Here is a 55,034-nt window from a genome sequence, read left to right as displayed (position 1 = left end):
CGGCCATCTCGTGGCCTTGGTCCCAGGTCAACGTGCGAGTCAGCGCTTCGGGCAGGTTGGTGATCTTGGCGGCAAGGGCATCGGCGACCAGCTCTGCGCGGTGGCCGTTCGGCAGCGCGACGAGCATCAGGTATCGCGTCGTGCGTTCGACCAGAGTGGCGACCGGACTCATTGCTTTGCCGAACACCAGGTCGCCTTCCCAGTGCCCAGGAACCGCGCGGTCGGCTGCCTCGGCCGGGCGTTCAGAGATGTTGAGGATGTTCGGTCGCAGCCCGCGTCCGTCGGCCTGTCGGGCACCGGCCGGTCGGCGCATCGCCCGCTTCGTGCGCAGGTGCGCGGTCAGTTCTTTGCGCAGACTGCCGCGGGACTGCACGAACAACGATCGGTAGATCGACTCGTGCGACACCTGCATCTCCGGATCGTTCGTGAACTCCAGTTTGAGCCACCCGGCGATCTGCTGCGGAGACCAGTCCGCCTCGAGCTTCTCGGTCACCAAATCGGTCAACGCCACTCGCGAAGCTAGTTTTGACGGCTTGGGCCGCACCGCCCGCGCCCATGCAGCGGCATCAGCCGCCGCAGCCCGATAACCGTCACGGCCGCCGTTGGCCAGCACCTCGCGACTGACCGTCGACGGCGATCGCTGCAAGCCTGCAGCAATCGCCCTCACCGACCACCCCGCGGCGAGGCCGCGCGAGATCTCTTCACGCTCCAGCATCGTCAGCCGCAGCTGCGAGCGCCGGCGCGGCACCGGCCGGATCCCGCCAGTGCGTTGCAGCAGAGCACGCACCGTCGACGGACTGACCCGCATCTGCCGCGATAACACCTTCACCGCTTGACCCGAACGCCACCGCAGCCAGACTTCGTCGACCTGCACAGGCGTCAACCTCGACCGCGTCACGACCGAACACTCCCTTTTCGCTCGAGCGATTTCAGGCAGTGTTGCGTTGACCCGTTGAGACCGCCGGGATGTTCGGATGTCCCGAAGGTCTTGCTGCACGCGCCTTCGGCGCGGATCCAGCAACTCCCGCCCGCACGGCGGGCACGGAAGCGTCAGTAGACGAGACGGTCGAGGTAGTCGTTGGCGAAGCATCGCTCCGCGTCGACGCGCGCCGCGAGGGTGACGAAGTCGGCGAGGCGCGGGTGCGCGGCGTGCAGCTCGTCCCGTCCGGCGGTGAAGACCTTTCCCCAGTGGGGCCGGTACTCGAACGGCGCGAGTGCGGCCTCGATGCGCGCGCACGCCTCGCGCACCGCCGGCTCGTCGAGCACCCATGTGAGGTGAATGGCGAAGTTGTCGCGCTGATAGGCCGGGCTCACCCACAGCTCGTCGGCGGCGACGGTGCGCAGCTCGACCACCTGCACGAGGTCGCCCAGGTCGAGCGCGAGGAACGCGGCGAGCGCATCGGGGCCCATCGCGCGCGGCACGAAGAATTCGCTCTGCAGCTCCTCGCCGTTGCTCGGCGTGAACTCGATGCGGAAGTGCGGCAGCACCTCGTGCCACGCGCGTTCCTGCCCGAGCTGCGGTGAGGTGGCGGCCGGGTCCTCCCCGATGATCGGGTGCATCGGACCCTCGGCGGGACGGCCACCCCAGCGACGACCGTCCGGCCGGGAACCGTCTACCCGCGATTTTGCCCAGATCTGCGCATTCTCGCCGGGACGGCGGAACACGCTCACGCTGTAGGCGCTGTCCATGATGTCGTCGAGGTTGTCGACGACGGTCGCCAACGGGATGTCGACCCACACGTCCTGGCGCATGCGGAACGCCGGTTCCGTCCGCAGCCACATGCGGGTCACGACCCCGAGCGCGCCCAGGGCGACGACGCTGCCGGCGAAGTCCTCGTCCCCGCGACGGACGACGTCGAGCGATCCGTCCGCCCGGACGAACTCGACCGCCTCGGCGTGCGTGGCCAGGCAGCGGTTGCCGGACCCCGACCCGTGCGTGCCCGTGGCAGCCGCGCCGGCGACCGAGATGTGCGGCAGCGAACCGAGGTTCGCCAGTGCGCGTCCCTGCGCGGCGAGCACGGGGATGATCTCGCCGTACCTGCGGCCCCCCGGGACCACTGCCACATCCCCCTCGAACGAGACCTCGAGGTCGAGGTCGCCGGTCGACACCGAGACCCCGGACGTGTCGGCGACGGTGCTGAACGAGTGCCGGCTGCCGAGCGGCTTCACCCGCTCGGCACGCGCGACGACCTCCTGCAGCTCGGCCACCGTGCCGGGACGGGCGAACTCCCGCGCGCCGTAGGCGATGTTGCCCGACCAGTTGCGGGCGATGGTGTCGGTCATGGAGCACTCCTCGTCGGCGCGGGGTCGATGCGCCCCGCGAGCAGATCGGCCAGGACGTCGAGGGCGGCGCCGGTCGCGCCCGCGTCCGCCCCGCGGGGCGAGCGGACGAGCTGCACCTCCGCCTGTCCGCGCCCCAGCACCCGGGACGCGAGCTGGTCGCGCACGGGCGGTGCCAACCACGGGAACAACGTCGCGTACAGCCCGCCGAGCACGATCACCGGCACGTCGACCAGGTTGACGGCGTCGGCCAGCGCACGTCCGAGCGCGTGCCCGGCGGCGGCCAAGGCGTCGCAGGCGCGGGGCTCGCCGCGGTCGGCGGCGGACATGAGCGCAGCGACGGTGTCGACGCCGGCGGCGCGCAGCACGGCGTGCCGTCCGGCGTACTGCTCGAGGCAGCCGCGCGCGCCGCAGCCGCACTCCGGCCCGTCCGGCTCGATCGCCACGTGGCCGAGCTCGCCGGCGAAGCCGTGGGCGCCGCGGTAGACGCGGCCGTCGTGCACGAGCGCGGCGCCGACTCCGATCTCGCCCGACACGTGCAGGAACTCCGGGCCGAGGTCGTCGAGCGCGAGGTCGGCCAGCGCGGCGAGGTTGGCCTCGTTGTCGGCGCGCACCGCGAGACCGAGGTCGGTCGCCAGCCGGCCGGCGACGTGCGTGCCCTCCCAGCCGGGCAGGTTGGGCAGCCGGCGGACGGTGCCGTTGCGGTCGAGCAGCCCGGGCACGGCGAGCGCGCCGTGGTCGACGCGCAGCCCGGCGGCGGTGATCGTGTCGCGCGCCACCGCCGCCACCCGCCGCAGCGTCGCGGCCGGCGTGCGGACGCGTCCCAGCTCGCGTTGGTGCCGTGCCCGCACCGCGCCCGTGAGGTCGAGGACGAGCGCGGTGGCGTGGTCGACGCCGAGTTCGACGCCGAGCACGCCGAGAGCGTCCGGGTCGAGGTCGAGCGGCACCGCGGGACGGCCGGGCAGGGACCGGTCGGCGTCGAGCTCGCGCACGAGCCGGTCGTGCACGAGGTCCTCGACGATCGCCGAGACGGTCGCGCGCGAGAGGCCGAGTTCGGCGGCCAGCACGGCCCGCGAGCGCGCGGGCCCTGCCGCGACCGCGGCCAGCACCAGCGACCGGTTCTGCCGGCGCATGCCCTGCGCCGAGGCCGGTCCGGAATCAGACGGGACGGACGGACGCATACCGTTCCCGCACCGCGGGTTGCGCCGCGTCGTCGTGTTCGGCGTCGACGGCGCGCTGCCACTGCGGTGGCTCGGCCGCGCCGGACAGCGCCCACGCCGCCTGCCGCGCGGCCCCCAACGCCACGTACTCCAGCGCGGCCGGGACGCTCACGCGCCGTCCGAACACACCGGACGCGAGGCGCTGCACCGCGAGCGAGCGCGCCCCGCCGCCGACGAGCAGCACCGACGACACCGATCCGGGCAGTGCGTCGACGGCGTCGGCGAGCCCGCACAGCAGGCCCTCGACGGCCGCGCGGGCGAGGAACTCGGGACGCGCGGTCCGCAGCGTGAGCCCGGCGATGGTGCCGGTCGCGTCGGGCAGGTTGGGAGTGCGTTCGCCCTCGAGGTAGGGGATCAGCACGAGCCCGCCGGCACCGGGTTCGCACTCGAGCGCGAGTGCCGAGAGCCGGTCGTGGTCGACCCCGAGCAGCCGCGCCGCGGCGTCGAGCACCCGGGCGGCGTTCAGCGTGCACACGAGGGGCAGGAAGTCACCGGACGCCGAGGCGAATCCTGCGACGATGCCGGTGGGGTCGGACGTCACCTCGGGCGCGCGGACGCACGCCACCCCGGACGTGCCGATGGACACGAGCACCTCGCCGGGACCGGCGCCGATGCCGAGCACGGCGGCGGCGTTGTCGCCGGTGCCCGCGCCGAGCAGCACGCCGTCGGGCGTCCGTCCCGCCGCCTCGGACGGGCCGAGCACGCGCGGCAACGCGACCTCGTGACCGAGGGACAGCGCGACCAGGTCCTGTCGCCAGCCCTCGGACGAAGACCAGTAGGCGGTGCCGCTGGCGTCGCCGCGGTCGGTGGTCAGGGCGTCGAGGCCCGGCGCGCCCGCGAGCCTCCAGGTGAGCCAGTCGTGCGGCAGGCACACCGCCGCGACGCGGGCGGCGTTGTCGGGCTCGGTGTTCGCGAGCCACCGCAACTTCGAGGCGGTGAACGACGCGACCGGCACCGAACCGACGGCGTCGGCCCAGGCCTGCGGGCCGCCGAGGTCGTCGACCAGGTCGAGCGCTGCTGCTGCCGCGCGGGTGTCGTTCCACAGCGCGGCCGGACGGACGACCGAACCGTCGGCGTCGAGCGCGACCATGCCGTGCTGCTGCCCGGCGACGGCCAGCGCCTCGACGTCATCGAGGCCGCCGGCCTGCTCGAGGGCCTGGTGGAGTGCGCGTTCCCACGCCGCGGGGTCGACCTCGACACCGTCCGGGTGCGCCGCGCGCCCGGAGCGCACGACCTCACCGGAGTCGGCGTCGACGACGAGCACCTTGCAGGCCTGCGTCGAGGAGTCGACGCCCGCGACGAGGGGCACGTCAGCGCGCTCCGGCCAGGTGCTCGATCGCGAGCTGGTTGAGCCGGACGACACCCGTCGCACGCGCACCGGACGCGTCCGCGTCGAAGGTCTCGTACGCCGACTCGTCGGCGAGCAGCGCCTCGACGCCGCCGTCGCCGACGGTCGACTCCCGCAGCTCGGTGAACCCGGCGGCCTGCTGCGCCTCGACGACCTCGGGGTCGGCGCGGAACGCGGCCGCCCGCTCCTTGAGCAGCAGGTAGGTGCGCATGTTCGCTGCGGCCGAGACCCAGACGCCGTCGAGGTCCTCGGTGCGCAGCGGCTTGTAGTCGAAGTGGCGCGGGCCGGTGTAGGCCGGGCCGCCGCCGGGGGCGCCGTTCTCGAGCAGGTCGACGAGCGCGAACGCGTTGAGCAGGTCACCGTGGCCGAAGACCAGGTCCTGGTCGAACTTGGGTCCGCGCTGGCCGTTGAGGTCGATGTGGAACAGCTTGTCCGCCCACAGCGCCTGCGCGATGCCGTGCGCGAAGTTGAGGTTCGCCATCTGCTCGTGGCCGACCTCGGGGTTCACGCCCACGATGTCGCCGTGCTCGAGCTGCTCGATGAAGGCAAGCGCGTGGCCGACGGTCGGCAGGAAGATGTCGCCCCGGGGCTCGTTCGGCTTCGGCTCGAGCGCGATGCGCAGGTTCCAGCCGTTCTGCTTGATGTAGCCGGCGACGGTGTCGATGCCCTCGCGGTAGCGGTCGAACGCGGCCTGCAGGTCCTTGTTGAAGTCGCTCTCGGTGCCTTCGCGGCCACCCCACATCACGAACGTCTCGGCACCGAGTTCGGCGGCGAACTCGACGTTGCGCAACAGCTTGCGCAGCGCGAAGCGGCGCACCGACCGGTCGTTGGCGGTGAGCGCCCCCTCCTTGAACACCGGGTGGGTGAACAGGTTCGTGGTCACCATCGGCACGACCACGCCGGTCTCGGACAGGGCCGTCTTGAACCGGTCGACGATCGCGTCGCGCTCGGACGCGGACGAGCCGAACGGGATCAGGTCGTCGTCGTGGAACGTGACGCCCCACGCGCCGAGCTCGGCGAGCTTGCGGACGCTCTCGACCGGGTCGATGGGCGGACGGGTCGCGTCACCGAACGGGTCGCGCGCCTGCCACCCGACCGTCCAGAGACCGAAGCTGAAGTGGTCGTCGCGCGTGGGCTGGAGAGGCATGACCGTCCTTTAGTTCATCGACTGAATTTAGTCGGACGCTACTCCGCGGACGTCGGTCGGAACAAGCGTCAGGGACGGCGCAGTGTCTCGAGGTCGTCGAGCAGACGGTCGAGCTGGCGTTCGAAGTCGCCTGGCGCGGTGTCCTGGGCGAGCAGGCCCGCCAGCGCCTGCACCTGCGGGAACTGCTCCAGGTCGAGGCCGGTGGTCGACGGCACCGCAGCGGCCAGGGGCAGATCGACGGTGGCCGAGACCGCGTCGACGGGCGCGTCCGCGGCCTGCACCGCGGCCTCGGTCTCGTGGGCGATCTGCGGTTCGGCGGCGATGACGACGGGCTCCTCGGCGAGGGACGCGGTGGCCGAGTCGCTCGCCTCGAGGATCTCCTCGGCGTCGGGACCGTCGCCGTCGCGCATCGCCCGCTCCGCCTTCTCGGCCTGCTCGCTGCGCTGCGCGCGGGCGACCGAGCGGTCTTCGTCGTTGCCGGAACGCGGCGCCCCCGCGATCGGGTCGTCGTCGAGCCCGAGCGCGGCGACCTCGAGCAACAAGTGGCCCAGCAGGAAGCTGCTGAACTGCTTGTAGACGGTCACGGCGGCCGGCGGCGGGAAGTGGTGGTCCTGCAGCCCGACGAGGAACGACTCGACCCACTGCAGCGAGCGCATCGGCGGACGGATCCACGGGGCCTCGGTGGGAGTCGTCGCGATCAGCGGGAACACACGCGGATGAGTCAGGGCCATCTGCCGGATGCCGTGCGCGAGACGGTCGAGGTAGTCGCGCCAGTCGTCGGTCTCGTCGAACTGCAGTTCCGGGTCCATGGCCGTCTGCAGCACGATCCAGTCGACCAGCGCGTTGACGAGGCTCTGCCGGCTCGGGAAGTAGCGGTAGATCGCCATCGCCTCGACGCCGAGCGCGGCGCCGAGCCGGCGCATCGTGAGCTTGCCGAGGCCCTCGGTCTCGATGAGCGCGACGGTCGCGCGCAGGATGTCGTCGTTGGTGAACTGCCGCTGGCGGCCGCCCTGGTGCGAGGTCGTGGATCCGGTCATGCGCTCGGGAACCCGTAGAGCGCCCGCAGCCGGACGGCCTCGGCCTCGCTGACGAAGGTGCCCTCGTCGTGGCGCGCGGCGCCGACGGTGGCGGCGTCATAAGGGACGATCAGCTCGCCGGGCGCGAACTCGCTCGCCGAGGGCGCGGGGACCAGCACCGCCTGTCCGTCGACATCGCCGAACCCCACCCGCAGCCACCGCGGGTCACGGGAGTCGGGATCGAGCAACACGTCGAGGACGCGGCCGATCGGTGCGGACTCGACGTCGCGCACCAGGGATCCGCGCAGGCTCACAGTTTTCCTTCCGATTGCGCCGGTGACACTGTCACCAGCCCACATGTACCCGGATCGGACACCGTCCGCGTGAAGTGATCCTCGGGCGGTGACCGGGCCCACCTGACGGGCGTCACACACGGTCGGGGTTACGACCGGTGTTTACGGGGTAAACCATCATGCGTGACGGATGTACGGCCTGAACCGTCCCGCACCACGGCCGCGAAGGGCGGCCGTGAGTCCGATGAATGGAGTGCTCCATGAGCGCCGTCGACAAGATCAAGAACGCCGCCGAGGACGCTGTCGGCAAGGTCAAGGAGACCGTCGGCAAGGCCACCGACAACAAGGACCTCGAGGCCGAGGGCAAGAAGGACCAGTCGAAGGCGAACGTCAAGGACGCCGGCGAGTCGGTCAAGGACGCCTTCAAGAACTGACGCACCACAGCACGACCAGCACGACCAGCAAGACCAGCACGACCCAGCACCACCCAGCACCACCCAGCACGACCCGACGGGCGGGGCGCCACCACGGCGCACCCGCCCTTTCGGGTGTTCAGGGCACCTCGTGCCCAGTCGACGAGAGGACCGTGCCGTGAGTTCGAGGACGAAGACCAAGCGCAGCGTGTGGGCGGTCATCGGTCGCATCCTCTGGTTCTTCGTGAGCGGCGTGTTCAAACTGCTCGCCGCGCTCGGGTCTCGCTGGGCGCGCAAGCGTCTCGATCGGCACGAGGCCGAGCAGAACCACCCGCGCCGGACGAGGCTGCTGCGCCGACGCCGCTGAACCGTGCCTTGTGCTGGTCACGAAATCTGTGGAGCATGCGGCAATGGCCGAGCACCAGTACGACCGACAATTCGAGATTCTCGACGAAGCTGCTACTTCTCGCCGGAATCAGTCGATCGGGGCGCTGTCCGCCTATTTCGCACCCAACAGATTTACGGGCGCTTGGTTCAACTCGTTTCGCGCGGACGCCAACGAGGAGAACGCCCATGCAATCACCAGCGACGATCTGGTCGCCGTGTCGATGCTCAGCGTGCAGGTCCCGCCCGCCGCGGCGTATCGAATCCTCGTGGACGACGCCGCAGCCGTCGAGACTTTGCTCCGCCGGATACCCCAGCACGCAATATATGAGGTTGGCGAGCCGACACGGTCCGAGTGGTGGGAGGCCGGCAATGAGCTTTGGCGATTGCTGCAGCGGAATGTTGACACCTTCGACAGGGGTGTGGGGTGGGTGACCGCGGGGAAGCTGCTTGCGCGAAAGCGTCCACATCTGATTCCCGTCTACGACTCCGTGGTGAAGGCCTCCTTGGGCGCACCGAGGAGTATCTGGACGTGCATGTGGGAGTACTTCGCCGGTAACCCCGACCGGCAGGGTCTTTGGACATCGCTACGAGACGACTCCGGCGCGCGGGCCGATCTGAGTGTGCTCCGAACGATCGACGTCGTGCTCTGGATGAGGGGCCAAGACATCTAGAAATGTCGTAGGTGGGCGCGATGCTGCTGGCATGTTCGGTCAGCTGCCTGGCGGTCGCTTCCTCTCCGTTGCCGAGCTGGTGCAAGCAGCCGCGGAAGAACCAGAACCCGTGCCGACCGGCTTGGCCGGATTGGACGACGCGACCGGCGGCCTGCGGGCTGGCCTCGTGTGGTCGATCGTCGGGGCCAGCGGCGTCGGGGTCACCACCTTGGCGTGTCACCTGGCCGTCCAGGCCTCGCGAGCCGTGCCCACCCTCTTGCTGCAAGGGCATCTGTCTGCTTCCGACGTGCTCACCAGGCTTCGCAGAGCTGATCGCTCACTCTCGCGGACTGCACCGGGTCATGCCAGCGGCGCCGGTCAGAGCGATCTCGACTTGCTTTCGGTCTCGCAGTGGCTGCCTATTGATGACGAGGAAACCGTCAGTGGGCGTCATCGCGTCGTCATTGTCGACACATTCGATGAGTTGGAGCTGCCGCGCGCAGGTGAAGCTCCGTTAGATGGACTTCAACGGCAGGCGCTGCTCAGGGCCGTTCGCCGGCGTGCACAGCTTTCGGGTGTGTCGGTCGTCATGACGAGCCGAGTCACATCGGGACGGAATCTGCCGGAGTTGTTTCCCGCGTGGGTTGAGCATCCGTGGTCTGCCGCGCACGCAGATGTGGCGGACGTCCGGGTGTACATGAGTGAGCGCGCCGACCGGGTGACGTTGGCCGTGGAGTCGCGTTACGGCGCCGACTCATCGCTCGAACTCGAGTCCGTCCGCCGGAACCAACGAGTCCTGCAGGCCCGGCCTGATGCTCCTCACTAGATCGCGCCGGGTTTGTCGGTCGGGGGGCGGGGGTAGCCGAGTGGTGACGGACGAACACCGTCCGCGCCACTCGTGGAAAGGCCCCGCACATGTCCGACGAACTCAACGGCAAGCGCATCGCGATCCTCGTCGCCAACTCCGGCGTCGAGCAGGTCGAGCTCACCGAGCCCCGCAAGGCCCTGGAGGCGGCCGGTGCGACCACCACGCTGATCGCGCCGGAGAAGTCGAGCGTGCAGGCCTTCAACAACGACGTCGAGAAGGGCGACTCCTTCGACGCCGACCTCGCCGTCGGCGACGCGTCGGCCGGTGACTTCGACGCCCTGGTGCTGCCCGGCGGCACGACCAATCCCGACGCCCTGCGGCTCGACGACGACGCCGTCCGGTTCGTGAAGGACATCGCGGGCGCGGGCAAGCCGATCGCCGCGATCTGCCACGGACCGTGGACCCTCGTCGAGGCCGACGTCGTCCGCGGCAAGACGCTCACCAGCTGGCCCAGCCTGAAGACCGACCTGCGCAACGCGGGTGCCGAGTGGCAGGACAACGAAGCGGTCACCTGCCCGGAGCAGGGCTTCACGCTCGTCACGAGCCGCAACCCCGACGACCTCGACGCGTTCGCGAAGGCCGCGATCGCGGCCTTCGCCTCGTAGCCGTCCGGTGACCCCGGACCCGCACGCGGCGGCGCTCGCGACACCGCGCCCCGGGTTGCCGGTCCGGGTCACCTTTCGGACGGCCCTGCCCTGGACCCTAGCCGCGCTCGGCGTCGTTCTGCAGATCTTGTGGCCGGTCACCGACGCAACGGTGCGCGAGCGCCTCACGGTCGGCGTGGTCGTCGTCTTCGCGGCCGCCTGCCTGGCCCGGGTCGCCGCGACGCTCGGGGTTCGCGCCGCTGCCGTGCTGCTGGCGGTGACGGCCGTACCCGGTTTCGTGTCCGAGGTCGTCGGCGTCAACACCGGCGTGCCGTTCGGTTCGTACGACTACTCGCACGCCCTCGGGCCGCAGCTGTTCGGGGTGCCGCTCGTCATCGGGCTCGCGTGGACGATGCTCGCCTGGCCGGCCGCGGTCGTGGCGTCGCGCCTCGTCGACGGGCTCGGCCCGCGCATCGTCGTCGGCGCGCTCGCCACCACCGCGGGTGATCTCTTCCTCGATCCGCAGATGGTGTTCGCCGGTGCGTGGACGTGGCACACCGCCGACAGCGGCGCCTTCGCGTACCTGCCCGGCGTGCCTGACGTGCCGCTGACGAACCTGCTCGGGTGGGTGCTCGTGAGCCTGCTGCTCTCGGCGCTGGTCCAGACCGTGCTGCGTCCGGGGCCGGATGCGTTCGGCCTCGCCGTGTACGTCTGGTTCTGGTCGGCCTGGACGCTCGCCCTCGCCGTCTTCCTGCCGTTGCGCGCCGCCGCCGCCTGGGGTTTCGTCGGCATGGGGGCGTTCGCGTTGCCCGCCCTGGTCGGTGCGGTCCGCGCACGGCGGGCATGATCGGGACGTGACGACGCGCCGCCGGACCCGCTGGACTCCGGGCCACGACCGGCTCGCCGAACGCCACCCCGCAGCGAGCGGACGACCGGACGACGGACGGCAGCACCACGTGGCCGTGCTCGGCGGGGGCATCGCCGGCATCGCCGCTGCCACCGCGCTCGTCGAACGGGGGGTCGCGGTCACCCTGGTCGAGCCGTACGACCAGCTCGGCGGACGCGTGCGCGCCTGGCCGGTCGGCGACGGCCGCACCATGAGCCGCGGCTTCCACGCGTTCTTCCGGCAGTACTACAACCTGCGAGCCCTGCTGCGCCGCACCGATCCGGTGCTCGAACGGTTGACCCCGATCGCCGACTACCCGCTGGTGTCCGCCGACGGCTTCCGTGACTCGTTCACGAACATCCCGCGCACCCCGCCGCTCAACCTGGCCGGCTTCGTCCTGCGCAGCAAGACCTTCACGTTGCGCGACCTGCTGCGGGTCGACGGGGTCGCGGCCACCGAGATGCTCGCCGTCGACTTCCCGGGCACGTTCGCCGAGCACGACGGCGAGAGCGCATCGCAGTACCTCGAACGCATCCGCTTCCCGCAGGCCGCGCGGCATCTGGCGCTCGAGGTGTTCGCCCGCAGCTTCTTCGCAGACCCCGCCGACTTCTCGGCCGGCGAGCTGATCGCCATGTTCCACGCGTACTTCCTGGGGTCGGCCGAGGGGCTGCTCTTCGACGTGCCCACCGACGACTACGACACCGCGCTGTGGGCTCCGCTGCACCGATACCTGACAGGTATGAATGCCGACGTCCTCACGGGCACGGCGGCGACCGGCGTTCGTCCGAGCGCGGACGGTGTCGCCGTCGCGACGTCGGCCGGTGAGATCCGAGCCGACGCCGTCGTGGTTGCGACCGACCTCACCACCACGCAGGCGCTGCTGGCGGACGGGTCCGTCGCCGACGACGGCTGGCGCGACCGGCTCGCCGCACTGCGGTCCGCCCCGCCGTTCGCGGTCTGGCGCATCTGGACCGACACCGCCGCCGCCGGGGACCGTCCGCCGTTCCTGGGCACCGCCGGGTTCGGCATCGTCGACAACATCAGCCTGCTCGAACGCTTCGAGGCCGGCGCCGCGACGTGGTCGCAGACGCATCGCGGTTCCGTCGTCGAGATCCACGCCTACGCCCTCGACCCGACGCGTGGCGCCGACGGCGTGAAGGCCGAGATGCGGACGGTGCTCGAGCGGCTCTACCCGGAGTTCCGTGACGCGAGCATCGTCGCCGAGCAGTACCTGCACCAGGCCGACTGCCCGCTCGTCGGCACCGAACCGTGGGCGCTGCGTCCCGGCGTCGTCACCCCCGACCCGCGCATCGTGCTCGCCGGTGACGGTGTGCGCTGCGACTTCCCGGTCGCGTTGATGGAGCGCGCCGCCACCACGGGCTTCCAGGCGGCGAACGCGCTGCTCGAGGGGTGGGGCGTCACCGGGCACGAGCTCTGGACGGTGCCGACCCGCGCGCGTACCTGGGTGGCGCGGCACTCCCGGGCGGACCGGCTGGTGCGCGGCCGGGCGGGATGAGCTCGACCGCCGTCCGCACGGCGAGCGCGCTCGCGGCCGCCGGGGCCGTGCACGCCGCGGTGAACGCGCGGCTGCTGCGCCGTCCGCCCGTCGTCGCCGCGCCGCTCGACCCCGACTCGGTCGCCGTGCTCGTGCCCGCGCGGGACGAGGGCGCGGCGATCGGCGACTGCATCGCCGCGATCGCGCATCCGGTCACGGTGCTCGACGACGAGTCGTCCGACGACACGGCGAGCCGCGCGGCGGCTGCCGGCGCCCGTGTCGTGCCGGGTACGCCGCCCCCGCCCGGGTGGTTGGGCAAGCCGTGGGCGTGCGCGCAGCTTGCGGCGACCACGACGGCGGACCTGCTCGTGTTCGTCGACGCCGACGTGCGGCTCGGGCCGGGCGCCGTCGACCGCGCCGTCGCCCTGCTCGACGCCCACGCTCTCGACATCGTCTGCCCGTTCCCGAAGCAGCTCGCCGTCACGCCGGTCGAACGGCTGGTGCAGCCGCTGCTGCAGTGGTCGTGGCTCACGACCCTGCCGCTGCGTATCGCCGAGCGCTCGCCGCGGCCGTCGCTGACGGCGGCGTGCGGACAGTTCGTCGTGGTGCGGCGCTCGGCGCTCGAGCGGGCCGGCGGGTTCGCCGCCGTGCGCGGGGAGGTGCTCGACGACGTCGCGCTGGTGCGGGCCGTCAAGGCCACCGGCGGACGGGGCGGGGTCGTCGCCGGGCACGAGCTCGCGACCTGCCGCATGTACGACGGCTGGACGCCGCTGCGCGACGGCTACGCGAAGTCCCTGTGGTCGGCGTTCGGCGGCGAGGCCGGTGCGATCACCACGGCGGCCGGGCTGCTGGCGGTCTGGACGCTGCCCGCGCTGGCCGCGCTGCGCGGGTCGCGTGCCGGAGCGGTCGGGTACGCGGCGGGAGTGCTGGGCCGGGTGATCACCGCGCGCGCGTCCGGCGGACGGCCGCTGCCCGACGCGCTCGCGCATCCCGCGTCGATCGCCGTGCTCGCCGGGTTGAGCGTCCGCTCGGCCGTGCTGCACCGCCGCGGCGTGCTGCGCTGGAAGTCACGCCCGGTCGTCGCCTGAGGTCCCGTCCGTACTGTCGGACGGGTGGCACGCGTCGTGGTGGTGGGCGCCGGCGTCGGCGGCCTCGCCGCGGCGGTCCGGCTGGCGGCGCTCGGCCACGACGTGACCCTGTGCGAGGCGGCGCCCACCGTCGGCGGCAAGCTCGCGGGCCAGGTGCTCGACACCGTCGAGGGGCGCTTCGGCTTCGACACCGGGCCCACCCTGCTGACGCTGCCGCAGGTGTTCGAGGACCTGTTCGCCGCGACCGGCGACCCGTTGTCGTCGGTGCTGCCGCTGCGCCGCCTCGACACGGTCGCGCACTACCGCTTCGCCGACGGCGCGCGTGTCGACACCGTCGACGACCTCGACCGGCAGGCGTCCCTGTTCGACGCCGCACTCGGCGAGGGAACCGGCGCGGCGTGGCAGCGGGTGCTCGACCGCGGCGCGGCGATCTGGTCGGCGGTCGAGGAGCCGGTCTTCGGGCGGACGCTGTCTGCGCGCACCGTGTTCGGTCTCGGCGCCCGGCTCGCGCGGATCGCCGACCTGCGCGCCGTCGCACCGCACCGCACGCTGCGCTCGGTGGCCCGCGAGCTGCTGCCGGACCCGCGGCAGCGGCTGATGCTCGAGCGCTACGCCACCTACGAGGGAAGCGATCCGCGCCGCGCGCCCGCCGCGCTGGCGGTGGTGCCGTACCTCGAGCAGCGCTTCGGCGCCTGGTACGTCGAGGGCGGCCTGCACCGGCTCGCCGGCGCGCTCGCCGACCGCTTCGCCGAGCTGGGCGGACGGCTGCGCCTCGACACCGCCGTCACCGGTGTGGGTGGGCAGGGGCGGGTGTCGCACGTCGAGCTCGCCGACGGCCGGCTCGATGCCGACGTGGTCGTCTCGGGCGTCGACGCGCACACGCTCTACGGGTCGCTGCACCGCACGCGCCGTCCGGTGCCGCCGGCCGACTCGCTCGGCGGGGTCGTGCTGCTGCTCGCCGTGCGCGACGCGCTGCCGGCGCTCGGGCACCACACGGTGCTGTTCGGGTCCGCCCCCTACGACGACGAGTTCGACGCCATCTTCGCGACGCCGGCGCGTCCGGTCCGCGAGCCGGTGCTGTACCTGAACGCGCCCGTCGACGCCGCCGTCGCGCCGGAGGGTTGCCGCGCGGTGTACGTGCTCGTGAACGCGCCCCGCCACGGTGACGCGCCCGGCACCGTCGACTGGACCGCGCCGGGATTCGCCGACCGCTACGCCGACGGGCTGCTCGACCAGCTGGCCGGGCGCGGCCTCGACGTCCGCGACCGCGTGATCGCCCGGGCCGTCCGCACGCCCGCGGACCTCGAGCGCGACACCGGCGCGCCCGGCGGCGCGATCTACGGACAGGTGCAGCACGGGCTGCGCGCGACCCTGGGCCGCGCGCACAACCGGTCACTGACGCGCGGACTGTTCCTGGTCGGCGGGTCGACCCATCCCGGCGGCGGGCTGCCGCTCGTCGCCCTCTCGGCCCGCGCCGTCGCCGCCGACATCGGCGCCGCCTGACGCGCCCCGCTCGTGCAGGGTGAGCGCGAGCAGGTAGCCGAACACCAGGATCAGGTGCTGCAGGTAGACCAGGAACACGAGCGCGGCCACCTCGGCCGCCGGCGCGTAGCGCCCGAAGCCGTTGTCGAAGCCGTCGATGAGCCTGATCGCGAGCACGTAGCCCAGCGACTGTCCGGCGATCCACGACGCCGCGGCGAACGCCGCGACGGTCAGCGGCCCGCGGCGCAGCGGGGTCGTCGCGAACAACCGGTACACCAGCAGCAGCGCGCCGAACACGGCGAAGAACAGCAGGTTGAAGGCGATGAACACGCCGAGCACCCGCGCTCCGGCGCCGGCGCCGAACGGGTCGTCGAGCAGCGGGCGGCACGCCACCGCGACGAGCACGAACACCACGGCGAGCACGACGAACAGGGGTGACAGCAGCCGTCCGCGCAGGGCACGGGAGCGCTGCTCCGGCGCGCGCGAGAAGCGCTCCAGGCTGCGGACGACGCCCTCGGCGTAGATCGAGACGGGCAGCAGGGCGAGCACGGCCGTCCACCACGGTGCCTGCACGGCGCTGCGGGCGAAGCCGGCCACCTGGTCGTCGAGGTGCAGCGGTCCCGGCAGGTAGCGCGCGAGACCGTCCGCGGTCTCGAGCACGGCACCGGACCCGAACACCGCCGTGGCCACCCGCACGCCGATCGCGAGCAACGGCACGAGACCGAGTGCGGAGTACGTGGTGAGGGCGGCCGCAACGACCATCGCGTCCGACCGGCGGGCCCGCTGCCGCAACGCACGCGATATTGCGCGAAGTCGCGCAATCATGGTTGCGGCCCGGCGGGGGTGCGCAGCAGCTGGACGACACCGGCCGCGCCCGCGCCGATCCACACGGCTGCGCTCAGCCCGGCGGGCCACCGGCCGCGCGTGACCGGCGCCGACACGCAGGCGAGCGCGGCACAGATCGTGAACGTCGGACGCTCGGCGACGGTCACCGTGGCGGGAACGCGCCGCACCCGGCGCAGCGTGTCGACGCCCCACGCGAGCGCCGCGGCGGTTGCGGCCACCGGCACCGGCGCGCCGCGGCGCGCCAGCACGGCCGCGAAGGCGCCGTCGCACACGCGGTCGGCGACCGCGTCCGCCACCTTCCCCGAGCGGGTCTGGCGATCGGCCACGACGGCCGTCGCGCCGTCGAGCCCGTCGCACAGGGCGGCGCCGACGACGGTCAGCCCGGCGACGACCGGGCGCGCGTCCGCGAGCCGCACGGCGCTGACGGCCGCGGTCACCCCGGCGAGCGTCACCGCCGTGGGCGGGACGCCCGCCCGCGCCAGCACGCGCCCGCCCGACCACATGAGCCGCAGCCAGCCTCCGAGCAACGGCACCGAGTGCGGGTCGATGCCGTGGTGCAGCGCCGACCAGCGCCGGGCGAGCTCGGCCCGGTCGGTGAGTGGCGGCGTGGTCACGCCGCCAGCCTGCCCAGGGCGCACGCGCGCGAGTCAGGAACGGTGGGTAAGCCGTGCCGGTGCGGTTCGCGACGTTCAACATCTGCTCCGGACGGTCGCCGGCCGACGGTCGGGTCGACCTGGACCGGTTCGCGGGCGTGGTCGCCGACCTCGACGCGGACGTGCTCGCGCTGCAGGAGGTCGACCGCGACCAGAGACGATCGGGCGGAGCCGACCTCACCGCGATCGCGGCGCAGGCGATGGGCGCCACCCACCAGGTGTTCGCGCCCGCGCTGTACGGCACGCCCGGCCGGCGCTGGACCCGCGCGACCGACCGGCCGCAGGACGGGCCGGCCTACGGGTGCGGGCTGCTGAGCCGGGTGCCGCTGCGGGACGTGTCGGTGTACCGCATCCCCGCCGCCCCGGTGGTGCTGCCGTTGTGGATCCCGGGGGCGGGACCGCTGCTCGTCCGCGAGGAACCGCGGGTCGCGATCGTGGCCGGGCTCGACGACGGGCGGACGGTCGTCGGCACCCACCTGCCGTTCACCCCGGCGTGGAAGCAGTGGCAGCTGCGGCGGCTGGTCGACCACCTGCGTTCGCGTACCGGACCGGTGCTGCTGCTGGGCGATCTCAACGTCCGGGGCGCGGCCGCGGCCAGGGTGAGCGGCTACCGCGCGCTGGCCACGGCGCCGACCTTCCCGGCGCCCGCGCCGCGACTGCAGCTCGACCACGTGCTCGCGCGCGGCGACGTCGGCCGGGTCGTGCGGACGGACACCCCGCGGGTGGCGGTGTCCGACCACCGTCCGCTCGTCGTCGACCTCGTGGCGTGATCCGGTCCTTGTGTCGACGATCACTCGGTAACTAGAGTCCGTCTTTACTTACTGCTGGACGAGACGAGGGGTACGACATGGCGGGACGGGTTCAGGGCAAGGTCGCCTTCATCACGGGAGCTGCGCGCGGGCAGGGCCGCAGCCACGCGATCCGTCTCGCCGAGGAGGGTGCCGACATCATCGCCGTCGACATCTGCGAGTCGATCGAGTCGGTCAGCCGCTTCTACGACGGCGCCACCGACGAGGACCTCGCCGAGACGGTGAAGGCCGTCGAGGCGCTCGACCGCCGCATCGTCGCCACCAAGGCGGACGTCCGCGACTACACCGCCCTCAAGAACGCCCTGGACGCCGGCGTCGCCGAGCTCGGCCGCGTCGACATCGTCGCCGCCAACGCCGGCATCTTCGAGTTCGGCGGGCCCACCGACGAGGTGGGCAACGAGGAGTGGGACGACGTCATGGACGTCAACGCCAAGGGCGTGTGGCACACCTGCAAGGCGGTCATCCCGCACCTGAAGCAGCAGAACACGGGCGGATCGATCATCATCACCAGTTCGACGGCGGGCATCAAGGGCACGCCCAACGTCGCGGCCTACACCGCCAGCAAGCACGCCGTCGTGGGCCTGATGAAGACGCTCGCGCTCGAGCTGGGCCAGTTCAACATCCGCGTCAACAGCGTCCACCCGACCGGCGTCGCGACGGACATGATCCTCAACGAGTCGGCGTTCCGCCTGTTCCGTCCCGATCTCGAGCACCCGACCCGCGAGGACGCCGAGCCGGTCTTCGCCACCACGAACGCGCTGCCGATCCCGTGGGTCGAGCCTGTCGACATCAGCAACGCGATCCTGTTCCTGGCCTCGGACGAGGCGCGCTACGTCACCGGCACCGAGCTGAAGGTGGACGCCGGATACTGCGTCAGGTGAGCACCACTGCCCTCGCCGACACCCGGGCGCGGATCGCCGCGCAGCTCGTCGGCCGCGAGCGCGAGCTCGAGCTCGTGCTCGCGGCCACCGCCGCCGGCCGCGACATCGTGCTGGAGGGCCCGCCCGGGACCTCGAAGACGACGATGATGCGGGCGATCACGTCCGAGTGGGGCATCCCGCTGGTCTTCGTCGAGGGCAACGCCGACCTGACCCCGGCGCGCCTGACGGGCCACCACGACCCGTCCCGGGTGCTGCGGGAGGACTACAGCGCCGACACGTTCGTCGACGGACCGCTGCTGACCGCGATGCGCGAGGGCGGGTTCCTCTACATCGAGGAGTTCAACCGCGCGCCCGAGGACACCCTCAACACGCTGCTGACCGCGATGGCCGACCGCCGCATCGCCGTCCCGCGGGTGGGCACCGTCGAGGCGCAGCCGTCGTTCCGGGTCGTCGCGTCGATGAACCCGTACGACAACGTCGGCACCAGCCGGCTGTCGACGAGCGTGCTCGACCGGCTGTGCCGGCTCGCCGTCGGCTACCAGGACGCGTCCGCCGAGCGCGACATCGTGGCGCTGCGCGCACCGCTGCCCGAGCTGCCGCCCGACCTGGCGTCCCGGGTCGGCCGCGACGCGGTCGCCGTCACCCGCGCCACCCGCGAGCACCCGGACGTCCGCCAGGGCAGCAGCGTGCGCGGCGCCATCGACCTCACCCTCGTGGCCGGGCAGTTGCTCGCGCTGCGGGGGGAGGGCACCCGCTACACCGACACCCTGCTCGACGCGATGATCGTCGCGCTGTCGGGACGCATCCAGCTGGACGACGTCGTCGACCGCACGCCCGAGGACGTGCTGCGCGAGATCTGGGAACAGCACCTGCTCGACTCGTCGGCCGCCGAACCGGGTTGAAGAGAGGTCGAGGCCGACTCGCCGCTGCAGCGCCGCGGTGACCGGCAGCCCTCCACCCGCGGCATGCGTCCGCTGCGCCGCCGGCCCAAGCAGCTCGACGCCGATCCCGATCTGTTCGACGCGTCGTCCGGCGGGGGCATGGTGCTGTCGTCCGACGGCACGCGCGACGCGAGGCCGGCCCGCGGGCGCGGCAGCGGCGGTCCGGGGACGACGGACGAGGCGGCCGCACTGGCGGCCGCCGAGCTCGAAGCCGTCGACCCCGACGGCGAGGTGCTCGCGCGAGCGCTGCGCATCGCGCGCCGGCTCGGGCTGAAGCACCCGCCGCGCGACACCACGGCGCGCCGCGGCGGCGGTGAGCTGACGAGCGTCCGTTACCGCGGCCAGTCGGACGATCTCGACCTCGACGCCACCCTGGCGAACGTCCTCGACGAGCCGGAGATCACCGAGGACACCTTCGTCGTGCGCGACCGGGTGCGGACGAAGCGCTCGATCGTGCTGCTCGTCGACATCTCCGGCTCGATGAAGGGCGAGCGGGCCCGGACGGCCGCCGCCGCGGTGGGCGCGCTCGGCGCGGAACTCGCGCGGGACCACCTTGCGGTGATCGCGTTCTGGTCCGACGCCGCCGTCCTGCAGCACTTCGGGCCGCACCTTCCCGCCGCGCAGCTCGTGACGACGCTGCTGCGCATTCCGCCCCGCGGCCTGACGAACCTCGAGTTCCCGCTGCGCGTCGCCGCGCGTGAGCTGTCGCGGGTGCCCAGCCGCGACGCGCGGGTGCTGCTGCTCAGCGACTGCGTGCACAACGCCGGGCCCGACCCGCGGCCCACGGCGGCCCGGCTGCCGCGCCTGGACGTGCTGTTCGACGTGTCCGGCGAGCAGGACGCCGACCTCGCCCGCGACCTCGCCCGGCTCGGCCGGGGCCGGGTCGCGCTCGTGCGCGACCACCGGGACGTGGCCCCCGGCGTCACCCGCCTGTTCACGCCCGGCCCCGCCCGCTGAGCGGACGGGTCAGCCGGTCTCGGGCGTCAGGCCGACCGCCTCGATGCCCGCGACGGCGGCGGCCTCGTCGTTGTCCGACGTGTCGCCGGTGACCCCGACGGCCCCGACGGTCTCGCCGTGCTCGTCCCGGACGAGCACCCCACCCGGCACCGGCACGAGCGCGCCGCCGATCGACGCGGCGGCGGCCGCGATGAAGTAGGGCTGCTGCTCGGCGCGTGCCATGAGGGCACGCGACCCGAGGCCGAGCGCGAGCGCGCCGTTGGCCTTGCCGAACGCGATCTCGAAGCGGGCGTTCGACGCGCCGTCCTCGCGTTCGAACGCGGTGACGTGGCCGCCGGCGTCGAGGACGACGACGGACAGCGGCTTGAGCCCGACCTCGCGGCCGTGCGCCCGCGCCGCGGCGACGATCTGCCGGGCGAGTTCGAGGGTGAGCGGGGTGGTGGTCACGAGTGGTCCTCCTGCTGGGCCTTGCGGCGGAGTCGGTGGGCGTGCAGCAGCGGCTCGGTGTAGCCGGCGGGTTGGGTGGTGCCCTGCACGACCAGGTCACGGGCGGCGAGGAACGCCTCGCCGTCGAAGCCGGGCGCCATCGGCGTGTAGTGGGGATCGCCGGCGTTCTGCTCGTCGACGGTCGCCGCCATGCGCCGCAGCGCGTCGTCGACGCGCTCGGGCGTCACGACGCCGTGGTGCAGCCAGTTGGCGATGTGCTGCGAACTGATGCGGCAGGTGGCGCGGTCCTCCATCAGCGCCACGCCGTGGATGTCGGGCACCTTCGAGCAGCCGACGCCCTGGTCGACCCAGCGCACGACGTAGCCGAGGATGCCCTGCGCGTTGTTCTCGAGCTCGGCGTCGATGTCGGCCTCGCTCCACGACCGGTCGGTCGCCACGGGCACGGTGAGCAGGTCCTCGAGCGTCCCGCGGGCACCGCCGTCGGCGAGTTCGCGCTGGCGGGCCGCGACGTCGACGTCGTGGTAGTGCGTCGCGTGCAGGGTGGCGGCCGTCGGCGAGGGAACCCACGCGCACGAGGCACCCGCACGGGGGTGGCCCACCTTCTCCTCGAGCATCGCCTGCATGCGGTCGGGCGCCGCCCACATGCCCTTGCCTATTTGCGCGCGTCCGAGCAAACCCGTCGCGAGACCGATGTCGACGTTCTGGTTCTCATACGCCGTGATCCAGGCCTGCGACTTCATGTCCGCCTTGCGGACCATCGGCCCGGCGAGCATGGACGTGTGGATCTCGTCGCCGGTGCGGTCGAGGAATCCGGTGTTGATGAACGCGACGCGCGAACTCGCGGCGCGGATGCACTCGGCGAGATTGGCGGACGTGCGCCGCTCCTCGTCCATGATGCCGATCTTCACGGTGTCGCGGGGCAGGTCGAACGCGTCCTCGACCAGCTCGAGGGTGGTGACGGCGAACGCCACCTCGTCCGGCCCGTGCATCTTCGGTTTCACGAGGTAGATCGACCCGGCGGGGGAGTTCACCCGCCGTCCGCCCGGCCCGACGTCGACCAGGGACGTGTACGTCGTGGTGACGGCGTCGAGCAGGCCCTCGGGGATCTCGTGCCCGTCGGCGTCGAGCACCGCGGGGGTGGACATGAGGTGCCCGACGTTGCGGGCGAGCAGCAGCGACTGTGCGCGCAGCTCGGTGCTCGTGCCGTCCGGGGCCGTCACGGTGCGCGGCTCGGCGAGGCGACGGGTGAACGTGGAGCCGTTCTTGGTGACCTGTTCGGTCAGCTCACCGGTCATGAGGCCGAGCCAGGTGCGGTAACAGGCGGCCTTGTCCTCGCCGTCGACGGCGGCGACGGAGTCCTCCAGGTCGACGATGGTCGACACCGCGGCCTCGAGCAGCACGTCCGAGACGCCGGCGGCATCGGCCCCGCCCACCGGTGTCGACGGGTCGATCACGATCTCGATGCCGAGCCCGTGGTGGTGCAGCAGCACCGCGTCGGGGGAGTCGGCGGCACCCCGGTGCCCGGCGAACAGCCCCGGGTCGGCGAGCCCGGTCTCGCCGTCGGGCAGCGTCACGGCGAGGCGTCCGTCCGTCACGGCGTAGCCGGTCGCGTCGGCGTGCGAGCCCCGCTCGAGCGGCGCCGTCCGGTCGAGGAACGCGCGCGTCCAGGCGACGACCTCGCCGCCGCGGCCGGTGTCGTACGGTCCCGGCGGCGGCAGGCTGCCCATCGCGTCGGTGCCGTACAGCGCGTCGTACAGCGATCCCCACCGCGCGTTGGCCGCGTTCAGCGCGTACCGCGCGTTCGTGGACGGGACGACCAGCTGCGGACCGGCGACGGTTGCGATCTCGGGGTCGACGTTCTCGGTCGTGACGGTGAAGTCGGGTCCGGACGGCACCAGGTAGCCGATCTCGGTGAGGAACGCGCGGTACTCGCCCGCGTCGATCGGCGCGTCGCCGCGCTCGCGGTGCCAGGAGTCGATCGCGTCCTGCAGGCGGGTGCGTTCGGCCAGCAGCTCGCGGTTGCGACCGGCGAGCTCGCCGACCACCCGGGCCAGGGCCGCCCAGTAGACGTCCGCGCCGACGCCGGTCGCCGGGGCCGCCTCGTCCTCGATGAACCGTGCGAGCCGGGTGTCGACCCGCAGCCCCTGCCTGTCGGTGTAGTCGCTGGTGGTCACGGGTCGATCGTTCCCGAATCGGACGGCCCCGGCACCTGCCCGTCCGATCGGGCGGACGGCCTCACAGCCCGCGCTCGCGCAACCAGCTCGTCGTGCCCGCCGCGACGTGTGCCGACTTGGCCGCCCCGGCCGCGACGACGAGCAACGGCGTCGTGGCCGGCAACGACCACTTGAGCTCGTGGTAGACCCGCGACAGGGAGGCGTCGCTGTCGACGAGCAGCACCGTCGGCGCGACCCTGTGCACCGCCGACCAGGGCCCGGGCAGGTCGTCGGCGAAGCCCGTCCCGGCGCTGGCGAGGTAGACGGTCACCGTCACACGGTTCCCGGTCTGCGCGTCCGGCCCGACAACTGACATGCTTCGGTCATGCCCCGCCAGGTCTCGCGTACCTATGCCACGGTGATGGTCATCGCCACCCCGTTCGTGCGGTGGTGGGGACGGCTGCGGGTACGCGGCCTCGAGCTGCTCGAGGCACCCGGCGCGATCGTGATGATCGCCAACCACGACAGCCACTGGGACCCGCTCGTCGTGGGCGTCGCGGCGAAGGGCACCCAGGTGCGGGCGCTCGCCAAGGCGTCGCTGTGGAAGAACCCGGTCGTCGCGAAGGTGCTCGACGGCATGGGGCAGATCCCCATCGAGCGCGGCCGCGGCGACGCCGACGCCCTGCGCAACGCGATCGACGGGCTCGAGGCGGGCGCGTGCGTCGGCATCTTCCCCGAGGGCACGATCTCGCGCGGTCGCGAGATGCGCGCGCTCAGTGGGGCCGGGCGGCTCGCCCTCGCCGTCCCGGCCAGCCGCGTCGTCGCCTGCAGCATCACCGGCGCGGTCGACATCGTCCGCTTCCCGAAGCGTCCGCGCATCACCGTGGAGTTCTTCGAACCCTCCGGCGGCCAGCCCAAGCCCGGCGAGAGCGCCATCGCGCTGACGAAGCGGGTCATGGCCGAGGTGCGCGACCGGGCGCCGGCCGTCGGGGCGGGTCGAGCGGGATCGAAGCGTTCGAAGACCGTCGGACGGGACGGCCGGGGCAACCCGCTCTGACGCCGATCGGGTGGGTGAAGCCATGGCACGGACGCCGCACTGGGTCACCCAGCTGCAACCGTCGCAGCCGCCGGCGACGCAGGCCGCGCCACCTCTCGACCCCGGGTTGGACGTCGTCGTGGAGGCGTTGGGGGCCGGCCCGGTCGAGTGGGCCCTCGAGCTGGGTCGCGGCATGTCCGCCGCGATCGAGGAGCGCATTCCGCAGCTGGCCGTCGACGGCATCGTGCAGGACGTCCGTCGCGGGTGCGAGTCGGTCGCACTGGGCGTGCTGGGGATGCTCGCCCTCGACGCCGGCTTCGATCCCGGCGCGGCTCTGGGCGTGGTGACCGGGCCGTCGGAGCTGGTCGCTCGCGGAGTGGGCAGTGATGTGATGCTGCTCAGCCTGCAGCTGGCGCACGGTGTCGCGCACGCAGCCGTGGTCGACGCCGTACTGCGTCTCGTGCCCCCGGACGAGCGCTTCGACGAGAGCCGGCGCATCGCCGAGGTGCTCTTCGCCGTCGTGGAGGCGGTGTCGAGCGCGATGATCTCCGAGTTCGACCGGGCGCACTCGCGCTGGCAGGCCAGTTCCTCCGCCGCTCGCATGGACGTCATCGAGCTGCTGCTCCGCGGGGAGACGGTGGCCGACGAGCGCGTCGGCGAGGTGTTGAACTACGACCTGAGCCGCCATCACACGGCGCTGGTCCTCTGGACGGACGACGCCGTGGCCCTCGGCGTCGGCGCGCTCGAGCGGGTTGCGTCGGACGTCCTCACGAGGGCCGGCTGCAGCGACCTCGTCGTCCAACCCATCGGTCGCGGGCGGGTCTGGGCCTGGGGCGGGACCGTGCAGGCGGGGGTCGTGATGGACGGGCAGGCAGCGATACCTCCCGGCGTCCGCGTCGCAGTCGGTCGTGGGGGCGCGGGCGCATCGGGCTTCAGGGTCAGCCACCAGCGAGCGTTGGAAGCCACCCGGCTCGGGCAGCGGTCCGTTCGCCCGGACGGTCGGCTGTTCGCCTACGACGACGTCGATCTGCTGGTGATGCTGACCGAACGACCGGACCTGCTCCGCGCCTTCGTGCACCGCGAGTTGGGCGGGCTCGCCGACCCGGCCGCGACCGTCGCGACGGTTCGCGACACGCTGCGGGTCTACCTGGACACCGGCCGCAGCCTGCAGGACACCGCGCACCAGCTGCACGTCGCCCGCAACACCGTCGCGTACCGCGTCCGGCGGGCGGAGGAGCTGCGCGGCCGTCCGCTCGCCGACCATCACATGCAGTTGCGCGTGGCCCTCGCCGTCGTGCACGAACTCGGGATGGCACCGCTGGAGGATGCACAGCGGCCTCACTGAACTACAGGCCAAATACCGGCTCGCGCTCTGGTGCTCGGTCCATGTCGGCGGCCCCTGTTCGGCCAGTTCACTCGTCTCATGGCCGTCAATCTCGTTCGTTACGCCACCGCCGTGGACGACGTGGACGACGCGGACGTGGCCTGGGGGGTGATCCGCGGCGACGAGGTCGTACCGCTTCCCGGGCGGTACGACGGCATCGCCGAGGTGCTGAGCGCCGGTGTCGCGGCAGCCCGCGCGATGGGCCACACCGAGCCGGGCGTGCCGGTCGACTCGGTGCGAGTGTGCAATCCGCTGCCCGGCGCCCGGGTCTTCTGCCAGGGCGCGAACTATCCGGCGCACCTTGCCGAGACGGGTATGTCCGCCGACCGTGCGTTCAACCTGATGTTCACGAAGTCGAGCGGTTCGCTGACCGGCCCGCACGAGGCCGTCGTCCGACCGCCGCACGTGCGGCTGCTCGACTACGAGATCGAACTCGGCCTGGTCGTCGGCACGCGCATCACCGCGCCGGTGACCGTCACCGAGGCCGACCTGCCCGACTACGTCGCCGCCTTCGTCGTCGCCAACGATGTCAGCGCCCGCGACGTGCAATTGACGCAGGGACAGTTCTACAAGGGCAAGAGCTACCGCACGTTCTGCCCGGTCGGGCCGTACCTGTGCGTCCCCGACAGGGACGAGGTGTCGCGCTGGCGCGAGCTGCGGCTGACGCTGTCGGTCAACGGGCGCCTGCGGCAGGACGCCCGTGCCGGCGAGATGGTGTTCGATCCCGCGGCCACCCTCACCGAGGCGTCCGAGCTGGAGAACTTCGAACCGGGCGACCTGGTGCTCACCGGGACGCCCGGCGGTGTCGCCCTCGCGCCCCCACCCGCGATCGTCCAGCGCATCGGGGCACTGCTGCCCGAGCCGACCAAGTGGTCGATCTTCGTCAAGCGGCAGCTCAGGAACCCGAACTACCTGCAGCCCGGTGACCGGCTCGAAGCCGCCATCCGAACCGACGACGGCGCGCTGGACCTCGGTGTCCAGACGAACGTCGTCCGCTAGAAGGGAGACCACCGTGTCCGAGATCGTGGCCGAAGCCGCGGGCCGCCAGGACGTCGTCCGCCCCGCCTACCTCGCGCACTGGGTCATGAAGACGTCCCGCGCGGCCGAGATGATCACCTGGTACGGCCAGGTGTTCGGCGCGCAGGTCGTGCACGAGGACAAGACGATCGCGTTCCTGACCTGGGACGAGGAGAGCCACCGCGTCGCCCTGGTCAAGGTGCCGGGCTTCGTGCGCCGGCTGTTCCCGCTGACGCGATTCAAGCGCAAGGTCTACGGGGTCGACCACATCGCGTTCACGTTCGCCTCGCTCACGGCGCTGCTCACCAAGTGGCACGACCTGCATGCTCTGGGCATCGACCCGGTCTGGGCGATCAACCACGGACCGACGACGTCTCTCTACTACGAGGACCCGGACGGCACCCGGCTGGAGTTCCAGGTCGAGAACTTCCCGACCGCGAAGCAGACGGCCGACTTCTTCGCCAGCAAGACCTTCGCCGACAACCCGATCGGGACCGTGATCGACCCGGCGTACCTGCACGAGCAGCTGCTCGCCGGCGTACCCGAGGCGGACCTGCTCGAACCGGGGGCCGGGAACCGGCCGGGCACGAAGGTGAAGGCGAACCGCCGCGCCGTCAACCTGCGCACGCTGTGACCGCGCCGTACGGCAGAGCGCCCTACGCGACGGCGCCCGTGATCGTGGGCGCCGGACCCACCGGGTGCACGTTGGCGCTGCTGCTCGCGCGTTACGGAATCCCCAGCGTGATCATCGAGCGGCGTACCGAAGCGTTCACCCATCCGGCCGCCCACGTCATCAACGCCCGCTCGTTCGAGATCTGGCACCAGGCGTCGCCGCAGCTCGCGAGCGAGGTCGCGGCCCTGGCGCCGCCCCCGGACGAGGTCAGCGTCATCGAATGGTGCACCGACCTGCAGTCGCCGCCGCTCGGTCACATCGACCTGCTGTCGGCGCCCGAGCTGGTCGAGGAAGTACAGACGCACTCGCGCTTCCTGGTCTCGCACATCGGCCAGCACCGCTTGATGCCGGTGCTGTGGAAGGCCGTCGAACGCGAACCGCTCATCGAGTTGCGCCGCGGGTGCGTCGTCGCCGGCCTGCGGCAGCGGACCAAGGGCGTCGTGGTGCGCGTCGACGGTGACGACGGCGCCGGCGATCTCACCGCGCCGCTGCTCGTCGGGAGCGACGGCGCGAACAGCACCGTGCGAAGCCTGCTCGGGATCGGCATGCGCGGGCCGGTTCTGGCCAAGATGGGCAGCGTCTTCTTCCGCGCTCCCACGCTCGCCGATCAGCCACGGCGGCCGTTGCTGCGCTGGCTCTACGGCCCCGCGTTCAGCGGCGTCATGATCGCGCACGCGGACGACGACTACGTGCTGATGACGCCCTATCTCGACGGGCGGCAGGCGATCGCCCGGCGCAGCCGGGAGTACTGGAACCGGGTGTTGCCGCGTGTGCTCGGCGACGGCGTCGACTACACGATCCACAGCACCCGCACGTGGACCATGACCAGCCAGACCGCCGAGCGATTCGCCGACGGCGGGGTGCTGCTGGCCGGCGACGCCGCTCACCGGTTCCCGCACACGGGCGGGTTCGGGCTGAACAGCGGCGTGCAGGACGCGCACAACCTGGCGTGGAAGATCGCCGCCGTCATCGAGGGGCGTGCCGAGCGCAGCCTGCTCGACACCTACGAGACCGAACGTCGTCCGGTCGTGCGGCGCTTCGCCGACCAGAGCACCGCCAATCACTTCCGGCTCGACCAGGCCGTGAAGGGCATGGCGCCGGACAACAAGAGCCTGGCTCGGGCGACCGCGATCTTCGACTCACCGGTGACGCGGCGGCTGCCCGCACCGGTGGCCGGCCCGCTCGCCGACATGATCGTCCGGCTCGGGGTCTCGCGGTCCGTGCTGCTCACCGGTGACGGTCGCGCGGCCCGTCGCCGTCGCACCGTCGTCGCCACCCGCATCCCCGACCAGTTGGAGCACTTCGCCTCCACCGGTCTGGAGTTCGGCTACGCCTACCGCAGCCCTTTGATCAGCAGCGAGGAGACCCCGCAGCCGCTCGACGGGGACGGCATCGTGTTCTACCTGCCGACGACCTGGCCGGGCGCCCGGCTGCCGCACGCCTGGATCCGTCACGACGCTCGGGTCCTGTCGACGCACGACGTCCTGGACCCACGGATGCCCACGCTGTTCACCGCCGACCCCGAGCGCTGGCGCACCGACACCGACACTCCGGTGATCGCGCTCGAGGCGGCCGACCCGGCCGACTCCGCGGCGTTGATCGAGCTGTTCGAGGTCGGTGAGCACGGCGCGGTGCTCGTGCGTCCCGACGGTCATGTCGCCTGGCGCTCCGCGTCCGACGACGCGTCCGCCGTCGCCGGGCTCGCGCTATTCCTCGACCACTTCCCCGTCCGCACGATGGAAGGTTCGCGATGCCGCTGACCCCTACCCGCGCCATGATCACCGGCGCGAGTGCCGGCATAGGTGAGGCCTTCGCCCGGGCACTCGCCGCGCGCAGGTGCGACCTCGTGCTCGTCGCCCGACGCGAGGACCGGCTGCGCGCGCTGGCCGAGGAACTGCAGCGCGCGCACGGCGTCGACTGCGCGACCGTCGCGCTCGACCTCGGTGTCGACCGGGCCGGACGACGCCTGCGTGAACTGGTGGACGGCGAGGTCGACCTCGTCGTCAACAACGCGGGGTTCGGCACCCAGGGTCCGTTCATCGACACCGACGGCGACGCCCTGGCGCAGCAGATCGCGGTCGATCTTCGCGCCGTCGTCGACGTGTGCCACGCCTTCCTGCCGGAAATGGTCGCGCGCCGCCGCGGGGCCGTCATCAACGTGTCGAGTACGACGGCGTTCCAACCCGTCCCGACCATGGCCGTCTATGCCGCCGCCAAGGCGTTCGTCGTGAGCTTCACCGAGTCGTTGTGGCAGGAGCTCAAACCCCACGGCGTCATCGCGTTCACGCTCGCCCCGGGGCCGACGCGCACCGAGTTCTTCGACGTCGTCGGCGACACCGCGGCCACCATCGGCGGAAGGCAGCGCATGCAGACCGCCGAACAGGTCGCCGCGACCGGCCTGCGAACCCTCGCCCGGCGCCATCCGCCCTCCAGCGTGGTGTCCGGCCTGGACAACGCGGTGACGGCGCGACTGGCGAAGTTCGTGCCCAAGCGCGTGCTGCTGCCGGCCGTCGCGAACGTGTTGCGACCCATCAAGTCGGCATGACCGACCGACGACTGTCCGAGGAGGCAGCGATGATCGTGGTGACCAGTGCCGCGGGTGGTGTGGGCCGCCCGCTCGTCCGCGCCCTGGCGCAGCACGGCGAGAAGGTCCGCGCGCTCGTCAAGAACGAGGCCCAGGCCCGCGCGTCCGAGCAGGACGGCGCGGTCGAGGTGGTCGTCGGCGACCTGCGCACGCCGGGCGACCTCGAAACCGCCGTGCGCGGCGCCCGAGCGATCTACCATGCGGCGCCGACCCGGCTCATCGACGAGGTCCCGATCGCGGAGCGGCTCGTCGCCGCCGCCCGGTCGAACGGCGGGCTGCACGTCGTGTTCCACTCCGTCGTCCATCCCGACATCGAGGCGCTGACGCATCATCAGCAGAAGTTGCGCGTCGAGTGGCTGCTGCGCGGCTCCGGCCTGCCGGTCACGGTGCTGCGGCCCTCGCACTACATGCAGAACTACCTGGAGGTGTGGGACTTCCTGCTCGCCGGCGTGATGCCCTACCCCGTCTCACCCGACAGCGTCATGGGTGTCGTCGACGTCGAGGACGTCGCCGAGGTGGCGGCAGCGGTCCTGCGCGCGCCCGACGAGCACGTCGGCGAGACCTACGACCTCTCGGCGCAGGAACTGACGCGGCACGAGATGGCCCGCGACTGGGCTGCAGTGCTGGGCCACGACGTGACCGCGGTCCGGTTGCCGCCACGGACACTGCTCAACCCGCTGGCTGCCGCCACGGCCCTGGGCGGGCCGGCCGTCCGATCGCTGGTGGCGACGCGGCTGCGATCGGCCCCGCACCTGCTTCGCGGCGTGCGGGAGGCCCGCAACGCGCGCGACATGAGCAGCTGGCCGGCCGAGGCGCGCCAGAACTACATGCGGATGATGGCCTACTACGACGAGCACGGCCTGCCCGCCGGCGACCTCGCCACGCTGCCCCGGTTGCTCGGCCGGCCCGCGACGTCCTACCGCGCGTTCGCGCAGCGCACCCGCGACCGGATGACCGGCCCCGCCGCTTCCTGATGGCCCGTCGAGCCACAAGCGATGACCGCGACCCCCACACGGTCACCGGTCAAGATCATGTCGGCGGCCCGGCCCGGACCCCGCAGGTCCCGTGATTGCTGGGTCTGCTGCTAGTGTCGGCACGGTCTGCGGGTGTAGTTCAATGGCAGAACATCAGCTTCCCAAGCTGACAGTGCGGGTTCGATTCCCGTCACCCGCTCCGAGTCACCCGGCTCCGCTCCGAGTCAGCCGGCTCCGCTGAGCGGTCGCCGGGGTCGCTGCCCGCGAAGCACCACGGCGACGCCGAGTCCCGTGATCGCCAGACCCACCAGCCCGGCCGGCGTGACGGGTTCACCGAACATGACGAACACCCAGAGCATCGTCGTCGGCGGCGTCAGGTAGAGCAGCGTGCTGACCGTGGTCGCGCCCAGCGTCCGGGTGACGACGACGTACAGCAGGTAGCCACCGAGGCTGGCCAGCACGATCAACCAGACCACGGCGGCCCACTGGTCCAGCTGCCGCGGCGGGGCCGCGTGACCGGCGAGGGCGGCGACCGCCATCACGATGCCGGCGGTCACCACCGCCTGCACGGTCAGGCTCTGCAGCAGCGACTCGGTCGGACGCATCCGGCGGGTCAGCACCGTGCCCGAACTCAGGCTGAGCATGCCGAGCAGGGGCAGGGCGAACGCCCAGACGGACGCGCCGTGGGTGCCGAGATCGCCCGAGACCACGACGGCGACCCCGACCAGCCCGAGCACGGTGCCTGCCCACATCACGCGGTTCGACCGTTCGCCCAGCAGCCGTCCGGCCACGGTCGCGACGAGCAACGGCTGCAGTGCGGCGATCAGCGCGGCGGTGCCGCCGTGCACGCCCTGGCTCACGCCCTCGAAGACGAGCACGAGGTACCCGGCCTGGCACAGCAGCGCGAGCAGGCCCTGCCGGCGCCACGCGGCGAACGACCGCAGCGACGTCCGCGTCACCGCGCACACCGTGACGAGCAGCACCGCGAGCAGCACGAAACGCCAGCCGAGAACGGTCAGCGGTGACGCGCCGGACCGGGCCGTGAGCTCGGCCCCGACGAACCCCGAGCTCCACGTCACCACGAGCCCGGCGCACGCCAGCGACGAGGCGTTCCGGCGCAGGACGCCGCCGTCCACGCGCGACCGGGTGGGTGTCGCGGTCACGCGGGCGGGCCCGCGGACCGTGGTCGCACAGGCACTTCCTGGCTCACGCAGCGCCACCGTCCGGACGGCGTGGGTACTCCAGACGCATGGACGTTCGCCGATTCCGTCGTCAGGCCGAGGACCTCGCCCGCAAGCACGGGCCCAAGCTCGAACGAGGGGTGACGAGTGCAGAGCGCTTCGCCAGCAAGCGCGCCAAGGGCCGCGAGGCGTCGGTGCGCAAGGCGGCGGACGCCGTCCGTGGCGTGCTGCGCTCGCAGCGTCGTCCGCACTGACCCTCAGCGGGGAAGGGCGGCGTCGACCAGCGCGGTGGCCGACGCCCGGGCGATGTCGGACGCCGCGGCGTCGCCGTCGGCCCGGAAGGCCACGCCCGCGCCGTCGTAGACCATCACCAGCTGGCGGGCCAGGCCGTCGGGGTCGGCGACGCCGGCCTCGGCCGCGAGACCGGCGAACAGCCCGTGGATCCAGGCCCGGTAGTCGGCCGTGGCCGCGCGAGCGGGGCTGTCGGCCGGGCTCTCGGCGGTGGCGGCGACGAACGGGCAGCCGCAGTAGTCGGGCTCGCGCATGCGCTCGCCCTGGGACACGAAGATGCCGATCAACTTGTCGCGCGGCGTGTTCCACCGCTCGAGCGCGGCCTCGACCCGGGCCTGGGTCCTGGCGTGACGCTGCTGCAGGTAGGCGCGGACGAGTTCGTCCTTGCTGCCGAAGGTGTTGTACAGCGACGCCTTGGCCACGCCGGCCCGCTCGATGACGCGGTCGATGCCGACGGTGTGGATGCCCTCGGCGTAGAACAGCTCGCCGGCGGCGTCCAATAGCCGCTGGCGGGCGCTGGGGCGTGCCGCGGTCGAGGTGCTCACGTCGGTTGACATTACCAGACAGGTCTGTCTAACGTCCTCGACATGCAGACAGACCTGTCTAATCAATCCGCACGGCGGACGTTGCCCGATCGGGTGTCGTTCCTTCTGCTCGCCTCGATCATCATCGGCTTCCTCGCCGCCTCGTCCGCCCCGACTCCGCTCTACTCGACCTACGCGGCCGAGTGGGGCTTCTCCGCGATCACCACCACCGTCGTGTTCGGGGTCTACGCGCTGGCCGTGCTCGTCGCGCTGCTCGTGGTGGGTCGCCTGTCCGACCACGTCGGACGGCGTCCGGTCCTGCTCGCGGGTCTCGTCGCGCAGGCGGTCGCGATGGTCGTCTTCCTGCTGGCGGACGGGGTGCCGGAACTGCTCGCCGCGCGCATCGTCCAGGGTCTCGCCACCGGTGCGGTCGCGGGCGCGGTCGGCGCCACGCTGATCGACCTGGACGCCCGCCGGGGCCCGCTCGCCAATGCGCTGTCGGCCCCGCTCGGCACGGGGTCGGGGGCCATCGGCGCCGGTCTGGTGGTGCAGTTCCTGCCCGCGCCGACCCGGCTCGTCTACGTGCTGCTGCTCGTGGTGTTCCTCGTGCAGGCGCTCGGCGTCGTGTTCATGCGCGAGACGGTGTCGCGCGTGCCCGGCGCCCGCCGCTCGCTGGTGCCCGAGTTCTCGCTGCCGCCGGCCGCGCGCCGCGCGATGCTCGTGGCCACACCGGCGCTGATCGCCGCCTGGGCGCTGCCCAGCTACTTCGCCTCCCTGGGACCGTCGCTGGTGCGCACTCTCGCCGGGTCGGACTCGCTGCTGCTCGGCGGCGTCCCGCTGTTCGTGCTGGCCGGCGCCGCGGTTCCGGCCACGCTCCTGCTGCGCAACGCCGAGGCGGGACGGGTCATGCTCGTCGGCGTGCTGGGCATGGTCGTCGGCACTGCGCTCGTGCTCGGCGCCGTCGAGCTCGGCAGCGCCACCGGCTTCCTCGTGGCCAGCGCGGTGGCCGGGGCAGGATTCGGTGGGGCCTTCCAGGGTGCGGTGCGCTCGGTCGTCCCGCTCGCGCTGCCGCACCAGCGCGCCGGGTTGTTGTCGCTCGTGTACGTCGTGTCGTACCTCGCGCTGGGCGTCCCGGCGATCGGCGGCGGCTTCCTCGCGGTGCACAACGACGACGTCGTCGGCACCTCGGTCGAGTACGGCCTCGCGGTGCTCGCGGTCGCGGTGCTCGCCGCCGTCGCCCTGCTGCTGCGGCGGCGGGACGACTCCGAGCCGGTCGCCGAGCCGGTCGCCGTGCAGCAGCTGACCCCGGCGCGCGAGGCGTGCCTGTCGGGCGCGGACGCCCGCTGACCGGCGGCGGTCTCAGCCCAGCTCTCGGGCGACGTCGACGGCGACGTCGAACCAGCGGACCTCGACCACGGCCCGGGCGAACAGCCACGAGCGCAGCCGGGCCCGGTCGAGGTCCAGCAGTGCGGCCATCCGGTCGACGAACCCGTGCAGGTCGGTGCGCAGCCGAGCCGGGTCGTTGAGAAGGTGCTGCAGCGCGTCGAAGTGGCGGTCGCCGACGTAGGGCTTGGGGTCGATCGCCAACCACGGGCTGCGTTGCGCCGACAGCACGTTGCCGGCGTGCAGGTCGGTGGCCAGCAGTACCGGATCGCCGGGTTCCGCGGCGAGCGCCGCGAACGTCGCCATCCCGGCCCGGACGATGCCGGGGTCGCCGATCAGCCGGGTCGCGGCGTCCGGGTCGAACGCGGTCAGCCAGTCGGTGCACATCTGCAGCAGCGGACGGAACGGGTGCCCGGCCGGCGGCACCCGCCACAGCCGGTGCAGCATCGTCGCGATGACCTCGTCCTGCTCGAACGGCGGTCGCGTCGCCAACGGAGCGCCGGGCAGGCAGCGCTCGAGCAGCATCGCCCCGGTCTGGCGGCCGAGCGCGAGCTGGTCGAGCAGCATGATCGCGCCGTCGCCGTTCCAGACCTTCAACGCGTCGGGCTCGTGCTCGGCCTCGTAGTGCCGCCACGCCACCTTGAGCACCACCTCGGTGCCGTGGGGGGTGCGTCCGGGCGCCACCCACGCGGTCATGCCGCCGGGTTGGAAAACCGGACCGAGGGTCAGTTGCCAGTGGGTCGCGGCGCGGTGGACGAGCTCGGGCAGGCGTTGGACCCACTGCGCCATCGCCGGATCGTTCCGGGCCGCGGTGAGCAGGGCCGAGGGCAGCGGCGGCCCGGCGGGCGGTCCGTGCGACGGGTGCGGCGGTGGGCTCGACGGCAGCGGGCCGGACGGGAGCGGGCCCGTGGGCAGCGGACCGGTCGGCAGCGGTCCCGTGGGCGGCGGCCCGGACGGTCCGCCCGGGGGGACTCCCGGTGGCACGCCCTGGGGCGCGCCCGGCGGGACGTGGGGGTTCACGCGCGGTCGGGCACCGGGCACGCCACGACGCCGTGCACCCAGCGCCGCGAGGCGGCGACGACGGCGACGAGGCCGACGACGACGCCCGCGCCCACGACCGGTCCGCCGAGCGCGGCGCCGGCGGCTCCGGCGACCAGCGCCGACACCGCGCTCGCCACCCAGGTCGAGGGCACGGCCCAGCCGTCGACCCTGGACACGAGCGCCCGCAACCGGTCGGGGGTGCGGGCCCAACCGGCGACGACGATCGCCAGCCCACGGACGGCCCCGAACACCCCGGCGACGAGCAGCGCCTGCGCGGGCGAGCCGGTGAGCACCGCGAGCGCCGCGGTGAGGTAGACCGCCGCGGTCATGATGTAGGTCGCGAAGCCGGCGCCGATCTGCACGCCGTACCCGCCGGCGTAGATCCAGCGCCGGTAGGTGGTCAGCCAGCGCTCGTCCACCTGGCGCGGGTGCACCGGCAACGACCGTCCGACGACGCGGGTGTCGGAGAGCACCGCGACCGCCGCACACGCGAGCACGAGCGTCCACACGACGGACGGCGGCGCCGACGCGCGGCCGAAGCCGAACGCGGCGAGCGCGAGACCGGCGCCGAGCAACAGGCCTCCGGTCACCGCGCCGGCGACGTACCAGCCGGCGGTGAGCCAGAACCGGTTGCCGCGACCGCGTTCGGCGACCGGGTTCAGTGACGACAGCATCGACAGCCCGCACGGCGACCAGACACCGCGGACGGCGGCGACGACGGCGGTGACGAGAGCGAGGGTGAGCAGCATCGGACGCGCCTCAGGGGGTGGAGGTGTTGGTCTGCCAGATGATCGTCTTGCCGACGTAGCAGGCGAGCCGGCCGTTGTTGCGGATGCGCAGCGTGCCCCGTCCGCCTGCCTTCGTCTTCGGCGAGCGCCAGCGCACGACACCGTTCTTGTCGTAGACGCGCAACTGACCGTCCCACCGCATGTAGGCCTTGCCGCCGGCGGCGACGCCGTCGGTGTTGGTCTGCCAGATGATGCCGCGCTGGTTGTGGATGACGAGATTGCCGTTCTTCCACATCTCGACGCGGGTGTGGCGGTCCTCGGAGACGAGCATCTGCCCGCCCTTGAGCGAGGTGCCGCCGAGCAGGTAGTTGCGCCCGGCCGGGAACGTGATGACGTGCGTGTTCGCCTTCGACAGGCACGGCGCGTTGTGGGCACGGGTGTTGTTGTCGGTGGCGGACGAGTGGCCGCACGCCTTCGGGTACAGCTGCCACGGCGGGGTGCAGCTGATCTGCCGGCACACGACCGCGGTGGTGCCCTTGATCTGCGTGTTGCACTGCCCGTAGCGGAAGACGTTGCACGCCACGTAGCGCTGGTCGCAGTTCGACCTGTTGCACCGGCAGGTGAACTTGTGGCCGGGCAGCGCGTTGCAGTCGATGTAGTAGCGCGCCGCGCCGCCGCAGAAGCCCGAGCGGTCGGCCTTCCACCAACCGCCGGCGAACGTGTTCGGCGGGCAGGTGTTCTTGCCCTGGTTGATCGAGCAGCACATCGCAGACCAGCCCGAGCCGCAGTCGGCTTCGGGCCCGCACACGGACGCGTACGCGTTCTGCGGCTTGGTGATGTAGTCCCACGGGTTCACCGCGATGGCCGTCCCGGCCAGGGTGGCCGCACCGAGGAAGGTCCGGCGGCTGTGCTTCCGGGACCCCAGGCCGGCCAGCTTGGTCACGAACCGCTCAGACAGCGAGGTCGTCACGCGCGGTCACCTCCAGGTTGTCGAGCACGGAGTGGACGTCGTCGACGAGCGGCCCCGCGTACCGGCGCGATCCCAGCACGACGTAGAGGCAGAACGGCCGCCCGTTGTGGGTGAAGAAGGTTTGACAGCCCAACTGACCCGGCAGCCGCCGCTGCAGCTGGTTGGCCGCGAACTCCCGGACGGGCGGGCGCGGCACCCCCTGGTGCTCGAACAGCGGACGTCCGGCCTCCTCGGCGTCGTACTCGACCAGCGACACGAACGCGTTGTCGGACGCCATCGTCTCGACGGCGCCGGTGCCGAAGTCACCCCGGCCGGGCGGCAGCGCGAAGTTCGCGAGGTGCAGTACGGGGTTGGGCGACTCGTCCTCCCAGCCGTAGGCGGCGGGGTGTGCGCCGGGCATCGCGAGGCTGTCCGGACGTTCGCGCAGGAACAGCCGCGCCTCCCAGCGCGGGGGCAGTAACACCCGCAACCCGTGGCCCTCGACGGGCGTCAGCGGCCTAGGCATCGGAACGCTCGCCGTCGGAGCCGTACAGCCGCGGGTCGCCGGGCAGGATGCCGGCCGCGATCAGCTCCCGGTCGACCTCGGCCTCCTGCTCGGCGTCGCGGCGCGGTTTGCCGTTGCGGTCGAGCGCGCCGTCGCCGCCCGAACGCTGCAGCAGCGCGGTGACCTGCTGCAGCGACTGGCCGGTGCCCTCGCCGCGGACCTTGCCGGCCCGGCCGTCGACGTACACGACGTGCGGGGAACCGGGCACGCCGTAGTCGCGCCACGCCTGGCTCGACAGCACGACGTCGACGCCGGCGGGAGCGAGGTCGGCGAGCACGCTCACGCTCTCGTCCTCGGCGCTCTGCGGGACGACCAGCAGGCGGGTGCCGCGGGGCAGGTCGACCGCGCCCGGAGTGGCGAGCTCCTCCCAGAAGGTGGCGCAGGTGATGCAGCCGCTCGAGAGGAACAGCAGCAGCGAGTCGTGCTCGACGTCGACGACCCGCGCGCTCACGATCTCGCCGGTGACGGTCTCGCCCACGATGTCGAAGGCCGGACCGAAGCGCTCGTCGGCCGGAGCCGCCGGCGGCGCGGGCGTCGCCCCGGACTTGTCGATGACGGGCAGCAGCGAGAAGTCGCCCGAGCGGGAGGGCGTGGTGGCGTCGAGCTGGTGCAGCCGGCGCAGCACGGTGCCGTACGCGCGCAGCAGACCCGCGACCAGCACGCAGAGCACGAGCAGCACGACGGTCTCGACGAGGACGAGCACGGTCATCGGGGCATCTCCAGTTCCTGCACCGAACGGCTCGCCGCCGTCAGCGCGGGCAGCGCGGTGATCGAGAGGTACGCGGCGGACGTCAGCGCGACGACGAGCAGCGCAAGGGTCAGGCCCTCGAGGACACCGCCGCCGGCGAGCCCGCCCGCGGCGGGCAGGCCCGCGACGGCGGCGGTCACCGCGGCGGCGGCCGCGACGACGTTCAGCACGACGTGGTGCCAGGACGCGGGCGTGTCGTCGCTGCCGAAGCAGCCGCACGAGACGGCATCGGGGTCGCGCACCAGGCGCACGGCGACGGCGGCCAGGGCGAGGTAGGCGGCGGCCAGCAGGGCGGCGACGACCCATCCGCCGACCGCGAGCACGACGAGACCGAGGGCGATCTCGGCGCCGCCCAGCGATCGTGCGGCGGGCCGCAGCGCGGCCGCCCGCAGCGCGGCGGGCCGCGCCGGGCGCATCGACACCGGGACCAGCCCCGCGATCGCGACCGCGGTGCCGTCGGGGCGGACCAGCTTCGTGATCCCGGACACGACCAGCAGCAGCGCCGCCGCCGCGCACAGGGCGGCGGCACCGTCGGGTACCACGTCGCCGCTCACGCGGGCGGCACCGTCACGTGGGACCGGTTCATGGGCAACGACCTTCCGGGGGTGGGGCGGGCCGATGCTTTCACGTCGTGCCGTGACAGACCACCGTCCGCCCGTGAACGCACCGTCCGGCCCGCGACACGCCGCGATACACAGGTCGGCCGAGCTTGACGCGACCCGAACCGCCCCGTATGCCTTGATCACCCGGGTCCCCCCGCCGGGTGCAGCCGGGGCGGTACGGCCATGCAGCACGCGGGCCGGCCACGGCCGCCGATCGAGAGGCGCGCCATGCCGCTGCTCCGTCCTGCCGTCACGACCAACACCCCACCCCGGCGCCGCGGCCGACGGGTCGCGAGCGGCCTCGCCGCGGCGGCCCTCGCCGGCACCGCGTTGGTCGCGGTGCAGGTGGTCACGACGGCAGCGCCGGCCGGGGCGGTCACCCGCACCGAGGCCGTGCGGGCGGCAGCGCTCTACGCCAAGAACCGCGGGTACGCCGCCGCGGTGTCGGTCTATGACACCAAGACCGGGACGGTGTACAGCGCCGGCAAGTCGCGCACCGGCTTCGCGAGCGAATCGCTGATCAAGGTCTGGATCGCCGCCCGCCTGATCCACCAGGGGCGGCTGCACGGCTCGACCTCGTCCGCGGCGTGGAAGATGATCACGCAGTCGGACGACGGCATCGCCAGCTCGCTGTACGGCAGCGTGGGCGGCGACTCGCTGGACTCGTGGGTGAAGAGCTTCTACAAGGTGCCGACGCTCGGGTCGGGCCCGCTCCGGCCGGGCTGGTGGGGCAGCTTCCGGGTGACGTCGGACGGGCTCGTCCGCCTCTACGCGAAGCTCAAGAAGGACAAGAAGGTGTGGCCGTGGCTCAGCAAGGCCATGCACGCCCACACGACGTACGGCTCGGACGGCTTCTACCAGGCTTTCGGCCTGCCCCAGGCGTCGTCCAACGTCGCCGTCAAGCAGGGCTGGGGCAGCGACTACAGCTACAGCGTCTCGAACGCGAGCATGAACTCGACCGGCTTCGTCAACAACGACCGCTACGCCGTCGCCATCCTCGCCCGCGGTCCCGGCAGCAGCTACGGCAGCCGGCTCGGCGGCATCATCAGCCAGATGGCCAAGCGGCTGCTGCCCGGCAAGTGGTTCCCGCAGCCGATCCCGCGGGCCTACACGCTGTCGCGCGGCAGCGGCCCGCAGACCGGCGGCACCACGGTGACCATCAAGGGCTCGTACTTCTACTACGTCACGAAGGTGACCTTCGGCGCCACCGCCGCGCGCTTCACCGTGCTGTCGCCGAACTCCATCCGGGTCGTCGCACCCAGGCACGGCACCGGACGGGTCTACGTGCAGGTCTGGACGACGCACGGACGATCACTGCAGTACCGGGCCGGCCCGGTGTACACCTACACCGCGTCGCCGGCGATCGCCGCCAAGCGGACGGCCGGCACGAGCACCGGCGGCACGGTCGAGCGCCGCGGTGCACCGGTCGAGCGCACTCCGGACCCGACCCCGACGACCACGGTCACCCCGACGACCCCGGCAGTCACACCCACGGCGCCGTCGAGTCCGACGTCCGGTGCGTCGTCGTCCACGACCGACCCGACCTCGGTGCCGCCGTCCTCGTCGTCATCGTCGTCATCGTCGTCATCCGAGGTGACGGGGTCGCCCACCCCCTGACGTAGTGGAGCCCGGCGCCGGGAGGGGGAGCCTCGGCGCCGGGCTCCTGGGGGGATTCGAGGGGCCTTCGTGCGGGGTACGGGGGTGTTACTCGTCCGCCGAGCGGACGTAGAGGCTGACGGCGCGCACGGCCTCCATGACCTGCGGGCCGGCGTTCTCGAAGATCAACATGCCGCCCAGCTCGGAGACCGCGGTGTGGGCCTCGACCAGAGCGTCGACGACGCCGGCGTCACCGACGACGGCGGCGGACAGGTCGACGCGCAGGTAGCGGCGGCCGGCGGAGAGATGCGTGCCGAGCACGCTGTTGAGCAGCGGTGCGGTCGTGGCCAGCAGCTCGCCCGTCACCCGGACGCCGGCGCGCAGCGCGTCGGCCGACACCGTCGCGACCTCGAGGCCGACGAAGGGCGCCGCATCGGCGTGCGGTTCGTCCGCCATCGAGATCATGCTGTCTCCGCAGGGTTCGGCGGCCCGACAGCGTCGGGCCTCGCGGCGGGGGCTTACCCCCGTTGCGCGACCGACAAACAATCCCGTTCGATTCGACTTCACACTTTCTTTATGTCGGCTCCCGTTGCACACTGGACGCGCGGGAACGACCACAGCCGGGGGACGGCAGGCCGCGTACCGGTCTCGTGTTTCGCCCGAGGTATCCGATGTCCCGATCGCTCGCGGCGCGGCTGTGCGCCGCGCTCGCCACTGTTGCCGCCTCCGCCGCGCTGGTCGCCGGCGTCGCCGTGGGTGGTGAGGTCGCCGGCGCCGCCGCCCCGAAGGCGCCCGTCTCGCTCCCCCGCAGCATCGAACCGCTCGCGCCGTACCAGGAGCAGGTGTCGTGCGACCCGCGCGCCAAGCCGGGTGCCGTCCGCCTCGGACGGTTGCTGAGCGCGACCTACCGCGCGAGCGGCGGCTTCAGCGTCGCCACCCCGTGCGGGTCGAGCATCGAGCACAGCGAGCACTACGACGGGCGCGCCGTCGACTGGATGGTGAACTACCGCAACCTGTCCCAGCGGGCCGCGGCGAAGGCCGTGCTCTCGTGGCTGTTCGCCCGGGACGCCGCCGGCAACACGTCGGCGATGGCCCGGCGCCTGGGCGTCATGTACGTGATCTTCGACGGTCGCATGTGGGGGTCGTGGAGCGGCACGTGGGAGGACTACAACGGCTGCACGCGCAGCAAGGCGATGAAGGCGCGCGCCTACGACAACGCGTGCCACCGCGACCACATGCACATCTCCCTCGACTGGAACGGCGCGATGGGCACGACCAGTTTCTGGACGGGTCGGGTGTGGGCGATCAACTACGGTCCGTGCCGTCCGGACGACCTCAACTGGGCACCGCGCTACCGCGCCCGCAACACCACGGGCTGCCCTGACCACGGCACCGTGCGGGCACCGGCGAAAGCGTCGGCCGTCAAGCGGGGCCTGGTGCGCTACAGCGGCGCCGAGGTCATGCGTGGCTCGACCGGGCCGGTCGTGTCGGCGTTGCAGGCGGGCCTGCGCATTCCGACGACCGGGGTCTACGACGGCCGGACGGTCGCGGCGGTGCGGGCGCTGCAGTCGCGCCACCACCTGCCCGTCGGCGGGACGATGGGTCCGCGCACGTGGCGGGTGCTGCTCGCCGCCGTGAGGTGACGGGGGTCGCGGGCCGTCCGCCCGGCGCGTCAGCCCAGAGCACCCTCGTCCGCTCGGATGCGCGCGACGATCGCCTCGCCGATGTCCGCGAGCTGCTCGACCTGCTCGGCGCTGAGCGCGTCGACGACGAGCCGGCGCACGGTGGCGACGTGGCCGGGCGCGGCCGCCTCGAGCACGGCGAAACCGGCGTCGGTGAGGGTCGCGACCTGGCCCCGGCCGTCCGCGGTCGCACGGGCGCGCGAGACCCAACCGCGCTCCTCGAGCCGGGCGACGGCGTGCGAGACGCGGCTGCGCGACGACAGCGTCATGTCGGCCAGGTCGCTCATGCGCAACGCCCGGTCGGGGGCCTCCGACAACCGCACCAGCACCTCGTAATAGGCGTGGGGCAGGTCGTTGTCGCGCTGCAGCTGCCGGTCCAGCGCGTCGAAGAGCGTCTTCGTCGACGCGAGCAGGGCACGCCAGGCCCGCTGCTCCTGCGAGCTGAGCCATTGGGTCTGCGAGCCGGCCTGCGAGCCGGCCTGCGAGCCGGTCTGCGAGTCGGCGTGCGGACGGGTCTGCGGATCGGTCATCGTGTCTTCCCTTCCCGCGCGGCAGCCTACGTGGATGATATGCTTGAGCTCTCAACCAACCGGACGGAGCGCCCGATGCCGATCCACCAGCTGAACCACGCCGTGCTCTACGTGTCCGACGTCGCCCGCAGCGTCACCTTCTACCGCGACGTCCTCGGCTTCGAGGTCGTGAACGAGATGGGCGCGCAGGCTGCCTTCCTGCGCGCCGAGGGCTCCACGAACGACCACGACCTCGGCCTGTTCGGCATCGGCGCTCGCGCCGGGGCCTCGACGGCCGGCCGCAGCACCGTCGGGCTGTACCACCTGGCGTGGGAGGTCGAGACCCTCGCCGACCTCGAGCGGATCGCCGTCCGCCTGGCCGAGGCCGACGCGCTCGTGGGCGCGTCCGACCACAGCGCCACGAAGTCGCTGTACGGCCACGACCCGGACGGACTCGAGTTCGAGATCGTCTGGCTGGTGCCCGCCGACCGGCTCGACGAGCAGACCCTGGCCGGCCGTTCGGGGATCCGCCCGCTCGACCTGCAGCGCGAGATCGCCCGCTACGGCGCAGACACGCCCGGCGGCATCGGCGTCAGCCGCCCCGCGCCGGCCGCGGCTGAGAGCGCCGCGCCGTCGGGCCGGTAACGCTGCCGGGCCGTCCCTAGACTGGGGTCGCTGTCCACCGACCTCCCCGAAAGGACGCCCGGCTGTGAGCGACGCGCCGAACCGTGTACTGCTTCTCGAGCAGGTCCACCCCGACGCCGTCGACATCCTGACGTCGGCCGGGTTCGAGGTCGAGTCGGTCGACCGCGCCCTCGACGAGGACGAACTGATCGAGCGCATCGGCGACGTCGCCGTCCTCGGCATCCGGTCGAAGACGCAGGTCACCCAGCGCGTCCTCGACGCGGCGCCGAAGCTCGTCGCCGTCGGCGCGTTCTGCATCGGCACCAACCAGATCGACCTCGTCGCCGCGTCCGCCCACGGCGTCACCGTCTTCAACGCGCCGTTCTCGAACACCCGCTCGGTCGTCGAGCTGGCCATCGCCGAGATCATCGCGCTCACCCGCCGGCTCACCGAGAAGAACCGGCTCATGCACGACGGCGTGTGGGACAAGTCCGCCTCCGGCGCGCACGAGGTGCGCGGCCGCACGCTGGGCATCGTCGGCTACGGCAACATCGGCACGCAGCTGTCCGTGCTCGCCGAGAACCTCGGCATGAAGGTGCTGTTCTTCGACACCGCCGACCGGCTCGCGCTCGGCAACGCGAAGCGCTGCCTGTCGCTGAAGGAACTGCTCGCCGAGAGCGACGTCGTCACGCTGCACGTCGACGGCCGTCCCGACAACGAGAACTTCTTCGGCGAGGCCGACTTCGCCACCATGCGGCAGGGCTCGCTGTTCCTGAACCTGTCCCGCGGGTTCGTCGTCGACTACGCCGCGCTGCGCGACCACCTGCAGGCGGGCCACATCGCCGGCGCGGCCGTCGACGTGTTCCCGATCGAGCCGAAGGGCCGCGGTGACGAGTTCCGCTCCGAGCTGCGCGGCCTGTCGAACGTCATCCTCACCCCGCACATCGGCGGCTCCACCGAGGAGGCCCAGCAGGACATCGGCCGCTTCGTCGCCGGCAAGCTGCGCGACTTCGTGCTCGCCGGCGCCACCGCGATGTCGGTCAACGTCCCGGGCCTGAGCCTGCCGCGGGCCGAGGGCACGCTGCGCCTCGTGCACATCCACCGCAACGTCCCCGGCGTGCTCGCGCGCATCAACGGCCTGCTCGCCGACAACGGCGTGAACGTCGAGGGCCAGATGCTGGGCACCCGCGGCGACATCGGCTACGTGGTCACCGACAGCGCGTCGGGCACGACCCAGGCGATCGTCGACCAGATGCGGGCCATGCCCGAGACCATCCAGCTGCGCGTCATCTTCTGACCCGCCCCTCCCGTGGCGAGTCGTCCGCCTCTCGTGACGCCGGACGGCGTGCTGGGGCGGACGACTCTGCGTCGGCGCGGAAGCGGTGCCGACACGCGAGGCGCAGCGTGTGAACCGCCTCGTCCGCTTGCCGGGTCTACCGAGCGGTAATATCCTGGAAGTTACCGGTGAGTAACCCAGCTCGTACCGCTTTCGGGAGAACCGCCATGAGCCACTACAAGTCCAACGTCCGCGACCTCGAGTTCAACCTCTTCGAGGTGTTCGAGACCGCCAAGACCCTCGAGACGGCGCCCTTCGCCGATGTCGACGTCGATACCGCGCGCGGCATGATCGCCGAGGTCGCCCGGCTGGCCGAGGGCCCGCTGGCCGCGTCGTTCGCCGACGCCGACCGCAATCCGCCTGTGTACGACCCGAACACCTACTCGGTGACGCTGCCCGAGTCGTTCAAGAAGTCGTGGAAGGCGCTGTACGACAGCGAGTGGTGGCGGCTCGAGACGCTGCCGGAGCTCGGCGGCCAGCTCGTCCCCCGCACGGTCGTGTGGGCGATCGCCGAGCAGGTCCTGGGTTCCAACCCGGCCCTGCACATGTACATGGCGGGCGCGCCGTTCGCCGGCATCCTCTACGCCAACGGCAACGAGACGCAGAAGAAGATGGCCCAGCGCATGATCGACCGCGGCTGGGGCGCCACCATGGTGCTGACCGAGCCCGACGCCGGGTCGGACGTCGGCGCCGGGCGCACCGTGGCCAAGGAGCAGCCGGACGGGTCCTGGCACATCGAGGGCGTCAAGCGCTTCATCACCTCGGCCGAGCAGGACATCACCGAGAACGTCGTCCACCTCGTCCTCGCCCGCCCCGAGGGCGCCGGCCCGGGCACCAAGGGGCTGTCGCTGTTCGTCGTCCCGAAGTACCACTTCGACGTCGAGACCGGCGAGCTCGGCGAGCGCAACGGCGCGTTCGTCACCAACGTCGAGCACAAGATGGGCCTCAAGGCCTCGACCACGTGCGAGCTGCGCTTCGGCGAGATCGACGACATCCCCGCCAAGGGCTGGCTCGTCGGCGACGTGCACAACGGCATCGCGCAGATGTTCCAGGTCATCGAGCACGCCCGCATGATGGTCGGCACCAAGGCCATCGCGACGCTGTCGACCGGGTACCTGAACGCCCTCGACTACGCCAAGACCCGCGTCCAGTCGGCCGACCTCACCAAGGCCGCCGACAAGACCGCCCCGCGCGTCGAGATCATCAAGCACCCGGACGTCCGCCGCAGCCTCATGCTGAACAAGGCCTACGCCGAGGGCCTGCGCTCGGTCGTGTTCTACACCGCGTCCGTGCAGGACCGCATCATCACCGGCCAGGCCGCCGGCACCGACGTCACGCTCGACGAGGCGATCAACGACCTCATGCTGCCGATCGTCAAGGGCGTCGGCTCCGAGCGTTCGTACGACCAGCTCGCGCAGGCGCTGCAGACCTTCGGTGGTTCGGGCTACCTGCAGGACTACCCGCTCGAGCAGTACATCCGCGACGCCAAGATCGACACCCTCTACGAGGGCACCACGGCGATCCAGGGTCAGGACTTCTTCTTCCGCAAGATCGTCCGCAACCAGGGTGCGGCGCTGGGTGCGATCTCGAACGAGATCAGCGGCTTCCTCGAGTCGATCGCCGACGAGGGCCGGCTCAAGGAGGACGCCGCGCTGCTCAAGCAGGCGCTCGACGACCTCGGCGGCATCGTGGGCGCGATGTTCAACCAGCTGATGAGCGGCCAGGAGGACGTCACCAACGTCTACAAGGTCGGCCAGAACACGACGCGCCTGCTCATGTCGGCCGGCGACGTCATGGTCGGGTACCTGCTGCTCAAGCAGGCCTCGATCGCGCTGCGCAAGCTCGACGGCAACGGGCTCTCGCAGGCCGACCGCGACTTCTACGCCGGCAAGCCCGCCGTCGCGCACTTCTTCGCGACGACCGTGCTGCCTGAGCTGTCGGCCCGCCGCGTCACCGCCGAGAACATCGACAACAACCTGATGGACGTCCCCGAGGGCGCGTTCTGACCCAGCTCGTCCGACGGCCCCGGCACCTCGCGTGCCGGGGCCGTCGTTATGTTCGGACGATGACCGACGAGCCCGACGCCCGTCTCGACGTCGCCGCCTTCGACCGGGTGTCCCCGGCCGCGGCGTCGGAGCTGCTGCGCCCGGTGTGCGCGAGCGGCGCTTGGCGGGACGCGATGGTGGCGCGCCGCCCGCACGGCGACCTGCCGCAGGTGCAGCTCGTGTCCGACACCGTGATCGCCGGCCTGTCCGGACACCAGCTGGCTCAGGCGCTCGACGCCGAACCCGGCCTGGAGCGGGCGTCCGGGGACGATCGCGCGGTGGCCGAGCTGGCCGACCGCCGGGCGCTCAGCGCGCTGGTGCGGCAACGGCTGGCGCGCACGCTGGTCTGAGCAGCGACGCCAGCTGCTCGTCGACGGACGCCGCGTCGTCACCGAGGACGGTGAGCAGGTCCGTCCGCCCGTCGATGCGTTGGCCGACCGCGGTGGGGGAGGCCACGACCGTCCGGGCGTCGAGCGACGGCGACGTGCGCAGCACGGTCGCCAGCACCCGGTGCCTCACGTCCGCCGACCGCACCACCTGCCGCAGCACCGGCCGACCGTCGCGTTCCACGTCCCACCTGATGGTGGCGTCGCCGCGGCCGGTGTCGCGCGAGCGTCCGAGGGCGACGACCTCGCGCCACTCGAGCGTGGCATCCGGCCCGACGGCGATCGTGACCGCGACCTCGACCCGTCCGCCCTGGGCCACGACGAGCGCGCCCGGATCTGCGACGAGCGTCGCCCCCTCGGCGACGGACGCCGTCATCGTCACCCGCGCCGGCGGACCGCCACGGCCCTGGGCGATCGACGCACCCGTCGCGACGAGCCGCACCCGCATCCCGGCGCCGACGTCGAGCGAGAGCGTGAGGTCGTCCCCGGCGAGCGGGCCGGCGGCGCTGCCGACGAGGCACAGCGTCACGTCCGCGCCGGGGGTGTGGTGCACCTGCCGCAGCGTCAGCGGCGGTCCGGACACGAGCGTCACCCGTCCGTCCGTCGCCACGACCGCAGACGAGCGGATCCTCACGACAGTTCCTTGCGCACCCCGCGGACCCACTCCGCCACCTCGGACGCGCCCGGGTCGTCGGCCAGCGACGAGAAGACGAACGGACGGTCGCCCCGCACCGCCGCGGCGTCGCGCGCCATGACCGACAGGTCGGCGTGCACCAGCGGCGCGAGGTCGGTCTTGTTGATGACGAGCAGGTCGCTGCGGGTCACGCCCGGACCCCCCTTGCGCGGCACCTTGTCGCCGCCCGCCACGTCGATGACGAAGATCTGCCGGTGCACGAGGCCGTAGGAGAACGTGGCGGTGAGGTTGTCGCCGCCGCTCTCGACGAGCACGAGGTCGAGCTCGGGATGGTCGGCCTCGAGCTGCTCGACGGCGTCGAGGTTCGGCGTGATGTCGTCGCGGATCGCGGTGTGTGGGCAGGCGCCCGTCTGCACCGCGCGGATGCGCTCGTCGGGCAGCACGCCCGCGCGACGCAGGAAGTCGGCGTCCTCGGTCGTGTAGATGTCGTTGGTGACGACGCCGAGCGTGAGCTCGGCCGCGAGCGCCCGGCACAGGGCGGCGACCAGCGCGGTCTTGCCGCTGCCGACCGGACCGCCGATGCCGATGCGCGGCACCGTGGCGCCGGCGGGACCGCCGCCGGCGGGCTCGTGCGAATGGGGGCCGTGGTCGTTGTGATGGGGCGGCCAGGGGGCGGACGGGTCAGGACGCAAAGAGACGCACCTCGGTTGTCTGGTGGTAGTCGGCGAGCAGGTCGAGTTCGGGCGCGGAGAAGGCCGGGAGCTCGTCCGTGACGGGCACCCGGTCGATCTCGGACGCGAGCCGCGCGAGCATGCCCTGCACCGCGAACGGGTCGAGCCCGAGCAGCCTGACGGCCCCGCTGGCCGGCACGCTGATCGTCCCGAGGGCGGCGGAGCGGGCGGCGAGCTCGGGCGTGCCGCCGGCGAGGCGGACGGCGGAGCCCAGCACGAGCGGGTGGTGCTGCGTCGGCACCGCGAAACCGGGCAGCATCGCCCGCACCATGCGCGCGAGCCCGCGGCCGAGCTGCCGCGACGTCGCCCGCAGCGTCTCGGACGGTGTGCGCGCGTCGAGCTCCGCGTCGAGCAGCGCGAGATCGGCGTCCGGGTCGCAGGCCGCGGCGGCGAAGGCGGCGGCGACGACCCCGGCGGTGGCGAGCCGGGTGCGGCAGAACGCCTCGACGTCGTCGAGCGTGTGCACCTGCCCGAGCCCGATGGCCGCTTCCATGCCGCCGGAGTGCGTGTGCGCGCCGGCGGGGGAGCGGCTGTCGAGCAGCAGCAGGAGAAGCGCGTGCATCAGAAGAGGAAGTACCGCTGCGCCATCGGCAGCTCGGCCACGGGCGCCGGCTCGATGAGCTCGCCGTCGACGCGGACGGCGAACGTCTCGCTGTCGACGTCGATGGACGGCAGGGCGGTGTTCTCGGGCAGGTCCGCTTTGGACAGTCGCGACACGTCGGCCACCGGCAGCAGCGGACGGTCGGACTCCCACCGCTCGGCGAGGCCGTCCTCGAGCGCCGCCGGGGCGACGAACGTCCGTCCGAGCAGTGCGGGCAGCGTGCCGTACGCGCCGAACATCGGCCGCGGCAGCTGCGGCTGCGGCGTGGGGATGGACGCGTTCGCGTCGCCCATGGTCGCCGACACGATGACGCCCGCCTTCAGCACGAGGTGGGGGCTGACGCCGAAGAAGGCGGGCTCCCACAGCACGAGGTCGGCGAGCTTGCCGACCTCGACGGACCCGATCTCGTCCGCCAGGCCGTGGGTGACCGCGGGCGCGATCGTGTACTTCGCGACGTAGCGGCGGGCGCGGTGGTTGTCGGCCGCACCGTCGCCCGGCAGCGACCCGCGCCGCCGCTTCATCACGTGCGCGGTCTGCCAGGTGCGGATGATCGTCTCGCCGATGCGCCCCATCGCCTGCGAGTCGGACCCGATCATCGAGATCGCGCCGAGGTCGTGCAGCACGTCCTCGGCGGCCATCGTCGAGGGACGGATGCGCGACTCGGCGAATGCGAGGTCCTCGGGGATCGTCGGGTTGAGGTGGTGGCAGACCATGAGCATGTCGAGGTGCTCGTCGAGGGTGTTGCGGGTGTGCGGCCGCGTCGGGTTGGTCGAGCTCGGCAGCACGTTCGCGTGCGCGGCGACGCGGATGATGTCCGGCGCGTGCCCGCCCCCGGCCCCCTCGGTGTGGTACGTGTGGATCGGCCGTCCGCCGATGGCCTCGAGCGTCGACTCGAGGTAGCCGGCCTCGTTCAGGGTGTCGGTGTGGATCGCCACCTGCACGCCCGCCTCGAGCGCCACCGTCAGGCAGGCGTCGATGGCGGCGGGAGTGGTGCCCCAGTCCTCGTGCAGCTTGAACCCGCCCGCGCCGGCGCGCAGCTGTTCGCGCAGCGCCTCGGACGACACCGTGTTGCCCTTGCCGAGCAGCACCACGTTCACCGGCCACTGGGTGGTCGCGCGCAACATCGCGTCGAGCCAGAACGCACCGGGCGTGACGGTGGTGGCCTTGGTGCCCTCGGCCGGTCCGGTGCCGCCGCCGATCAGGGTGGTGATGCCGGCGGCGAGCGCGACCGGGATCTGCTGCGGCGCGATCATGTGCACGTGGCTGTCGACGCCGCCGGCGGTGAGGATCAACCCGTTGCCGGCGACGATCTCGGTCGACGGGCCGATCACGAGCTGCGGGTGGACGCCGTCCATCGTGTCGGGGTTGCCCGCCTTGCCGAGCGCGACGATGCGCCCGTCGCGCACGCCGACGTCCGCCTTGACGACGCCCCAGTGGTCGAGCACGACGACGCCGGTGATCACCAGGTCGGGCGTGCCCTCGGCCCGCGTCGCGATCGCCTGCCCCATCGACTCGCGAATCACCTTGCCGCCGCCGAAAACCGCCTCGTCACCCGGGGCGGGGGCCGACAGGTCCTCGGTCACCTCGATGAGCAGGTCGGTGTCGGCGAGGCGGACCCGGTCGCCCACGGTGGGTCCGTACAGCGCGGCGTAGCGCCGCCGGTCGAGCTCAGCCACCGGTGACCTCCGGGCGGAGGCCGCGGACGACCCGCTCGCCGGCCAGGCGGACGAGCGCGACGGTCATCGACAGTCCCGGTTCGAAACGCACGGACGTGCCGGCCGGGATGTCGAGCCGGAACCCGGCGGCGGCCGTCCGGTCGAAGACGAGGGCCGGGTTGGTGCGGTCGAACGCGTAGTGCGACCCGACCTGGATCGGACGGTCGCCGGTGTTGTCGACGACCAGCTCGATGCGCTCGCGCCCGGCGTTGAGCGCGATCGACCCGTCCGCGGCCAGGATCTCTCCCGGGTTCACTGAATGGGCCCGTGGACGGTGACGAGTTTGGTGCCGTCGGGGAACGTCGCCTCGACCTGCACGCTCTCGATCAGCTCCGGCACGCCGTCGAGGACGTCGTCGCGGGTCAGCACCTCGCGCCCGGACGACATCAGCTCGGCGACCGTGCGACCGTCCCGCGCGCCCTCGAGCACGAACGAGGTGATGATCGCGACGGCCTCCGGGTGGTTGAGCTTCAACCCCCGGTCGCGGCGGCGTTGCGCGACGTCGGCCGCGAGGGTGATCAGCAGGCGTTCCTGCTCGTACTGGGTGAGGCGCACGGGCGCACCGTATGGCGGTTGCGTTTCGGCGCGGTGAACTGCGCCTCGTCCGGCGTCGGCGGACGGGCCGGCCGGACCGTCCGCTCGTATCGTCGGAGTCATGACGGATGTGGCGTGGGTCGAACTCGAGGGTGCCGCGAACGTCCGCGACGTGGCGGGTCTGCCGACCGGCGACGGTCGCACGGTGCAGCCACGGCGCCTGATCCGGGCCGACAACCTGCAGACGCTCAGCAAGGCGGACGTGCGCGTGCTCGTCGTCGAGCTGGGGGTGAGGACGGTCGTCGACCTGCGCACCGGCGCCGAGGTGCGCGGCGAGGGTCCCGGCCCCCTGATCGCGGAGCCGGACGTCGACGTGCGGCACCTGTCGCTGTTCCCCGAGACGGCGGACGCCACCACCGACGGTGCCGACCTGCTGCCCTGGCAGGCACGGGCCCGCGAGGCCGAGCGCACCGGTTACCGTCCGACCGCCGCCGAGGTGTACCTCGGCTACCTGCACGAGCGTCCGGACTCGATCCTCGCCGCGCTGCGGGCGATCGCCGACCCGCTCGGCGCCACGGTCGTGCACTGCGCCGCGGGCAAGGACCGCACCGGCGTGGTCGTGGCGTTCGCGCTCGCCGAGGTCGGCGTGACGCACGACGCGATCGTGGCCGACTACACCCGCACCGCCGAGCGCATCGAAGCCGTGCTCGACCGGCTGCTGGCCAGCGAGACCTACGCGAAGGACTTCGCCGCCCGCTCGCCGGAACCACCGGACCCCGCCACCCACACCCCGCGCAGCGAGACGATGGAACACCTGCTCGCCACGGTCGAGCGCGACCACGGCGGCGTGCGCGGCTGGCTGCGCGCCCACGGCTGGACCGAGGACGACGCCGCGGCGCTGCGGGCGCAGCTGCTCGGCTGAGCCACCTGGGCTGAGCCACGTCGGCCGGGCTACCTCGGCCGGGCTACCTCGGCCGGACTACATCGTGCGCGAGTAGCGCTGCTTGTGCTCGGAGAACGCCCGCTTGGTGGCCTCGTCGTCGAGCGGCGGCACGGGCAGCGGCGCGCCCGGTCGGAGCCCGTCGAGCAGGATCGGCACGTAGCGGCGCCAGACGTCCGGTGACTGCCCGCCGTAGACCTCGGACACCGCGCAGAGCATGAGGACGGCGGCGCCGAGATCCGACGACTCGGCGTCGGCGCGGACGGCACCGGCGGCCTTGGCTCGGTCGACCAGGCGCGCGAGCGTCGGCGACATGGCGTCGTTGATGCGCTCGGTGTCGACCTCGTCGTGCACGCCCATCATGACCTCGCGCAGGCCGCGGTCGCGCGACTGCGCCCCGACGGCCTCCTCGAGGAAGCGGACGACGCCGTTCCACGGGTCGGGGTCGGCGGCGGCGTCCTCGGCGAACGCGATGATGCGCTCGATCTCCTCGGTGAAGATCGCCTTCGCCAGCTCGTGCTTGTTGGCGAAGTGCCGGTAGGCGGTGCCGACACCCACTCCGGCGCGGGCGGCGATGTCGTCGAGGCTGGCGTCGAGGCCGCGCTCGGCGAACACCTCGCGACCGGCCTGCACCAGTGCCGCCCGGTTGCGTGCGGCGTCCCGCCGCAGCGGGCGAGCGGGCTGCTCGTCCGCCCCGGCGGGACGCTCGGTCGAGGTCATCGGTGGATCAGACTGCCATGGCCACGGCGTCGGGGTCGGGCTGGGCGATGCCGGACTTCAGCAGCAGGGCCGCGATCGCACCACCGGCGAGGAACACGCCGGCGGCGATCCAGAACGCGATCTGGTACCCGTGCACCGAGGCCTCGGCCTGCAGCTGCAGGCCCGCGGCGCGCAGCTGCTCGGACGGCACGCCCGCGAGCTCGCCGCGGTTGTCGACGATGTAGCTGGTGACCAGCGAGGCGAAGATCGTGTTGAACAGCGCGGTGCCGACGGCGCCGCCGACCTGCTGCATCGCGTTGACCGAGGCGGACGCGACACCGGCGTCGCGCGGCTCGACGCCGAGCACGGCCAGGTTGAAGCCCGGCGCGAAGACCAGGCCGAGACCGACGCCCATGATGATGGTCGCGGGCAGGATCGTCGTGGCGTAGTTGCCCTCGAGCGAGATGCGGGTGAGCAGGGCGAGCCCCACGGCGGACAGCACCATGCCCAGCGGGATCAGGATCCGTCCGGAGAACTTCTGCACCAGGATCGTGCTGCCGACGGACGCGGTCACGATGATCGCGCCGGTGAGGGGGAGGAAGGCCAGGCCCGACTCGACCGGGGAGTACCGCAGGTTGCCCTGCATGTAGTACGTCAGGAACAGGAACACCGCGAACATGCCGATGCCGGCGAGGAACATGACCAGCAGCGCGCCACCGCGGTTGCGGTCGAGCACGACGCGCAGCGGCAGGATCGGGTTGCTGACCCGCTGCTCGATCGCCACGAACGCGACGAGCAGGACGACGGCGAGGACGAGGAAGACGATGGTCAGCGCGTCGCCCCAGCCGTGCTGGTCGGCGTTGGAGAAGCCGTAGACGAGCGCGAAGAGGCCGAGGGTGACGGTGACCGTGCCCCAGGTGTCGACGCGGTCGCGCTGCTCGCTGCGGGCGTGACGCGGCAGCAGCAGGATCGCGCCGGTGACGGCGAGGGCGGCGATCGGCAGGTTGACGTAGAGCGTCCAGCGCCAGTCGGCGTACTCGGTCAGGAAACCGCCCAGCAGCAGGCCGATCGAGGCGCCGGCGCCGGCGATGGCACCGAAGATGCCGAAGGCCTTGCCGCGTTCCTTGGGCTCGGTGAACGTGGTGGTCAGCAGCGCGAGGATCGCCGGGGCGAGCAGGGCGCCGAACGCGCCCTGGACGGCGCGGGCCGTCACGAGCATGCCGAAGTTGACCGCGGCACCGCCCACGGCGGACGCGATCGCGAAACCGACGAGGCCGACGATCAGCGTCGTGCGCCGGCCGACGAAATCGGCCACCCGGCCGCCGATCAACAGCAGCGAGCCGAAGGCCAGCGCGTAGGCGGTGACGATCCACTGCCGGTCGGCGTTGTCGAAGGCGAGGTCGGTCTGGGCGCTCGGCAGCGCGATGCTCACGATGGTCGAGTCGAGCACGACCATGAGCTGCGCGAGGCCGAGCGCGGCGAGGATCCACCAGCGCTTGCCGCCGGGCTCGGCCCCGGTCGCGTGCTGGTTGCCCTTCGAGAGGGTGGTGGTCACGGGGTTCTCCCTGTTCGAGCCATTTGCGGAGTCGGAGCCTCCGCTTCCGGAACGAACCGTACCCCACGATGTGGAGCCTCAACCTCCGGATTCCGGAGACGTGGGCCACAACCGCTTACAGGTCGGCCTCGCCGTCCGCCCGCCGCGTCGTGACAGGATGCGACCGGCGGACGGACGCAGCCCGCCAGCAGGAGGGCTCGCATAGTGGCCTAGTGCGGCGGTCTTGAAAACCGCTATGGCTGGTGACAGTCATCGTGGGTTCGAATCCCACGCCCTCCGCCCGGTCAGGGCAGTTGCGGCGCCAGCACCTGGGCGGTCGCCCACTTCTGGAACTTCGTGGTCGGCTCGGCGTCGAGCAGGTCGACGATGACCTTGTAGGCGTCCTTCCACGGCGCGTTCTTCCAGGTCGCCGTGGTGTCGGGCTGCCGCTTCGCGGTCACCTCGTCGGCGATCGTGGCGAACTCGCGGCGCAGCGAGGAGTCGATGTTGATCTCGGCGGGCGACCCGTCCGCGATGAAGCGCTGGTAGGTGGCGAGATTGATCTTGCCGTCGCGGACGGCGGCCAGGAAGTCGACGTTCTCCTCGACCCGCTTCAGCACGAGGAAGGAACGGAACTGCGGGGCGTGGCGGCTGAGCTGGTCGGCCTTCATCGACCGCATGGGCGAACCCTCGAAGGCCTGGATCGCCTTCGCAGCCGTCTCGGCCTTCTTGGCGTACACCGCGAGCGCCTCCTTGGTCTCGCGCTGCGCGACGCCCAGCTTGGGGTCCTTCTGCTGCTTCACCGCCTCGTTCTTGATCGCGGTGAGCGCCTTGTGCAGATCGCGGCTCGAGCTCAGCTGCGGCTCCTTGTTCGCCTTCTTGTCGGCGATCAGCGAATCACGCTGGGTCGCGTAGGCCTTCAGCACCTTCTCGAACTCACCGTT

60 protein-coding genes and 2 tRNA genes (2 of these 62 cut by a window edge) are annotated in these 55,034 nt (G+C 72.4%); 31 read left to right on the top strand and 31 right to left on the bottom strand.

Going from position 1 to position 55,034, the window contains the following annotated elements; all coding sequences use genetic code 11:
• The 7 genes from ACYVP9_RS17400 to ACYVP9_RS17370 form a co-directional block, all read right to left on the bottom strand.
• A protein-coding gene (locus ACYVP9_RS17400) for an IS30 family transposase (RefSeq protein WP_460606183.1) crosses the window boundary here: on the bottom strand, positions 1-898 show its 5' portion. 245 nt of this gene lie to the left of the window's left edge; only the first 898 of its 1,143 coding nucleotides appear in the window; it begins with the start codon at positions 896-898; its stop codon lies beyond the left edge, outside the window.
• A 152-nt stretch (positions 899-1,050) separates the two neighbouring features.
• A complete protein-coding gene (locus ACYVP9_RS17395; RefSeq protein ID WP_460606182.1) occupies positions 1,051-2,283 on the bottom strand; it encodes an FAD-binding oxidoreductase in 1,233 nt (410 codons plus the stop codon).
• Positions 2,280-3,461: an ROK family transcriptional regulator gene (locus tag ACYVP9_RS17390; protein ID WP_460606181.1), complete on the bottom strand. Its 1,182-nt coding sequence runs from the start codon at positions 3,459-3,461 to the stop codon at positions 2,280-2,282. Before ACYVP9_RS17390 ends, ACYVP9_RS17395 begins: the two co-directional genes overlap by 4 nt.
• Positions 3,439-4,809, bottom strand: a complete 1,371-nt coding sequence (xylB, locus tag ACYVP9_RS17385; RefSeq protein WP_460606180.1) for a xylulokinase — start codon at positions 4,807-4,809, stop codon at positions 3,439-3,441. The genes ACYVP9_RS17390 and xylB overlap by 23 nt, the downstream gene beginning before the upstream one ends.
• Position 4,810: 1 nt before the next feature.
• Positions 4,811-5,995: an apurinic/apyrimidinic endonuclease family protein gene (gene xylA, locus ACYVP9_RS17380; protein ID WP_460606179.1), complete on the bottom strand. Its 1,185-nt coding sequence runs from the start codon at positions 5,993-5,995 to the stop codon at positions 4,811-4,813.
• A 68-nt stretch (positions 5,996-6,063) separates the two neighbouring features.
• Positions 6,064-7,032, bottom strand: coding sequence for a TetR/AcrR family transcriptional regulator (locus ACYVP9_RS17375; protein WP_460606178.1), 969 nt, complete (start codon positions 7,030-7,032; stop codon positions 6,064-6,066).
• Positions 7,029-7,325 (bottom strand): PRC-barrel domain-containing protein, encoded by a 297-nt coding sequence (locus tag ACYVP9_RS17370; RefSeq protein WP_460606177.1) that lies wholly within the window; start codon positions 7,323-7,325, stop codon positions 7,029-7,031. Before ACYVP9_RS17370 ends, ACYVP9_RS17375 begins: the two co-directional genes overlap by 4 nt.
• 239 nt (positions 7,326-7,564) lie before the next feature.
• Between ACYVP9_RS17370 and ACYVP9_RS17365 the strand changes: the two genes are divergently transcribed.
• The 9 genes from ACYVP9_RS17365 (at position 7,565) to ACYVP9_RS17325 (ending at position 15,178) form a co-directional block, all read left to right on the top strand.
• Positions 7,565-7,738, top strand: coding sequence for a CsbD family protein (locus tag ACYVP9_RS17365; protein ID WP_460606176.1), 174 nt, complete (start codon positions 7,565-7,567; stop codon positions 7,736-7,738).
• 157 nt (positions 7,739-7,895) lie between these two features.
• A complete protein-coding gene (locus ACYVP9_RS17360) occupies positions 7,896-8,084 on the top strand; it encodes a hypothetical protein (RefSeq protein ID WP_460606175.1) in 189 nt (62 codons plus the stop codon).
• Positions 8,085-8,127: 43 nt separating this feature from the next.
• Positions 8,128-8,775 (top strand): DUF6308 family protein, encoded by a 648-nt coding sequence (locus ACYVP9_RS17355; RefSeq protein WP_460606174.1) that lies wholly within the window; start codon positions 8,128-8,130, stop codon positions 8,773-8,775.
• A gap of 31 nt (positions 8,776-8,806) precedes the next feature.
• On the top strand, positions 8,807-9,580 hold the full coding sequence (locus tag ACYVP9_RS17350) for a P-loop NTPase family protein (protein ID WP_460606173.1): 774 nt from the start codon (positions 8,807-8,809) through the stop codon (positions 9,578-9,580).
• A gap of 89 nt (positions 9,581-9,669) precedes the next feature.
• Complete coding sequence (locus ACYVP9_RS17345) at positions 9,670-10,227, top strand: type 1 glutamine amidotransferase domain-containing protein (RefSeq protein WP_460606172.1); 558 nt, start codon at positions 9,670-9,672, stop codon at positions 10,225-10,227.
• A gap of 151 nt (positions 10,228-10,378) precedes the next feature.
• A complete protein-coding gene (locus tag ACYVP9_RS17340) occupies positions 10,379-11,053 on the top strand; it encodes a carotenoid biosynthesis protein (protein WP_460606171.1) in 675 nt (224 codons plus the stop codon).
• 7 nt (positions 11,054-11,060) lie between these two features.
• Positions 11,061-12,608 carry an FAD-dependent oxidoreductase gene (locus ACYVP9_RS17335; protein WP_460606170.1) on the top strand — a complete coding sequence of 516 codons (1,548 nt, stop codon included), beginning with the start codon at positions 11,061-11,063 and terminating at the stop codon, positions 12,606-12,608.
• Positions 12,605-13,675, top strand: a complete 1,071-nt coding sequence (locus ACYVP9_RS17330) for a glycosyltransferase family 2 protein (RefSeq protein ID WP_460606169.1) — start codon at positions 12,605-12,607, stop codon at positions 13,673-13,675. Before ACYVP9_RS17335 ends, ACYVP9_RS17330 begins: the two co-directional genes overlap by 4 nt.
• Before the next feature lie 24 nt (positions 13,676-13,699).
• Entirely contained in the window at positions 13,700-15,178 is a 1,479-nt protein-coding gene (locus ACYVP9_RS17325; protein WP_460606168.1) for a phytoene desaturase family protein, read from the top strand.
• Here ACYVP9_RS17325 and ACYVP9_RS17320 read toward each other — a convergent pair.
• The gene (locus ACYVP9_RS17320) at positions 15,068-15,919 is read right to left on the bottom strand and encodes a YhjD/YihY/BrkB family envelope integrity protein (protein ID WP_460606167.1); all 852 of its coding nucleotides are present in this window, start codon (positions 15,917-15,919) and stop codon (positions 15,068-15,070) included. The genes ACYVP9_RS17325 and ACYVP9_RS17320 overlap by 111 nt on opposite strands.
• A 59-nt stretch (positions 15,920-15,978) precedes the next feature.
• Positions 15,979-16,617 (bottom strand): CDP-alcohol phosphatidyltransferase family protein, encoded by a 639-nt coding sequence (locus tag ACYVP9_RS17315; RefSeq protein ID WP_460606166.1) that lies wholly within the window; start codon positions 16,615-16,617, stop codon positions 15,979-15,981.
• 53 nt (positions 16,618-16,670) lie between these two features.
• On the opposite strand from ACYVP9_RS17315, the gene ACYVP9_RS17310 reads away from it, so the two are divergent.
• The 4 genes from ACYVP9_RS17310 (at position 16,671) to ACYVP9_RS17295 (ending at position 20,244) form a co-directional block, all read left to right on the top strand.
• Positions 16,671-17,426, top strand: coding sequence for an endonuclease/exonuclease/phosphatase family protein (locus tag ACYVP9_RS17310; protein WP_460606165.1), 756 nt, complete (start codon positions 16,671-16,673; stop codon positions 17,424-17,426).
• A gap of 77 nt (positions 17,427-17,503) precedes the next feature.
• Positions 17,504-18,346: a mycofactocin-coupled SDR family oxidoreductase gene (locus tag ACYVP9_RS17305; protein ID WP_460606164.1), complete on the top strand. Its 843-nt coding sequence runs from the start codon at positions 17,504-17,506 to the stop codon at positions 18,344-18,346.
• Positions 18,343-19,248 (top strand): AAA family ATPase, encoded by a 906-nt coding sequence (locus tag ACYVP9_RS17300; protein ID WP_460606163.1) that lies wholly within the window; start codon positions 18,343-18,345, stop codon positions 19,246-19,248. Before ACYVP9_RS17305 ends, ACYVP9_RS17300 begins: the two co-directional genes overlap by 4 nt.
• A 63-nt stretch (positions 19,249-19,311) precedes the next feature.
• The gene (locus ACYVP9_RS17295) at positions 19,312-20,244 is read left to right on the top strand and encodes a vWA domain-containing protein (RefSeq protein ID WP_460606162.1); all 933 of its coding nucleotides are present in this window, start codon (positions 19,312-19,314) and stop codon (positions 20,242-20,244) included.
• Positions 20,245-20,253: 9 nt separating this feature from the next.
• Here ACYVP9_RS17295 and ACYVP9_RS17290 read toward each other — a convergent pair whose 3' ends face one another.
• The 3 genes from ACYVP9_RS17290 to ACYVP9_RS17280 form a co-directional block, all read right to left on the bottom strand.
• A complete protein-coding gene (locus tag ACYVP9_RS17290; RefSeq protein ID WP_460606161.1) occupies positions 20,254-20,691 on the bottom strand; it encodes a GlcG/HbpS family heme-binding protein in 438 nt (145 codons plus the stop codon).
• The gene (locus ACYVP9_RS17285; protein ID WP_460606160.1) at positions 20,688-22,865 is read right to left on the bottom strand and encodes a malate synthase G; all 2,178 of its coding nucleotides are present in this window, start codon (positions 22,863-22,865) and stop codon (positions 20,688-20,690) included. The genes ACYVP9_RS17290 and ACYVP9_RS17285 overlap by 4 nt, the downstream gene beginning before the upstream one ends.
• 61 nt (positions 22,866-22,926) lie before the next feature.
• Positions 22,927-23,175 (bottom strand): hypothetical protein, encoded by a 249-nt coding sequence (locus tag ACYVP9_RS17280; protein WP_460606159.1) that lies wholly within the window; start codon positions 23,173-23,175, stop codon positions 22,927-22,929.
• Between the two features lie 54 nt (positions 23,176-23,229).
• On the opposite strand from ACYVP9_RS17280, the gene ACYVP9_RS17275 reads away from it, so the two are divergent.
• The 8 genes from ACYVP9_RS17275 to ACYVP9_RS17240 all read left to right on the top strand — a co-directional run bounded on the left by ACYVP9_RS17275 (position 23,230) and on the right by ACYVP9_RS17240 (position 30,711).
• Positions 23,230-23,901, top strand: coding sequence for a lysophospholipid acyltransferase family protein (locus ACYVP9_RS17275; RefSeq protein WP_460606158.1), 672 nt, complete (start codon positions 23,230-23,232; stop codon positions 23,899-23,901).
• Between the two features lie 22 nt (positions 23,902-23,923).
• On the top strand, positions 23,924-25,225 hold the full coding sequence (locus tag ACYVP9_RS17270; RefSeq protein ID WP_460606157.1) for a PucR family transcriptional regulator: 1,302 nt from the start codon (positions 23,924-23,926) through the stop codon (positions 25,223-25,225).
• Positions 25,226-25,336: 111 nt separating this feature from the next.
• Complete coding sequence (locus tag ACYVP9_RS17265; protein WP_460606156.1) at positions 25,337-26,263, top strand: fumarylacetoacetate hydrolase family protein; 927 nt, start codon at positions 25,337-25,339, stop codon at positions 26,261-26,263.
• A gap of 13 nt (positions 26,264-26,276) precedes the next feature.
• The gene (locus tag ACYVP9_RS17260) at positions 26,277-26,915 is read left to right on the top strand and encodes a VOC family protein (RefSeq protein ID WP_460606155.1); all 639 of its coding nucleotides are present in this window, start codon (positions 26,277-26,279) and stop codon (positions 26,913-26,915) included.
• On the top strand, positions 26,912-28,714 hold the full coding sequence (locus ACYVP9_RS17255; protein WP_460606154.1) for an FAD-dependent monooxygenase: 1,803 nt from the start codon (positions 26,912-26,914) through the stop codon (positions 28,712-28,714). Before ACYVP9_RS17260 ends, ACYVP9_RS17255 begins: the two co-directional genes overlap by 4 nt.
• Positions 28,705-29,499: an SDR family NAD(P)-dependent oxidoreductase gene (locus tag ACYVP9_RS17250; RefSeq protein ID WP_460606153.1), complete on the top strand. Its 795-nt coding sequence runs from the start codon at positions 28,705-28,707 to the stop codon at positions 29,497-29,499. Before ACYVP9_RS17255 ends, ACYVP9_RS17250 begins: the two co-directional genes overlap by 10 nt.
• Positions 29,496-30,512 (top strand): NmrA family NAD(P)-binding protein, encoded by a 1,017-nt coding sequence (locus ACYVP9_RS17245; protein ID WP_460606152.1) that lies wholly within the window; start codon positions 29,496-29,498, stop codon positions 30,510-30,512. Before ACYVP9_RS17250 ends, ACYVP9_RS17245 begins: the two co-directional genes overlap by 4 nt.
• Before the next feature lie 128 nt (positions 30,513-30,640).
• A tRNA-Gly gene (locus ACYVP9_RS17240) sits at positions 30,641-30,711 on the top strand.
• 25 nt (positions 30,712-30,736) lie between these two features.
• On the opposite strand, the gene ACYVP9_RS17235 is transcribed toward ACYVP9_RS17240, so the two are convergent.
• On the bottom strand, positions 30,737-31,675 hold the full coding sequence (locus ACYVP9_RS17235; RefSeq protein ID WP_460606151.1) for a DMT family transporter: 939 nt from the start codon (positions 31,673-31,675) through the stop codon (positions 30,737-30,739).
• An 86-nt stretch (positions 31,676-31,761) separates the two neighbouring features.
• On the opposite strand from ACYVP9_RS17235, the gene ACYVP9_RS17230 reads away from it, so the two are divergent.
• On the top strand, positions 31,762-31,947 hold the full coding sequence (locus ACYVP9_RS17230; RefSeq protein WP_460606150.1) for an Rv0909 family putative TA system antitoxin: 186 nt from the start codon (positions 31,762-31,764) through the stop codon (positions 31,945-31,947).
• Between the two features lie 3 nt (positions 31,948-31,950).
• On the opposite strand, the gene ACYVP9_RS17225 is transcribed toward ACYVP9_RS17230, so the two are convergent.
• Positions 31,951-32,529 carry a TetR/AcrR family transcriptional regulator gene (locus ACYVP9_RS17225; protein WP_460606149.1) on the bottom strand — a complete coding sequence of 193 codons (579 nt, stop codon included), beginning with the start codon at positions 32,527-32,529 and terminating at the stop codon, positions 31,951-31,953.
• 42 nt (positions 32,530-32,571) lie between these two features.
• Between ACYVP9_RS17225 and ACYVP9_RS17220 the strand changes: the two genes are divergently transcribed.
• Entirely contained in the window at positions 32,572-33,855 is a 1,284-nt protein-coding gene (locus ACYVP9_RS17220) for an MFS transporter (protein ID WP_460606148.1), read from the top strand.
• Between the two features lie 12 nt (positions 33,856-33,867).
• Here ACYVP9_RS17220 and ACYVP9_RS17215 read toward each other — a convergent pair whose 3' ends face one another.
• The 6 genes from ACYVP9_RS17215 to ACYVP9_RS17190 form a co-directional block, all read right to left on the bottom strand.
• A complete protein-coding gene (locus ACYVP9_RS17215) occupies positions 33,868-34,680 on the bottom strand; it encodes an aminoglycoside phosphotransferase family protein (protein ID WP_460606147.1) in 813 nt (270 codons plus the stop codon).
• Between the two features lie 227 nt (positions 34,681-34,907).
• The gene (locus ACYVP9_RS17210) at positions 34,908-35,681 is read right to left on the bottom strand and encodes a hypothetical protein (protein WP_460606146.1); all 774 of its coding nucleotides are present in this window, start codon (positions 35,679-35,681) and stop codon (positions 34,908-34,910) included.
• A 10-nt stretch (positions 35,682-35,691) separates the two neighbouring features.
• Positions 35,692-36,630: a hypothetical protein gene (locus ACYVP9_RS17205; protein ID WP_460606145.1), complete on the bottom strand. Its 939-nt coding sequence runs from the start codon at positions 36,628-36,630 to the stop codon at positions 35,692-35,694.
• Entirely contained in the window at positions 36,611-37,135 is a 525-nt protein-coding gene (locus ACYVP9_RS17200; protein WP_460606144.1) for a hypothetical protein, read from the bottom strand. The genes ACYVP9_RS17205 and ACYVP9_RS17200 overlap by 20 nt, the downstream gene beginning before the upstream one ends.
• A complete protein-coding gene (locus ACYVP9_RS17195) occupies positions 37,128-37,883 on the bottom strand; it encodes a hypothetical protein (RefSeq protein WP_460606143.1) in 756 nt (251 codons plus the stop codon). Before ACYVP9_RS17195 ends, ACYVP9_RS17200 begins: the two co-directional genes overlap by 8 nt.
• Entirely contained in the window at positions 37,880-38,476 is a 597-nt protein-coding gene (locus ACYVP9_RS17190; protein WP_460606142.1) for a MauE/DoxX family redox-associated membrane protein, read from the bottom strand. Before ACYVP9_RS17190 ends, ACYVP9_RS17195 begins: the two co-directional genes overlap by 4 nt.
• Positions 38,477-38,752: 276 nt before the next feature.
• Here ACYVP9_RS17190 and ACYVP9_RS17185 point away from each other — a divergent pair, with 276 nt between their 5' ends.
• Complete coding sequence (locus ACYVP9_RS17185; protein WP_460606141.1) at positions 38,753-40,141, top strand: IPT/TIG domain-containing protein; 1,389 nt, start codon at positions 38,753-38,755, stop codon at positions 40,139-40,141.
• 87 nt (positions 40,142-40,228) lie between these two features.
• Here the strand turns inward: ACYVP9_RS17185 and ACYVP9_RS17180 are convergent, their stop codons facing one another.
• The gene (locus ACYVP9_RS17180) at positions 40,229-40,585 is read right to left on the bottom strand and encodes an STAS domain-containing protein (RefSeq protein ID WP_460606140.1); all 357 of its coding nucleotides are present in this window, start codon (positions 40,583-40,585) and stop codon (positions 40,229-40,231) included.
• Positions 40,586-40,791: 206 nt separating this feature from the next.
• On the opposite strand from ACYVP9_RS17180, the gene ACYVP9_RS17175 reads away from it, so the two are divergent.
• The gene (locus ACYVP9_RS17175; RefSeq protein WP_460606139.1) at positions 40,792-41,763 is read left to right on the top strand and encodes a peptidoglycan-binding domain-containing protein; all 972 of its coding nucleotides are present in this window, start codon (positions 40,792-40,794) and stop codon (positions 41,761-41,763) included.
• Between the two features lie 29 nt (positions 41,764-41,792).
• Here the strand turns inward: ACYVP9_RS17175 and ACYVP9_RS17170 are convergent, their stop codons facing one another.
• Complete coding sequence (locus tag ACYVP9_RS17170) at positions 41,793-42,332, bottom strand: MarR family winged helix-turn-helix transcriptional regulator (protein WP_460606138.1); 540 nt, start codon at positions 42,330-42,332, stop codon at positions 41,793-41,795.
• 75 nt (positions 42,333-42,407) lie between these two features.
• On the opposite strand from ACYVP9_RS17170, the gene ACYVP9_RS17165 reads away from it, so the two are divergent.
• The 4 genes from ACYVP9_RS17165 to ACYVP9_RS17150 all read left to right on the top strand — a co-directional run bounded on the left by ACYVP9_RS17165 (position 42,408) and on the right by ACYVP9_RS17150 (position 46,666).
• Positions 42,408-42,956 carry a VOC family protein gene (locus ACYVP9_RS17165; protein WP_460606137.1) on the top strand — a complete coding sequence of 183 codons (549 nt, stop codon included), beginning with the start codon at positions 42,408-42,410 and terminating at the stop codon, positions 42,954-42,956.
• A 64-nt stretch (positions 42,957-43,020) separates the two neighbouring features.
• Positions 43,021-44,232 (top strand): phosphoglycerate dehydrogenase, encoded by a 1,212-nt coding sequence (gene serA / locus ACYVP9_RS17160; RefSeq protein ID WP_460606136.1) that lies wholly within the window; start codon positions 43,021-43,023, stop codon positions 44,230-44,232.
• Positions 44,233-44,438: 206 nt separating this feature from the next.
• Positions 44,439-46,277, top strand: a complete 1,839-nt coding sequence (locus tag ACYVP9_RS17155) for an acyl-CoA dehydrogenase (protein WP_460606135.1) — start codon at positions 44,439-44,441, stop codon at positions 46,275-46,277.
• 59 nt (positions 46,278-46,336) lie between these two features.
• Positions 46,337-46,666, top strand: a complete 330-nt coding sequence (locus tag ACYVP9_RS17150; protein WP_460606134.1) for a hypothetical protein — start codon at positions 46,337-46,339, stop codon at positions 46,664-46,666.
• Here ACYVP9_RS17150 and ACYVP9_RS17145 read toward each other — a convergent pair.
• From ACYVP9_RS17145 to ACYVP9_RS17120, 6 genes are read right to left on the bottom strand one after another with little or no spacing between them, the layout of a single operon-like run.
• Positions 46,623-47,336: an urease accessory protein UreD gene (locus ACYVP9_RS17145; protein ID WP_460606133.1), complete on the bottom strand. Its 714-nt coding sequence runs from the start codon at positions 47,334-47,336 to the stop codon at positions 46,623-46,625. The genes ACYVP9_RS17150 and ACYVP9_RS17145 overlap by 44 nt on opposite strands.
• Positions 47,333-48,028, bottom strand: coding sequence for an urease accessory protein UreG (gene ureG / locus ACYVP9_RS17140; protein WP_460606132.1), 696 nt, complete (start codon positions 48,026-48,028; stop codon positions 47,333-47,335). Before ureG ends, ACYVP9_RS17145 begins: the two co-directional genes overlap by 4 nt.
• Positions 48,018-48,629 (bottom strand): urease accessory protein UreF, encoded by a 612-nt coding sequence (locus ACYVP9_RS17135; RefSeq protein ID WP_460606131.1) that lies wholly within the window; start codon positions 48,627-48,629, stop codon positions 48,018-48,020. The genes ureG and ACYVP9_RS17135 overlap by 11 nt, the downstream gene beginning before the upstream one ends.
• The gene (locus ACYVP9_RS17130; RefSeq protein WP_460606130.1) at positions 48,629-50,344 is read right to left on the bottom strand and encodes an urease subunit alpha; all 1,716 of its coding nucleotides are present in this window, start codon (positions 50,342-50,344) and stop codon (positions 48,629-48,631) included. The genes ACYVP9_RS17135 and ACYVP9_RS17130 overlap by 1 nt, the downstream gene beginning before the upstream one ends.
• The gene (locus ACYVP9_RS17125) at positions 50,337-50,639 is read right to left on the bottom strand and encodes an urease subunit beta (protein WP_460606129.1); all 303 of its coding nucleotides are present in this window, start codon (positions 50,637-50,639) and stop codon (positions 50,337-50,339) included. Before ACYVP9_RS17125 ends, ACYVP9_RS17130 begins: the two co-directional genes overlap by 8 nt.
• Positions 50,636-50,938 (bottom strand): urease subunit gamma, encoded by a 303-nt coding sequence (locus ACYVP9_RS17120; protein ID WP_460606128.1) that lies wholly within the window; start codon positions 50,936-50,938, stop codon positions 50,636-50,638. Before ACYVP9_RS17120 ends, ACYVP9_RS17125 begins: the two co-directional genes overlap by 4 nt.
• Before the next feature lie 100 nt (positions 50,939-51,038).
• Here ACYVP9_RS17120 and ACYVP9_RS17115 point away from each other — a divergent pair, with 100 nt between their 5' ends.
• The gene (locus ACYVP9_RS17115) at positions 51,039-51,839 is read left to right on the top strand and encodes a tyrosine-protein phosphatase (RefSeq protein WP_460606127.1); all 801 of its coding nucleotides are present in this window, start codon (positions 51,039-51,041) and stop codon (positions 51,837-51,839) included.
• 57 nt (positions 51,840-51,896) lie between these two features.
• On the opposite strand, the gene ACYVP9_RS17110 is transcribed toward ACYVP9_RS17115, so the two are convergent.
• Together ACYVP9_RS17110 and ACYVP9_RS17105 are read right to left on the bottom strand one after the other, a co-directional pair.
• Positions 51,897-52,577, bottom strand: a complete 681-nt coding sequence (locus ACYVP9_RS17110) for a TetR/AcrR family transcriptional regulator (protein ID WP_460606126.1) — start codon at positions 52,575-52,577, stop codon at positions 51,897-51,899.
• A gap of 7 nt (positions 52,578-52,584) precedes the next feature.
• The gene (locus tag ACYVP9_RS17105; protein WP_460606125.1) at positions 52,585-54,111 is read right to left on the bottom strand and encodes an MFS transporter; all 1,527 of its coding nucleotides are present in this window, start codon (positions 54,109-54,111) and stop codon (positions 52,585-52,587) included.
• A 190-nt stretch (positions 54,112-54,301) separates the two neighbouring features.
• Between ACYVP9_RS17105 and ACYVP9_RS17100 the strand changes: the two genes are divergently transcribed.
• Positions 54,302-54,390, top strand: a tRNA-Ser gene (locus tag ACYVP9_RS17100).
• Positions 54,391-54,395: 5 nt separating this feature from the next.
• On the opposite strand, the gene ACYVP9_RS17095 is transcribed toward ACYVP9_RS17100, so the two are convergent.
• Positions 54,396-55,034 carry the 3' portion of a regulator of G-protein signaling domain-containing protein gene (locus ACYVP9_RS17095; protein ID WP_460606124.1) on the bottom strand. It continues 78 nt past the right edge of the window, so 639 of the gene's 717 nt are visible here — the last part of the coding sequence; the start codon falls outside the window, past its right edge — the gene reads right to left on this strand; it ends in the stop codon at positions 54,396-54,398.

The sequence above is a fragment of the Jatrophihabitans fulvus genome (assembly GCF_054781375.1).
The sequence above is the reverse complement of the archived record's forward strand: the minus strand, read 5'-3'. Positions and strand labels throughout refer to the sequence as shown.

What these genes read in the sequence shown, in the direction of transcription:
- ACYVP9_RS17395 (WP_460606182.1), bottom strand. Translation starts at nt 2,283, where the DNA reads ATGACCGACACCATCGCCCGCAACTGGTCGGGCAACATCGCCTACGGC.
- ACYVP9_RS17390 (WP_460606181.1), bottom strand. Translation starts at nt 3,461, where the DNA reads ATGCGTCCGTCCGTCCCGTCTGATTCCGGACCGGCCTCGGCGCAGGGC.
- xylA (WP_460606179.1), bottom strand. Translation starts at nt 5,995, where the DNA reads ATGCCTCTCCAGCCCACGCGCGACGACCACTTCAGCTTCGGTCTCTGG.
- ACYVP9_RS17375 (WP_460606178.1), bottom strand. Translation starts at nt 7,032, where the DNA reads ATGACCGGATCCACGACCTCGCACCAGGGCGGCCGCCAGCGGCAGTTC.
- ACYVP9_RS17365 (WP_460606176.1), top strand. Translation starts at nt 7,565, where the DNA reads ATGAGCGCCGTCGACAAGATCAAGAACGCCGCCGAGGACGCTGTCGGC.
- ACYVP9_RS17355 (WP_460606174.1), top strand. Translation starts at nt 8,128, where the DNA reads ATGGCCGAGCACCAGTACGACCGACAATTCGAGATTCTCGACGAAGCT.
- ACYVP9_RS17350 (WP_460606173.1), top strand. Translation starts at nt 8,807, where the DNA reads ATGTTCGGTCAGCTGCCTGGCGGTCGCTTCCTCTCCGTTGCCGAGCTG.
- ACYVP9_RS17345 (WP_460606172.1), top strand. Translation starts at nt 9,670, where the DNA reads ATGTCCGACGAACTCAACGGCAAGCGCATCGCGATCCTCGTCGCCAAC.
- ACYVP9_RS17330 (WP_460606169.1), top strand. Translation starts at nt 12,605, where the DNA reads ATGAGCTCGACCGCCGTCCGCACGGCGAGCGCGCTCGCGGCCGCCGGG.
- ACYVP9_RS17320 (WP_460606167.1), bottom strand. Translation starts at nt 15,919, where the DNA reads ATGGTCGTTGCGGCCGCCCTCACCACGTACTCCGCACTCGGTCTCGTG.
- ACYVP9_RS17305 (WP_460606164.1), top strand. Translation starts at nt 17,504, where the DNA reads ATGGCGGGACGGGTTCAGGGCAAGGTCGCCTTCATCACGGGAGCTGCG.
- ACYVP9_RS17295 (WP_460606162.1), top strand. Translation starts at nt 19,312, where the DNA reads ATGCGTCCGCTGCGCCGCCGGCCCAAGCAGCTCGACGCCGATCCCGAT.
- ACYVP9_RS17275 (WP_460606158.1), top strand. Translation starts at nt 23,230, where the DNA reads ATGCCCCGCCAGGTCTCGCGTACCTATGCCACGGTGATGGTCATCGCC.
- ACYVP9_RS17270 (WP_460606157.1), top strand. Translation starts at nt 23,924, where the DNA reads ATGGCACGGACGCCGCACTGGGTCACCCAGCTGCAACCGTCGCAGCCG.
- ACYVP9_RS17250 (WP_460606153.1), top strand. Translation starts at nt 28,705, where the DNA reads ATGCCGCTGACCCCTACCCGCGCCATGATCACCGGCGCGAGTGCCGGC.
- ACYVP9_RS17245 (WP_460606152.1), top strand. Translation starts at nt 29,496, where the DNA reads ATGACCGACCGACGACTGTCCGAGGAGGCAGCGATGATCGTGGTGACC.
- ACYVP9_RS17230 (WP_460606150.1), top strand. Translation starts at nt 31,762, where the DNA reads ATGGACGTTCGCCGATTCCGTCGTCAGGCCGAGGACCTCGCCCGCAAG.
- ACYVP9_RS17220 (WP_460606148.1), top strand. Translation starts at nt 32,572, where the DNA reads ATGCAGACAGACCTGTCTAATCAATCCGCACGGCGGACGTTGCCCGAT.
- ACYVP9_RS17215 (WP_460606147.1), bottom strand. Translation starts at nt 34,680, where the DNA reads ATGGCGCAGTGGGTCCAACGCCTGCCCGAGCTCGTCCACCGCGCCGCG.
- ACYVP9_RS17210 (WP_460606146.1), bottom strand. Translation starts at nt 35,681, where the DNA reads ATGCTGCTCACCCTCGCTCTCGTCACCGCCGTCGTCGCCGCCGTCCGC.
- ACYVP9_RS17200 (WP_460606144.1), bottom strand. Translation starts at nt 37,135, where the DNA reads ATGCCTAGGCCGCTGACGCCCGTCGAGGGCCACGGGTTGCGGGTGTTA.
- ACYVP9_RS17195 (WP_460606143.1), bottom strand. Translation starts at nt 37,883, where the DNA reads ATGACCGTGCTCGTCCTCGTCGAGACCGTCGTGCTGCTCGTGCTCTGC.
- ACYVP9_RS17185 (WP_460606141.1), top strand. Translation starts at nt 38,753, where the DNA reads ATGCCGCTGCTCCGTCCTGCCGTCACGACCAACACCCCACCCCGGCGC.
- ACYVP9_RS17180 (WP_460606140.1), bottom strand. Translation starts at nt 40,585, where the DNA reads ATGATCTCGATGGCGGACGAACCGCACGCCGATGCGGCGCCCTTCGTC.
- ACYVP9_RS17175 (WP_460606139.1), top strand. Translation starts at nt 40,792, where the DNA reads ATGTCCCGATCGCTCGCGGCGCGGCTGTGCGCCGCGCTCGCCACTGTT.
- ACYVP9_RS17170 (WP_460606138.1), bottom strand. Translation starts at nt 42,332, where the DNA reads ATGACCGATCCGCAGACCCGTCCGCACGCCGACTCGCAGACCGGCTCG.
- ACYVP9_RS17165 (WP_460606137.1), top strand. Translation starts at nt 42,408, where the DNA reads ATGCCGATCCACCAGCTGAACCACGCCGTGCTCTACGTGTCCGACGTC.
- ACYVP9_RS17155 (WP_460606135.1), top strand. Translation starts at nt 44,439, where the DNA reads ATGAGCCACTACAAGTCCAACGTCCGCGACCTCGAGTTCAACCTCTTC.
- ACYVP9_RS17150 (WP_460606134.1), top strand. Translation starts at nt 46,337, where the DNA reads ATGACCGACGAGCCCGACGCCCGTCTCGACGTCGCCGCCTTCGACCGG.
- ACYVP9_RS17135 (WP_460606131.1), bottom strand. Translation starts at nt 48,629, where the DNA reads ATGCACGCGCTTCTCCTGCTGCTGCTCGACAGCCGCTCCCCCGCCGGC.
- ACYVP9_RS17115 (WP_460606127.1), top strand. Translation starts at nt 51,039, where the DNA reads ATGACGGATGTGGCGTGGGTCGAACTCGAGGGTGCCGCGAACGTCCGC.
- ACYVP9_RS17110 (WP_460606126.1), bottom strand. Translation starts at nt 52,577, where the DNA reads ATGACCTCGACCGAGCGTCCCGCCGGGGCGGACGAGCAGCCCGCTCGC.